This window comes from Bradyrhizobium sp. MOS001, from assembly GCF_004634465.1.
GTDB lineage: Bacteria > Pseudomonadota > Alphaproteobacteria > Rhizobiales > Xanthobacteraceae > Bradyrhizobium > Bradyrhizobium barranii.
Genome location: NZ_SPVJ01000045.1, coordinates 1 through 56,057, shown reverse-complemented (window position 1 = coordinate 56,057; position 56,057 = coordinate 1). Strand labels below are relative to the sequence as shown.

56 protein-coding genes, 1 tRNA gene and 1 pseudogene (1 of these 58 running past the window's edge) are annotated in these 56,057 nt (G+C 63.8%); 28 read left to right on the top strand and 30 right to left on the bottom strand.

The window, feature by feature from the left end:
- Both CT676_RS35000 and CT676_RS34995 read left to right on the top strand, forming a co-directional pair.
- A pseudogene (locus CT676_RS35000) lies at positions 1 to 171 on the top strand (hypothetical protein); its annotated part reaches 315 nt to the left of the window's first position; the annotation flags it as partial.
- A 58-nt stretch (positions 172 to 229) separates the two neighbouring features.
- Positions 230 to 787, top strand: a complete 558-nt coding sequence (locus tag CT676_RS34995) for a hypothetical protein (protein ID WP_135216382.1) — start codon at positions 230 to 232, stop codon at positions 785 to 787.
- Between the two features lie 85 nt (positions 788 to 872).
- Here CT676_RS34995 and CT676_RS34990 read toward each other — a convergent pair whose 3' ends face one another.
- Positions 873 to 2,519 carry a Dyp-type peroxidase gene (locus CT676_RS34990; protein ID WP_135216381.1) on the bottom strand — a complete coding sequence of 549 codons (1,647 nt, stop codon included), beginning with the start codon at positions 2,517 to 2,519 and terminating at the stop codon, positions 873 to 875.
- Positions 2,519 to 3,889: a hypothetical protein gene (locus CT676_RS34985; protein ID WP_135216380.1), complete on the bottom strand. Its 1,371-nt coding sequence runs from the start codon at positions 3,887 to 3,889 to the stop codon at positions 2,519 to 2,521. Before CT676_RS34985 ends, CT676_RS34990 begins: the two co-directional genes overlap by 1 nt.
- A 390-nt stretch (positions 3,890 to 4,279) precedes the next feature.
- Here CT676_RS34985 and CT676_RS34980 point away from each other — a divergent pair, with 390 nt between their 5' ends.
- Positions 4,280 to 5,824, top strand: a complete 1,545-nt coding sequence (locus CT676_RS34980; protein WP_135216379.1) for an NAD(P)/FAD-dependent oxidoreductase — start codon at positions 4,280 to 4,282, stop codon at positions 5,822 to 5,824.
- 689 nt (positions 5,825 to 6,513) lie between these two features.
- Here the strand turns inward: CT676_RS34980 and CT676_RS34975 are convergent.
- From CT676_RS34975 to mnmA, 4 genes are all read right to left on the bottom strand, one after another.
- A tRNA-Met gene (locus tag CT676_RS34975) sits at positions 6,514 to 6,590 on the bottom strand.
- A 294-nt stretch (positions 6,591 to 6,884) separates the two neighbouring features.
- Positions 6,885 to 7,247: a hypothetical protein gene (locus CT676_RS34970; RefSeq protein ID WP_135216378.1), complete on the bottom strand. Its 363-nt coding sequence runs from the start codon at positions 7,245 to 7,247 to the stop codon at positions 6,885 to 6,887.
- A 183-nt stretch (positions 7,248 to 7,430) separates the two neighbouring features.
- The gene (locus tag CT676_RS34965; RefSeq protein WP_063981205.1) at positions 7,431 to 8,069 is read right to left on the bottom strand and encodes a class I SAM-dependent methyltransferase; all 639 of its coding nucleotides are present in this window, start codon (positions 8,067 to 8,069) and stop codon (positions 7,431 to 7,433) included.
- Positions 8,070 to 8,090: 21 nt separating this feature from the next.
- On the bottom strand, positions 8,091 to 9,272 hold the full coding sequence (gene mnmA / locus CT676_RS34960) for a tRNA 2-thiouridine(34) synthase MnmA (protein WP_135216377.1): 1,182 nt from the start codon (positions 9,270 to 9,272) through the stop codon (positions 8,091 to 8,093).
- 357 nt (positions 9,273 to 9,629) lie between these two features.
- Between mnmA and CT676_RS34955 the strand changes: the two genes are divergently transcribed.
- From CT676_RS34955 to CT676_RS34915, 9 genes are all read left to right on the top strand, one after another.
- Positions 9,630 to 11,192, top strand: a complete 1,563-nt coding sequence (locus tag CT676_RS34955) for a flagellar hook-length control protein FliK (RefSeq protein ID WP_135216376.1) — start codon at positions 9,630 to 9,632, stop codon at positions 11,190 to 11,192.
- A 13-nt stretch (positions 11,193 to 11,205) separates the two neighbouring features.
- Entirely contained in the window at positions 11,206 to 11,913 is a 708-nt protein-coding gene (locus CT676_RS34950; RefSeq protein ID WP_085399144.1) for a flagellar hook capping FlgD N-terminal domain-containing protein, read from the top strand.
- Positions 11,914 to 12,285: 372 nt separating this feature from the next.
- On the top strand, positions 12,286 to 12,561 hold the full coding sequence (locus CT676_RS34945; RefSeq protein WP_002714638.1) for a DUF1153 domain-containing protein: 276 nt from the start codon (positions 12,286 to 12,288) through the stop codon (positions 12,559 to 12,561).
- Between the two features lie 188 nt (positions 12,562 to 12,749).
- Complete coding sequence (gene fliF, locus CT676_RS34940; protein WP_028153249.1) at positions 12,750 to 14,360, top strand: flagellar basal-body MS-ring/collar protein FliF; 1,611 nt, start codon at positions 12,750 to 12,752, stop codon at positions 14,358 to 14,360.
- A gap of 17 nt (positions 14,361 to 14,377) precedes the next feature.
- Entirely contained in the window at positions 14,378 to 15,469 is a 1,092-nt protein-coding gene (gene fliG, locus CT676_RS34935) for a flagellar motor switch protein FliG (protein ID WP_028153248.1), read from the top strand.
- Positions 15,469 to 16,092 (top strand): FliH/SctL family protein, encoded by a 624-nt coding sequence (locus CT676_RS34930; RefSeq protein WP_063981200.1) that lies wholly within the window; start codon positions 15,469 to 15,471, stop codon positions 16,090 to 16,092. The genes fliG and CT676_RS34930 overlap by 1 nt, the downstream gene beginning before the upstream one ends.
- A gap of 3 nt (positions 16,093 to 16,095) precedes the next feature.
- Entirely contained in the window at positions 16,096 to 16,446 is a 351-nt protein-coding gene (fliN, locus tag CT676_RS34925; protein WP_018318401.1) for a flagellar motor switch protein FliN, read from the top strand.
- 51 nt (positions 16,447 to 16,497) lie between these two features.
- Complete coding sequence (locus CT676_RS34920; RefSeq protein ID WP_135216375.1) at positions 16,498 to 17,883, top strand: sigma-54 dependent transcriptional regulator; 1,386 nt, start codon at positions 16,498 to 16,500, stop codon at positions 17,881 to 17,883.
- Positions 17,884 to 18,137: 254 nt separating this feature from the next.
- Complete coding sequence (locus CT676_RS34915; RefSeq protein ID WP_135216374.1) at positions 18,138 to 19,286, top strand: M20 family metallopeptidase; 1,149 nt, start codon at positions 18,138 to 18,140, stop codon at positions 19,284 to 19,286.
- Positions 19,287 to 19,401: 115 nt separating this feature from the next.
- Here CT676_RS34915 and CT676_RS44475 read toward each other — a convergent pair whose 3' ends face one another.
- The 10 genes from CT676_RS44475 to CT676_RS34870 form a co-directional block, all read right to left on the bottom strand.
- Positions 19,402 to 19,557: a hypothetical protein gene (locus tag CT676_RS44475; protein ID WP_028160973.1), complete on the bottom strand. Its 156-nt coding sequence runs from the start codon at positions 19,555 to 19,557 to the stop codon at positions 19,402 to 19,404.
- Between the two features lie 97 nt (positions 19,558 to 19,654).
- The gene (locus CT676_RS34910) at positions 19,655 to 20,245 is read right to left on the bottom strand and encodes a flavin reductase family protein (protein ID WP_135216373.1); all 591 of its coding nucleotides are present in this window, start codon (positions 20,243 to 20,245) and stop codon (positions 19,655 to 19,657) included.
- Positions 20,246 to 20,277: 32 nt separating this feature from the next.
- A complete protein-coding gene (locus tag CT676_RS34905; protein ID WP_135216372.1) occupies positions 20,278 to 21,114 on the bottom strand; it encodes an ATP-binding cassette domain-containing protein in 837 nt (278 codons plus the stop codon).
- Between the two features lie 7 nt (positions 21,115 to 21,121).
- Positions 21,122 to 21,928, bottom strand: coding sequence for an ABC transporter permease subunit (locus CT676_RS34900; protein ID WP_135216371.1), 807 nt, complete (start codon positions 21,926 to 21,928; stop codon positions 21,122 to 21,124).
- Entirely contained in the window at positions 21,925 to 23,091 is a 1,167-nt protein-coding gene (ssuD, locus tag CT676_RS34895; RefSeq protein ID WP_135216370.1) for an FMNH2-dependent alkanesulfonate monooxygenase, read from the bottom strand. Before ssuD ends, CT676_RS34900 begins: the two co-directional genes overlap by 4 nt.
- An 8-nt stretch (positions 23,092 to 23,099) precedes the next feature.
- On the bottom strand, positions 23,100 to 24,062 hold the full coding sequence (locus CT676_RS34890) for a sulfonate ABC transporter substrate-binding protein (RefSeq protein ID WP_135216369.1): 963 nt from the start codon (positions 24,060 to 24,062) through the stop codon (positions 23,100 to 23,102).
- 38 nt (positions 24,063 to 24,100) lie between these two features.
- Positions 24,101 to 25,051, bottom strand: a complete 951-nt coding sequence (locus CT676_RS34885) for a sulfonate ABC transporter substrate-binding protein (RefSeq protein ID WP_135216368.1) — start codon at positions 25,049 to 25,051, stop codon at positions 24,101 to 24,103.
- A gap of 377 nt (positions 25,052 to 25,428) precedes the next feature.
- Positions 25,429 to 25,878, bottom strand: coding sequence for a hypothetical protein (locus CT676_RS34880; RefSeq protein WP_244623363.1), 450 nt, complete (start codon positions 25,876 to 25,878; stop codon positions 25,429 to 25,431).
- A gap of 81 nt (positions 25,879 to 25,959) precedes the next feature.
- The gene (locus tag CT676_RS34875; protein WP_135216367.1) at positions 25,960 to 27,126 is read right to left on the bottom strand and encodes a cytochrome P450; all 1,167 of its coding nucleotides are present in this window, start codon (positions 27,124 to 27,126) and stop codon (positions 25,960 to 25,962) included.
- 205 nt (positions 27,127 to 27,331) lie between these two features.
- Positions 27,332 to 27,643 (bottom strand): hypothetical protein, encoded by a 312-nt coding sequence (locus tag CT676_RS34870; RefSeq protein WP_244623362.1) that lies wholly within the window; start codon positions 27,641 to 27,643, stop codon positions 27,332 to 27,334.
- A 371-nt stretch (positions 27,644 to 28,014) separates the two neighbouring features.
- Here CT676_RS34870 and CT676_RS45530 point away from each other — a divergent pair, with 371 nt between their 5' ends.
- A complete protein-coding gene (locus CT676_RS45530; protein ID WP_244623360.1) occupies positions 28,015 to 28,335 on the top strand; it encodes a hypothetical protein in 321 nt (106 codons plus the stop codon).
- Positions 28,336 to 28,368: 33 nt separating this feature from the next.
- On the top strand, positions 28,369 to 29,199 hold the full coding sequence (locus CT676_RS34860) for a tetratricopeptide repeat protein (protein WP_135216365.1): 831 nt from the start codon (positions 28,369 to 28,371) through the stop codon (positions 29,197 to 29,199).
- A gap of 119 nt (positions 29,200 to 29,318) precedes the next feature.
- Here the strand turns inward: CT676_RS34860 and CT676_RS34855 are convergent, their stop codons facing one another.
- From CT676_RS34855 to CT676_RS34815, 9 genes are all read right to left on the bottom strand, one after another.
- Positions 29,319 to 30,200 (bottom strand): L,D-transpeptidase, encoded by an 882-nt coding sequence (locus tag CT676_RS34855; protein WP_167768269.1) that lies wholly within the window; start codon positions 30,198 to 30,200, stop codon positions 29,319 to 29,321.
- A gap of 412 nt (positions 30,201 to 30,612) precedes the next feature.
- Positions 30,613 to 31,587, bottom strand: coding sequence for a hypothetical protein (locus CT676_RS34850; RefSeq protein WP_135216363.1), 975 nt, complete (start codon positions 31,585 to 31,587; stop codon positions 30,613 to 30,615).
- A 717-nt stretch (positions 31,588 to 32,304) separates the two neighbouring features.
- Positions 32,305 to 33,093 (bottom strand): helix-turn-helix transcriptional regulator, encoded by a 789-nt coding sequence (locus CT676_RS34845; protein ID WP_135216362.1) that lies wholly within the window; start codon positions 33,091 to 33,093, stop codon positions 32,305 to 32,307.
- A 270-nt stretch (positions 33,094 to 33,363) separates the two neighbouring features.
- Complete coding sequence (locus tag CT676_RS34840; RefSeq protein ID WP_167768268.1) at positions 33,364 to 34,569, bottom strand: LLM class flavin-dependent oxidoreductase; 1,206 nt, start codon at positions 34,567 to 34,569, stop codon at positions 33,364 to 33,366.
- Between the two features lie 105 nt (positions 34,570 to 34,674).
- The gene (locus CT676_RS34835) at positions 34,675 to 35,922 is read right to left on the bottom strand and encodes an acyltransferase family protein (RefSeq protein ID WP_167768267.1); all 1,248 of its coding nucleotides are present in this window, start codon (positions 35,920 to 35,922) and stop codon (positions 34,675 to 34,677) included.
- Positions 35,923 to 36,008: 86 nt separating this feature from the next.
- The gene (locus tag CT676_RS34830; protein ID WP_135216392.1) at positions 36,009 to 37,136 is read right to left on the bottom strand and encodes a helix-turn-helix domain-containing protein; all 1,128 of its coding nucleotides are present in this window, start codon (positions 37,134 to 37,136) and stop codon (positions 36,009 to 36,011) included.
- Positions 37,137 to 37,297: 161 nt separating this feature from the next.
- On the bottom strand, positions 37,298 to 37,933 hold the full coding sequence (locus CT676_RS45070; protein ID WP_244623359.1) for an SLC13 family permease: 636 nt from the start codon (positions 37,931 to 37,933) through the stop codon (positions 37,298 to 37,300).
- Between the two features lie 96 nt (positions 37,934 to 38,029).
- A complete protein-coding gene (locus CT676_RS45065; RefSeq protein ID WP_135216360.1) occupies positions 38,030 to 38,278 on the bottom strand; it encodes a hypothetical protein in 249 nt (82 codons plus the stop codon).
- Between the two features lie 121 nt (positions 38,279 to 38,399).
- Positions 38,400 to 39,263 (bottom strand): transglutaminase family protein, encoded by an 864-nt coding sequence (locus tag CT676_RS34815; RefSeq protein WP_063981184.1) that lies wholly within the window; start codon positions 39,261 to 39,263, stop codon positions 38,400 to 38,402.
- Between the two features lie 329 nt (positions 39,264 to 39,592).
- On the opposite strand from CT676_RS34815, the gene napE reads away from it, so the two are divergent.
- The 6 genes from napE (at position 39,593) to CT676_RS34785 (ending at position 44,972) form a co-directional block, all read left to right on the top strand.
- Positions 39,593 to 39,778, top strand: coding sequence for a periplasmic nitrate reductase, NapE protein (gene napE, locus CT676_RS34810; protein ID WP_027532529.1), 186 nt, complete (start codon positions 39,593 to 39,595; stop codon positions 39,776 to 39,778).
- A gap of 26 nt (positions 39,779 to 39,804) precedes the next feature.
- Complete coding sequence (locus CT676_RS34805) at positions 39,805 to 40,119, top strand: chaperone NapD (protein ID WP_135216359.1); 315 nt, start codon at positions 39,805 to 39,807, stop codon at positions 40,117 to 40,119.
- 17 nt (positions 40,120 to 40,136) lie between these two features.
- Positions 40,137 to 42,650 carry a nitrate reductase catalytic subunit NapA gene (gene napA, locus CT676_RS34800; RefSeq protein WP_135216358.1) on the top strand — a complete coding sequence of 838 codons (2,514 nt, stop codon included), beginning with the start codon at positions 40,137 to 40,139 and terminating at the stop codon, positions 42,648 to 42,650.
- Positions 42,647 to 43,117, top strand: coding sequence for a nitrate reductase cytochrome c-type subunit (locus CT676_RS34795; RefSeq protein ID WP_028151035.1), 471 nt, complete (start codon positions 42,647 to 42,649; stop codon positions 43,115 to 43,117). Before napA ends, CT676_RS34795 begins: the two co-directional genes overlap by 4 nt.
- On the top strand, positions 43,114 to 43,767 hold the full coding sequence (locus CT676_RS34790) for a NapC/NirT family cytochrome c (protein WP_085398940.1): 654 nt from the start codon (positions 43,114 to 43,116) through the stop codon (positions 43,765 to 43,767). Before CT676_RS34795 ends, CT676_RS34790 begins: the two co-directional genes overlap by 4 nt.
- Before the next feature lie 89 nt (positions 43,768 to 43,856).
- A complete protein-coding gene (locus tag CT676_RS34785; RefSeq protein ID WP_135216357.1) occupies positions 43,857 to 44,972 on the top strand; it encodes an ATP-dependent RecD-like DNA helicase in 1,116 nt (371 codons plus the stop codon).
- 173 nt (positions 44,973 to 45,145) lie between these two features.
- On the opposite strand, the gene CT676_RS34780 is transcribed toward CT676_RS34785, so the two are convergent.
- On the bottom strand, positions 45,146 to 46,831 hold the full coding sequence (locus CT676_RS34780) for a caspase family protein (protein ID WP_135216356.1): 1,686 nt from the start codon (positions 46,829 to 46,831) through the stop codon (positions 45,146 to 45,148).
- 245 nt (positions 46,832 to 47,076) lie between these two features.
- Here CT676_RS34780 and msrA point away from each other — a divergent pair, with 245 nt between their 5' ends.
- The 4 genes from msrA (at position 47,077) to CT676_RS34760 (ending at position 49,026) form a co-directional block, all read left to right on the top strand.
- Positions 47,077 to 47,781, top strand: coding sequence for a peptide-methionine (S)-S-oxide reductase MsrA (gene msrA, locus CT676_RS34775; protein ID WP_135216355.1), 705 nt, complete (start codon positions 47,077 to 47,079; stop codon positions 47,779 to 47,781).
- A 45-nt stretch (positions 47,782 to 47,826) separates the two neighbouring features.
- Positions 47,827 to 48,246, top strand: coding sequence for a peptide-methionine (R)-S-oxide reductase MsrB (gene msrB, locus CT676_RS34770; protein ID WP_135216354.1), 420 nt, complete (start codon positions 47,827 to 47,829; stop codon positions 48,244 to 48,246).
- A 107-nt stretch (positions 48,247 to 48,353) separates the two neighbouring features.
- On the top strand, positions 48,354 to 48,518 hold the full coding sequence (locus CT676_RS34765) for a DUF3309 family protein (protein ID WP_014492503.1): 165 nt from the start codon (positions 48,354 to 48,356) through the stop codon (positions 48,516 to 48,518).
- A 214-nt stretch (positions 48,519 to 48,732) separates the two neighbouring features.
- A complete protein-coding gene (locus tag CT676_RS34760; protein WP_063981175.1) occupies positions 48,733 to 49,026 on the top strand; it encodes a hypothetical protein in 294 nt (97 codons plus the stop codon).
- Positions 49,027 to 49,159: 133 nt separating this feature from the next.
- On the opposite strand, the gene CT676_RS34755 is transcribed toward CT676_RS34760, so the two are convergent.
- On the bottom strand, positions 49,160 to 49,702 hold the full coding sequence (locus CT676_RS34755; protein ID WP_135216353.1) for a DUF4112 domain-containing protein: 543 nt from the start codon (positions 49,700 to 49,702) through the stop codon (positions 49,160 to 49,162).
- A gap of 67 nt (positions 49,703 to 49,769) precedes the next feature.
- Positions 49,770 to 50,189: a DUF5413 family protein gene (locus CT676_RS34750; protein ID WP_063981174.1), complete on the bottom strand. Its 420-nt coding sequence runs from the start codon at positions 50,187 to 50,189 to the stop codon at positions 49,770 to 49,772.
- A 149-nt stretch (positions 50,190 to 50,338) separates the two neighbouring features.
- Here CT676_RS34750 and CT676_RS34745 point away from each other — a divergent pair, with 149 nt between their 5' ends.
- The 3 genes from CT676_RS34745 to CT676_RS34735 all read left to right on the top strand — a co-directional run bounded on the left by CT676_RS34745 (position 50,339) and on the right by CT676_RS34735 (position 51,370).
- Positions 50,339 to 50,578: a cysteine rich repeat-containing protein gene (locus tag CT676_RS34745; protein WP_135216352.1), complete on the top strand. Its 240-nt coding sequence runs from the start codon at positions 50,339 to 50,341 to the stop codon at positions 50,576 to 50,578.
- A gap of 37 nt (positions 50,579 to 50,615) precedes the next feature.
- Complete coding sequence (locus CT676_RS34740) at positions 50,616 to 50,846, top strand: hypothetical protein (protein ID WP_135216351.1); 231 nt, start codon at positions 50,616 to 50,618, stop codon at positions 50,844 to 50,846.
- A 257-nt stretch (positions 50,847 to 51,103) separates the two neighbouring features.
- Positions 51,104 to 51,370, top strand: coding sequence for a hypothetical protein (locus tag CT676_RS34735; protein ID WP_028151045.1), 267 nt, complete (start codon positions 51,104 to 51,106; stop codon positions 51,368 to 51,370).
- 83 nt (positions 51,371 to 51,453) lie between these two features.
- On the opposite strand, the gene CT676_RS34730 is transcribed toward CT676_RS34735, so the two are convergent.
- Both CT676_RS34730 and CT676_RS34725 read right to left on the bottom strand, forming a co-directional pair.
- The gene (locus CT676_RS34730; protein ID WP_135216350.1) at positions 51,454 to 53,079 is read right to left on the bottom strand and encodes a hypothetical protein; all 1,626 of its coding nucleotides are present in this window, start codon (positions 53,077 to 53,079) and stop codon (positions 51,454 to 51,456) included.
- A gap of 36 nt (positions 53,080 to 53,115) precedes the next feature.
- Positions 53,116 to 54,408 carry an adenylosuccinate synthase gene (locus CT676_RS34725; RefSeq protein ID WP_085398944.1) on the bottom strand — a complete coding sequence of 431 codons (1,293 nt, stop codon included), beginning with the start codon at positions 54,406 to 54,408 and terminating at the stop codon, positions 53,116 to 53,118.
- A gap of 366 nt (positions 54,409 to 54,774) precedes the next feature.
- Here CT676_RS34725 and CT676_RS34720 point away from each other — a divergent pair, with 366 nt between their 5' ends.
- Positions 54,775 to 55,707, top strand: a complete 933-nt coding sequence (locus tag CT676_RS34720) for a DMT family transporter (protein ID WP_135216349.1) — start codon at positions 54,775 to 54,777, stop codon at positions 55,705 to 55,707.
- Positions 55,708 to 56,057: the final 350 nt, after the last annotated feature.

Here is a 56,057-nt window from a genome sequence, read left to right as displayed (position 1 = left end):
AGTACGATGAATTGGGGTTCTCAATCCGGTTCACCTGACAATCCCCTGGACGAGATCGGGCTCCATCTGTCCGGAACCGGCTTGGCCGCAAGTCTATTGAGAAAGTTCGAAGAGCAAGTCCAGGACCGGGAGGGTGCAGACGAAGCCGCCGCGGGTCCGGCCGCGCAGTGAGACACTCTTCTGGAGCGCCGGCCACGGCGCAAGGCAGCGCTGATTTAGGGAAAGTGTGATGAGCACCTCAGAGACAGTCGAGTTTGCGGTGGGTCCGTGCCCATGCGGAAGCGGAGCGATTGTGAAGAGCGTTACCACGCAAGACAACCCGTGGAGTTCGGCTGACATTTCCTACGGAATAAACTGCCCTAAATGTGCTGGAGCGTGGGACATCACCAGCGGAACGCTCACGAACCGAGAGTCCGCCCGGCCGCATCAAGAAGCCTATCGCGCAGAGCGGCAGGCCTCTGCCGAGCTGCATGTGATCGTCGACGAGCTTGTGGATCGGTATTTCGAAGATTTTGGCGCCAAGACGATGACGGCAGAACTTCGGGAAATGCAACGGCTCGGCATCTCCACGATGAACATCGCGCAATTTCGCAAGGCGGTGCATGAAGGACGCCGGCCGTCGGAGCGATCGTATGCTTTAAAGAATCCGGACTGGCTTTTCAGCGTGGCAAAAGAGGCCGAGAAGGAAGAGGCGTTCGTACAACTGCGCGACAAATATAACGACGCGCGCGCAAGAACGGCGGACACAGCCAAAGCGGTCATCAGGCGCCGTATCCCGAACGAATGACCATATGGACGAGAGCCCCGACGTGGGCGTCATTGACGATCGGCGATCGCGGCGCCTGATCTCGCACGCCTGCCGCACTCACCCGTTATGATGACGCCAGCACGACCTCACGCAGCGCGGTCAGAGATGGCAGAAAAAAGTATCCACCTCCGCTGGGTGCGACGAACGCCGTTTGCGCCCTCACCTCTGCGGACTGGAGCTGCGCGCCGAAGAGATGACAGCGCCGGATCCCGTCAGGCGCAGCGGCATTCTGACCGACAATCATGTCATGTCCGCCAGGACCACGCGGGCGCGATCCGCTATTGATCCAGCGCGCCTGAAGAAACTCGAACTGGTCCTCGATCGACGATTGGATCGAGAGAAACAAAAGGCCGCGGTCTCCTTCGAGCGGATCGGGACCGCCGTCGCCATACCGGTCTGCGAGGCTTTCGCCGAAGGCAACGCCAACGCGCAATAGGCGCCGCGTCTGGGAAGCGTTGCCTCCTCCCATGTCGGAGCCGCTATCCCGCGTATTGACTTTGCGGATATGCGCGCCCGCGGGGCAAACGATCCCGACCGGATCTGCCTGCGCGTCCGCAAACGGTGACGGGCCACCCGCACGGGCCGGCGTGCTATTGTCGAAGCGGAAATCATTGTTGGCCATGTCGTCTGCGCCGAGATCGGGATCGTCCTTGTCCGGCGTCCGGAGAACGGGGGCGCCGCTTGGCCAGCGCCCGACCAGCCGCGAAGCGAGCGCCTCGCCCGTCAGGCCCTCGAAGCCGGAAGTTTTCGAAAGGCGGGCAGCTTCGCGCCGCATTGTCTGCCAGAAGCCGGCGACATCCTGCCTCAGGCGCCGATAGACCAGGAAACTGCCGTTTCTCATCCACGGTTCGCAGGGCAGCGTCGGCCCCGGGAGAAGCGGATCGGCGCCGGACACAGGATACCCCAGCAGAAATTCCCCTGGCCAGACCAGGTCCTGACCCGGATACCCGTAGAGCCACGCATCAGGAAGATCGCCCGCGTCAAGTTTACGGTCCGTGACGAAGTCATCCGGCGCATGGCTGGCGCGCCCACGGATTCCTGGCTGCGACACCCCGTCATCGAAACCGAAATGCTCATGTCCGGGTTGATCGGCGCGAACGTCGCCGTGCTGGATCGCGACGTTCGCTCCCAGCCCCACGAGATCTCCCGCAATGCGCTGCGCAAGGGAACGAACGTCAGCCTGATGGTCGCCAGCGACGACGAACATTGCGTCGAGTTCGTTTCCGGGGCCGCCGACGACCCAATTGGACGCCGCGGCGGGATCGTCCGGATCGACAGGGTCACCGAGGAGTCCGGACCGCGCCGCAAGCCCCCCGCGAAACGCTGGGCTCTTGAACTGACTTACCGCCGGCGTGAAACGCCCCAGCCCTTGGGCGGTGAAAGCAAGTGCCACGAGCGGCGCGCGGGCCTCTCGCTTGGCGAACCCTGCGGCGAACTGGCGATGCTGCCTTCGATCCTCAAGCGTCTTCCTTCCCGACGCGATCGCCCCGGCGGACGCCATGGCGGCCAGATGCTCGCGGATTGCAATCAGTTGCAAGATCGCCTCGGGCAGCCGGAGATATACCAGGGCATGATGCGGCTTGAGAAAGCCGGGAGCCGCGATTCCCTGGATGTCATCCAGTTCCAGTACGGGCTCTAATGGAGCCATTGCACGGAGCTTCGTGTCTGCGACCACCGGTTTCCTGCCGGCGACGATTGCTCTCTTGGCCATCAGATGCCCCCATGCGCGCGGCGCGAATAGTTGAGACTTGCGACCACGGCCGGGCCGGCGCCGCGGCCGTCGTGGCTATGCGGCTCCGAAAAAGCCGGCATCAAACCCGGTGGAATGTTTGTGCCGACATCGATGGCACGCAGAAGGCGCGTGTCGGAACGCAGCACGCACGCTTGGCCGACGCATTCGATCCTGTCGTTGGGCACGGTTGCGAGGTCGGTTGCGCCACCCACGAGCTTGACGGTGATGCATTCGGCGATCTGCCCGCCCCACCGCAGCGGTACACCGCCGATCATGAGATCACTCAGCGTGCGCCCCGTTTCGCGCGGCACCTCGACGACCAGCCGCTCGATCCGACCGGGCTCGCCCCTCACGATGCGGATACATTCGGCTGGTGCAATCCCATCCGGCGGCTCCCACCCCGTCAGGTTGATATCATCCATGTAAAGACCGACCGGATTGACGAGCGTCACCATCGCTTTCAGTCGCGCGAGTGCATTGACGGTGGCCCCGATCGTGGGATCGCTGTTTCGGTTGGCGCCCCCATAGCGCGAACAGCAGATTAGTTCGTCCGGCGACGTGACCGGTGTTCCATCCCGGCGTTGTCGCAAGATCGTGGCGTCTGCACCCAGCCTGATCTCGGCTCCGATCGAATTCGGCGGGCAATTGAGATGCACAATGCCGTGGGTCGTATTCCACTTATTGTTGGGGTTGTAGTCGCCCACCTGCAGCCCCCCAAACGGTACCTTGAGCCGGAGGTCGTCGACCTCGACCGGCTTGCCCGTGAGCTCACGATAGAGGTGGGCGGCGTATTCGGGGTTGCCGGAGAAGCGATAGGACACGCCGTCATCGATGTTGACGCTCCCACCGAAGATCGCGGTCCAGTATTCAGGCGGTTCAGACGTGAAGGTGACTCGCGCGATCCGTCCGGTGGCAGGATCGCGCTCGACGAACCATTCGCAATATTCATCGAGCGGCCGGAACCAGACCTTCGTGTTTGCCAGCATCAGCCGCTGCGCCGGCAGCAAGCTATCGTACGGTTTATGATAAGCGTCATAAGGTGACAGTGGCCATAGACTGTCAGCCTCCTGGAGCGCGCGGTCGCGTCCAAATTTCAGGATCAGGGTCTTAGGAAAGGCATTCCAGACAATCGGCTGCTCAACGAGCGTCGTCTTGGCATCGTATTGCTTGGGATCGAAGAACTGGACGGTGCCGGGCTTTTTTTCGTCCGATGAAAGAATAGCTTTCTGGACATCGATCGAGGATTTGAAGCAGAGGCTAACAAACTCGTCCCATTGCTGGCGGCCGCCGGGGACGTGATCGAGATCGGTCAGATACGCCGGCGGGTCGAATCTGCGCAAAATCGACATGAGTGCTCCTCCGCTATGTGCGGGACATTACCCCATCAGAAACAATGATCCGCTGATGCCGCGTCGCGCCCAAAAATCTGTCCGCAGCCTCAAACGCGTCATCCAAAATCCATGACCGCTGACGCTCTCTCGCCGGGCCGGCCAGCACAAATACGTCGACAAAAATATTATGGTCTTGCGCCAAAGATCGCTGGGCTACTCCCACCCGGCCACTAGAGCCATTTCAATCGATCAGCTATAAGTTGCACACGTCGCTGCCGTTGACAACCGCTTTCCTTTTGAAAACCCGAGCTGTGCAACGTTATCCCGGCGGCGCCATCGCCTCACTCGCGTCGAGGAAAGCGCAGCTTTTCAGAAGCGCGATCCGACGTCGTCCATGACGGAGACACCATGGCTCGTTCACTCTACGCGCGGCTCGACCAGCGCTTCGGCACCAGGCCGCCGGCCTTCCAGCGACAACGCGACCTGCAGAACAGGATCGCAAACTTCGCGCAGACATTCGGCGCGAATATCATGTTCGCTCCTGAACGGGCAGACAAGAAGACGCGAGTTGCCGTCGTCGGTGCGGGGTTCGCGGGACTCATGGCCGGCCATACCCTATCGCGCACATGCACGGTCCAGGTTTTCGAGGCGCGCGATCGCGTCGGCGGCAGAGTGTGGACCCAATTTCACACATCATCCCACCGCGTGATCGAAGCCGGCGCCGAGTTGATCGGATACAATCACTTAACCTGGCTGCGGCTTGCCAAGCATTTCGGTCTGGGATTGAGCGTGCTCACCACGGAGGAAGCATTCACGTCCCTCAATCTCGATATGCCGCTGTCGCTGGACGGCCAGGTGCTCTCGCCGAAGCAGACCAAGCAAGTCTACGACGAGATGGAGCCGGTGATCGCGAAGATCTGCGCAGAAGCGAGAACGCTGGCCGATCCTTATAAATGCTGGGAAACCCCGCACGCGCACGACCTTGACCGAACGAGCCTGGCGGACTGGATCGAAAAGCAGGATTGCAGCAGGCTTGCGAAGAAGGCGCTCGAGGCCCAGTTCGCCAACACTAACGGCGCCCCCACCCGCCGACAGAGCCTACTGGCCAATCTCGCCGCAATTCGCGGCGGCGCGCTTCATGGCAAGCCCGACGACTACTTTACCCAGTCCGAAACCGTAAAATGCGAACAAGGCAATCAAACGCTCGCATTCAAACTGGCGCAGAGCATCGAAGCGGCAGGTGGCAGCGTCGCAACAAACAGGCCGATAGCACTGATCGATATTCGCGCGGACAAAGTCACTCTCAAGTCCGCAGCGGACGACGAACTTGAATTCGACTATGTCGTATTTGCCGTTCCGCCGAGTCTTTGGCCAACCGCATCATCCCCTTCAGACATCACGATTACTCCTGCCATTCCGCCCGACTTTCACATGTCGATGGGCCTCGCGATCAAGTACCTGAGCGAACTCAAAGGCCGTTTCTGGTTCGGCGGCGGCCTGTCTCCAAACGGCATGTCAGACGCGATCGGAATGACCTGGGACGGCACGGATAATCAGATCCAGATGACAGATCAGTCCGTGGAGCTCAGCCTGTTCGCCGGAGGTGATGCCGCCAAGGAAGCGATAGAGCTGCTTGGCCGGTCGGGTCAGGGCGAACTGAATGCGTACTACGGGCGCGAGCTGGAAAAACTCTTTGCCGGCTATTCTGGGAATCTGGTGAGCGATCCCACGTTGATCTGCTGGCCCGCCGAACGTTGGACGGGGGCCGGATATTCATGCCCCGCTCCCGGCGAGGTCACCCGCATCGGGCCGTTCCTCAATAGGCCGTTCAACGAGCGGCTTGTGTTTGCGGGTGAGCACTGCTGTTTGCCGTTTTTCGGTTACATGGAAGGTGCATTGCAATCGGGGCTAGCTGCGGCATCGGCCATCACGCGGAACGAGGGCCTCATCTAGCGTTGAGCGCAGCGGCACGACCTGGTCGCTGCGGAAGAACGGGCATGTCGCGGCCGGTTGCAATAATCGGGCGTCAGGCTTCCATCCTTTGCAAATACTGCAAGACAACTTCGCCAGACGTCATGATGTGCTGCTCAATAAAGCCGCTAGGCCTGATCGATCCCAGGCGCATCTTCATCCTCCAAGATCAAACGTGACCTTCCAAATCTGTTTCGAGAATTGAGAAGCTAGCACGATTACACGGCAGCATTTAGCCGCGAGTGGAGCGCCGCTAGAGAAGCCGTGATCAGTATAGCCTCTTCGGAAATCTTGATCTCTCTGAACACCATCCAAAAAGGTCAAGGCCGCTAGTCACCTTCAACTCAATCACGTCGTTCAACCAGCCGCGAGTGCTTCGCGCACCTTGGAGACGAATCGTTGAGGGTGTCACTGCCCTTAAAATCGCGAAGGACATATCCCCGCGTATACGACAGCTGCGCGAGCGGATCGTGCCCTCAGCGCATCACTAGTGCGAATTGGCAGTCAGCACGATCGCAACATCGAGAAACAGCCAAGCTGGCGCCCCGCAAGGATTTGAAATCACTAGGGAAGTTATTTGAATCCTTCGATCCACGGGAATCGAATTGTGGTACGAAGCGTGGTACGAGGTGGGGACCTCAAGATAAGTGTACGAAAAGCCCTTATTTTCTTGGTAGCGGGGGAGGGACTCGAACCCCCGACCCCAGGATTATGATTCCCGTGCTCTAACCAGCTGAGCTACCCCGCCACAGGGTCGCAAGCGGCGGAACGGCCGATCTCGCGAACGCGCGGCATATAAGGAAGGGGGCGGCGGGCTGTCAATCCGCGTTTGCGAAAAGCTTCCGCCTTCGCCGGGGCTCCCGCCTGCACCAAGGCTTCGGCGGGCAAGTCGGCGGGACAAGTTGGCTTGAAACGAAGATCTTTGGTAAGATTCCTGGGATTTCCGGCACCAGACTCGTGGGAAGTCCTCCTCACCCGGATCGCATCTTCGATGCGCTCCGGCCTCTCCCCGCAAGCGGGGAGAGGCGAAGGAAGAATCAGCCTATTTCGGCCTGACCGTCGGGTCGCCGCCAGGACTACCGGGGGGTGGGATGACCGGCATGGCACCGTCCGTAGAAGGGGCCGGAGCATGCATCTCGGGGTCCACGCCGGAGGGCGGGCAGAGCACGCCGTCAGATTTTGCCAGTTTGTCGCCGAGCGGTTCCCGGGACTGGCCGGTGGTAGTGCCGTCGGGCGCGGTGGCGCGGTTCGGGCGGTCCTGCGGCATGCAATTGGCGGCGTGCTGGGCCGATGGCGGCGCGGTCGCTTGCGGCGGCGTTGCAGGTCGCGGCGGGGCCTGCGCGATCGCGCTGCCTGAGGCGGCGATCAGGAGGCTGGCCAGAATGATGTTTGATGTCGTGCGCATGGGAGGGAAACGTCTCCGGCCATGCGGAGGTTCCGGCCGACGCACGGCGAATTGAAGCGCTGGAAATTGGCTGGCGGTTCCCTGCGGCCGATGCTTCGAGGCGCCCGCCGCTGGCGGGCTCGTCGGGATGAGGCCGCGTTTTGTGGAGACAGTGCCCCGACGGCGCGATCTCCGCAAATCGCGTTACGATTTGACGTAGCGGATCAGCGAAAAGTGGCCCATCGGCGGCATCGGACGGCGCTCGGCGAGCGTGACGCCGCGGTGCCTGGCGGCCCAGTTGACGAGGCGGTCCCACGGGAATTCCGGCCGCCAGCCGAGGCGGCGGGCGATGGGCGCGAAGGCGAGCTCGAACAGCTTGCGCGGGCCGCTCTCGGCGCCGATGTGGTTGACCAGGATCAGCTCGCCGCCGGGCTTGAGCACGCGCACGAACTCATCGAGCGTACCTTCGGGATCGGGCACGGCGGTGATGACATATTGCGCGACCACCGCATCGAAGAAGTTTTCGGGGAAGGCGAGGTTCTTCGCGTCCATCACCGAGAGCACTTCGACATTGCTGAGCCGCAGCGCGCGTACGCGCGCCTGCGCCTTGCGCAGCATCGGCTCGGAGATGTCGACGCCGCAGATTTTTGTCGTGCGCGAATAATCGGAGAGCGAAAGCCCTGTGCCGACGCCGACGTCGAGGATGCGGCCGCCGATGCGGTCGGCCTCCGCGATGGTCGACTGCCGTCCGGCGTCAAAGACCTTGCCGAACACGAGATCGTAGACCGGCGCCCAGCGGCCATAGGCCTTCTCGACCCCGGCCCGCGAGATGTCTGCTGCCATGCCCCCTGCCCCGGAAATTTTCTAGCCGCGTACCGCTTCCACCAGCGGCCTCGCAGTGCTCGTTGCGACTTTCGCGGCGGCGCTCTGGATGAAGCCGCCACCGAGCACGCGCGCCTGCCCCGAGGGCGCGTCGTAGAACACGCAGGCCTGGCCGGGCGAGACGCCCTCCTCGCCGGCGACGAGCTCGACTTCGTAATGGCCGTTGCCGCCGCGCAGCCAGGCCGGCTGCGGGCTGCGGGTCGAGCGGACGCGCACGAACATCTCGAGGCCAGCGCCGATGGCGCGGTCGATGTCGCCGTCGCCGATCCAGTTGACGTCGCGCAGCACGATGCGGTGCATCTTCAGCGCATCGCGCGGGCCGACGACGACGCGGCGGCCCGGGGCATCCAGCCGCACCACGAACAGCGGCGCGTGAGCGGCGATGCCGAGGCCGCGGCGCTGGCCGACGGTGAAATTGGCGATGCCGTTGTGCCGGCCGAGCACGCGTCCCTCGAGATCGACGATGTCACCGGGGTCCATCGCGTTCGGACGCAGGCGAGTGATGATGTCGGTGTAGCGGCCGGTCGGCACGAAGCAGATGTCCTGGCTGTCGTGCTTGTCGGCGACCGCGAGACCGAAGCGGCGCGCGAGCTCGCGCGTCTCGGGCTTGGTCATGTCGCCGAGCGGGAAGCGCAGGAAGTCGAGCTGCTCCTGCGTGGTCGCGAACAGGAAGTAGCTCTGGTCGCGGTCGCTGTCGGCGGCGCAGACCAGCGCGCGCGAGCCGTCGTCGCGGCGGCGCGAGGCGACGTAATGGCCGGTGGCGAGCGCCTGCGCGCCAAGCTCGCGCGCGGTCTTCAGGAGGTCGCGGAACTTGACCGAGCGGTTGCACTCGATGCACGGCACCGGCGTCTCGCCGAGCGCGTAAGAGTCGGCGAAATTGTCGATGACGGACTCGCGAAAGCGATCCTCGTAGTCGAGCACGTAATGGGGAATGCCGAGCTTGGCGGCGACGTCGCGGGCGTCGTGGATGTCCTGGCCGGCGCAGCAGGCGCCCTTGCGGTGGGTCGCCGCGCCATGATCGTAGAGCTGCAGCGTGATGCCGACGACGTCATAGCCTTCGGCCTTGAGCAGCGCAGCCGTCGTCGAGGAATCGACGCCGCCCGACATGGCAACGACGACCCTGTTGTCCTCAGGACGGCCTTCGAGATCCAGACTGTTCAGCATGGGCCTTAAAGCGTTGTGACGGCGGCGTTCGCGATCCGCGATGACTTGGACATTCTTCGGCTTCCGGCGGGACATCGACGCTCCCCGGGAACTTTGGTTCCCCCGGGGGCACGACTGCCCGGTCGAAAGCGGCTGAGAGCAGCTCTTTAATATAGGCCGCATTCCGGTGAAGCAATCACGCGGGCGGCCGCTTAGGGCAATTCTTGCCGGGGAGGCAGAAATGGCGGGGCTCTTGCGTTCCTCGCGGCGGTGGCGAAAATCACCCAATTAATTGATTTTGCTAGATAAAATAGATCTCTAGGAAGCTGGCCCGCTCCTTGCTACCTCTATGCCGAAGATGTTTCCAAGAGGTTTTCCGTGGTCGGTCGGGCGTCAGACGTAGCAGCCAGCGTGCAAGTCCAGAGCGCGCAGCAAAAGCCTGCCCGGTCGCAGAGCTCCAAAGACACGTCCAGCAACGACTCCTTCGGCTCGCTGGTCGACAGCAACACCCAGGCGATCAGCAACAACGCGCCGCCGCAGGACACCGCGCCGCGCCGGACCGAGTCGTCGTCCGCCCCAGACAAGAGCCCGCGCGATACCGCCGCGACCGACCAGCCCTCGCAGAGCAAGGCGAACGACGACACCGACACATCGGCCCCCACCGCGAACGACGCGACGGCCGATCCGGCCAAGCCGACCAAGGACAAGTCCGAGACCTCCGACGCGAAATCGTCGGAGAAATCCGACGGCACCAAGGGCGACAAGACCGACGGCACCGTTGCCGCCACCGCCGATGCCGCCGTGCAGCCCGACGCGGCGCGGGTCGCTATGCCCGATCCGAACGCCATCGTGGTGGCCCCGCCCGTGGTGCCGGTCGATCCGAACGCGGCCGCGAGCCAGGCCGGCGATGCCGCCGCCTCGCCGCTGACCATTGCGGCAGCCGGCATCGCCGCCAGCGCCTCCACCGCGGCGCAGATCGCAGGCGGCAAGACCGACACCGCCACGGCGAGCGACAAGAGCGCCAAGACCGCGGGTGCCAAGGTCGATACCGACACGACGACAACGCTGGGCGATGCCGCCACCGGCACGACCGACGGCACCGCGACCGATGCCAAGACCAATGGCGGCTTGGTCGCCGCAGTGGACCAGGGCACGCCGAAGCCTTCGTTCAAGGCCGTCGCGACCGCGCAACGCGAGAGCGACGTCTCCAATATCGGCCAGGACGCGGGCAAGGCGAACGCCACGCAGACTCCGGCGACGACCGCGCATGCGCAAGCCGCCAAGCCGCAGGCCGAGGCGAACCCGACCGACGCGAAGGCCGGCGCCTCCGACCGCTCCGACGCAACGCCGGCGACGGCAACCACGCACGCGCATGCCGGCACGCAGGCCGCGGTGCCCACGACCGACACCAGCGCGCAGGCCGCCTCCACCATCCAGGCGCCGCTGACCAATACGACGTCGGCCGCCACCGCATCGACCGCGACGCTCACCGCGACCGCGGCAAATTCCACGCCCGTGCCGATCAGCGGCGTGCCGGTCGAGATCGCCGCGGCGGCGCGTGCCGGCAAGACGCGCTTCGACATCAGCCTCGATCCGATCGACCTCGGCCGCATCGACGTCCGCATCAATGTCGACCGCAACGGCCAGGTCACCTCGCATCTCACCGTCGAGAAGCCGGAGACGCTGCAGATGCTGCGGCAGGACGCCCCGCAATTGCAGCGCGCGCTCGACGATGCCGGCCTCAAGACCGGCAGCAACGGGCTGTCCTTCAGCCTGCGCGACCAGAATTCATCGGGCCAGAATTCCGGCCAGAACAACGACAATGGCGGCAATGCCCGCCGGCTGATCATCAGCGAAGACGACACCGTTGCTGCGGCGCCCGTCGGGCGCGGCTACGGCCGCATGCTCGGATCGAGCAGCGGCGTCGACATCAGAGTGTGAGGAGTATTCGAACATGACCACCACGAATGCCGCCACCGCCCCGACGCCCGTCTCCGGGACCACCGACGTCCCGAAGTCGTCCTCGTCGAACTCGCTGAGCTCGAACACGGGCGCGACGCTCGCCGGCAACTTCCAGACCTTCCTGACGCTGCTGACGACGCAGCTGCAGAACCAGAACCCGCTCGATCCGCTCGACACCAACCAATTCACCCAGCAGCTCGTGCAGTTCGCCGGCGTCGAGCAGCAGCTCAAGACCAACGATTCACTGTCCCAGCTCGTCACCCTGCAACAGACCACGCAGGCGACTCAGGCGCTGGGCTTCGTCGGCAAGACCGCGCTGGTCGACGGCTCGACCGCGACCATGACGAACTCGTCGGCGACCTGGCATCTCAACGTGCCGACCGACTCGACCGTCGACATCACCGTTGCCAATTCCACCGGCCAGACCGTGTTCACCGGCAAATATACCGCCGCCGCCGGCACCGACATTCCCTTCACCTGGAGCGGAATGGGCAATGACGGCACGCAATGGCCCGACGGCAAGTACACGATCACGGCGACGGGTAAGGACGTGGCGAACAACAATGTCGGCATCGCCGCGCAGGTGCAGGGCGTGGTGTCGTCCGTCGACCTGACCCAGTCGCCGCCGCTACTCACCATCGACGGCGCCAGCTACACCCTGAGCCAGGTGAAGAGCATCATCGCCACCAGCAGCAACTAAAGGCGCGCGCCTCGCCACACACGAGATGTGATCCCCGCGAACTCAGGGGATCCATCACCGCAGAACGTCGTTTTCGCGTGAGACCGTAACCCCGAGTCGTCGTCAAACTACTCGCTGGGGTTATGGGTCCCGGGCTCGCGCTACGCGCGCCCCGGGACGACAGTTGGGGCTTCGCCGGCTCCATTCGTTAGTAAAGTATTTACGAAGACCCCGCTCGGCCGGCTCGGATCATGGTGTCCAGCCCTCCGGGCCGGCTGTGTTCCAGCCATTTTCAACGAGAATTGTATTGAAGCCTTAGGCTTAGCGGATTTTTAAGCCCGCACGCGTAGGGTTACGGCGTGAGTTCAGTGGTTGAGAGTTTGTGAGTACGCCATGACAGAACCCCATCGCCCGAGGGTAAAATACGTCATCGGGCCGGACGGCAGTCCGCTGACGATCGCAGATCTGCCCGCACCCGGCACCAAACGCTGGGTCATCCGCCGCAAGGCCGAAGTCGTCGCCGCTGTGCGTGGCGGACTTCTCTCCCTCGAGGAGGCCTGCAGCCGTTATACCCTGACGGTCGACGAATTCCTCTCCTGGCAGTTTTCCATCGACCAGCACGGTCTGGCGGGTCTTCGCACCACCCGCATCCAGCAATATCGCCAGTAAGCGATCCGGAAATCTGCAGCTTTTGACGAAAATCGGCCTCGCCCCGCGAGGCCGATTTTTTTCATGTTTCCTTTTGGCGCGACTTTTGTCCCAGCTCTTAACCTTCGTTAACCATATCGAAACCATCACCTAGGCAATAATTGCCCAGTCGACCGCTCGGTTGCGGGTCGAAGCTTCGGGGCGGTTGCTTGCAAGGTCTTGCGGACTTTTTGAAGGGTATCGGCGCCGCCCGGTTCGGGGCGATGATCGCGGTCACCGCCGCGCTCATCGGCTTCTTCGCGTTCGTCATCATGCGCGTGACCACGCCGCAGATGACGACGCTGTTTACCGACCTCTCGGTCGAGGATTCTTCGGGCATTATCAAGGATTTGGAGCGACAGGGCATCCAGTTCGAGCTGCGCAATGAAGGCAGCATCATCATGGTGCCCAAGGACAAGGTCACGCGCCTGCGGATGAAGCTCGCCGAGGGCGGCCTGCCCAAGGGCGGCGGCGTCGGCTACGAAGTGTTCGACAAGTCGGATGCGCTCGGCACCACCTCTTTCGTCCAGAACATCAACCATCTCCGCGCGCTCGAAGGCGAGCTCGCCCGCACCATCCGCGCCATCGACCGCATCCAGGCCGCCCGCGTCCACCTCGTGCTGCCCGAGCGCCCGCTGTTCTCGCGCGAGGCGCCGGAGCCGTCGGCCTCGATCGTGGTGCGGGTCCGCGGCTCGCTCGAGGCCCAGCAGATCCGTGCCATCCGTCACCTCGTCGCCTCCGCCGTCAACGGGCTGAAGCCGCAGCGCGTCTCGATCGTCGACGAGGCTGGCTCGTTGCTCGCCGACGGCGCCGCGACCGATCCGGAGCAGGCGGTCGGCGACGAGCGCCGCACCGCCTTCGAGAAACGGATGCGCAAGCAGGTCGAGGACATCGTCTCCTCCGTGGTCGGCTCCGGCCGCGCCCGCGTCCAGCTCTCCGCCGATTTCGACTTCAACAAGATCACCCAGACCTCGGACAAGTTCGATCCCGAGGGCCGCGTGCTGCGCTCGAGCCAGACCCGGGAAGAGAGCAGCCTCACCGCCGACAACAACGGCCAGGTCACCGTCAACAACGAGCTCCCCGGCAACCAGCAGAACAGCGGTCCCACGGCGAAGGACCAGAGCAAGAAGACCGAAGAAACCAACAATTACGAGATCTCCCGCACCACCAAGACCGAGGTGACCGAGGCCGGCCGGGTCAACCGCATCTCGGTCGCCGTGCTGGTCGACGGCATCTATTCCAAGAACGACAAGGGCGAGCTCGCCTACACGGACCGCACCAAGGAACAGCTGGACCGCATCGCCACCCTGGTGCGCTCGGCGATCGGCTTCGACCAGAAGCGCGGCGACCAGGTCGAGGTCGTCAACCTGCGCTTTGCCGACGCCCCCTCCACCGCCCCGATCGCCGAGCCCTCCGGTTTCCTCGGCATGCTGCAGTTCACCAAGGACGACGTCATGTACTTCGTCGAGCTCGGCGTGATGATGCTGCTCGGCCTGGTCGTGCTGTTCCTGGTGATCCGCCCGCTGGTCAAGCGCATCCTCGCCTCCGAGGAGGTCGCGGCCGCCATCTCCGGCGCCCTCGCCGGCCCCGCCGCTTCGGAGGAGGCCGCGCCTGCCGGGCAGGCGCTGCTGCCGGGCGGCGCCGCGAGCGCGATCGACGTCGCCACCATTCAGGGCCAGGTCCATGCCCAGTCCGTTCATCGCGTCGGCGAGCTCGCCGAGCGCAACCCCAACGAAACCGTCGCCATCATCCGCCAATGGCTGACCGAACCCGCGAAATAATCGAGAAGTGAACTGACATGGCCGGCAACCTGCAAAACGCCAACTCCAACGACATCACCAGCGTGATCTCGACGCTCGGTGCCCGCCAGGGCAGCCGCGCGGGCGGCAAGACCGAAGCGGTGACGGGACCCAAGCGCGCCGCGATCCTGATGCTGGCGTTGGGCGAGCAATATGGCGGCAAGATCTGGTCGATGCTCGACGACGACGAGGTCCGCCAGCTCTCGCTGGAAATGTCGACGCTCGGCACCGTCGAGGTCGACACGGTCGAGGACATGCTGCTCGAGTTTGTCTCCCGCATGTCGGCTTCCGGCGCGCTGATGGGCAATTTCGACGCCACCGAGCGGCTGCTGCAGCAGTACCTGCCGCCGGAGCGCGTCAACGGCATCATGGACGAGATCCGCGGCCCCGCCGGCCGCAACATGTGGGAAAAGCTCTCCAACGTGCAGGAAGAGGTCCTCGCCAACTATCTCAAGAACGAATATCCGCAGACCATCGCAGTCGTGCTGTCGAAGCTGAAGCCGGAACACGCCGCGCGCGTGCTCGGCATCTTCCCCGAGGAGCTCGCGCTCGACGTCGTCAACCGCATGCTGAAGATGGAGGCGGTGCAGAAGGAGGTGATCGAGAGCGTGGAAAAGACGCTGCGCACCGAATTCATGTCCAACCTGTCACAGACCCGCCGCCGCGACGCCCACGAGGTGATGGCGGAAATCTTCAACAATTTCGACCGCCAGACCGAAACCCGCTTCATCACCTCGCTGGAAGAGGACAACCGCGAATCTGCAGAGCGCATCAAGGCGCTGATGTTCACCTTCGACGACCTCGTGAAGCTGGATTCCGGCTCGGCCCAGACCCTGATGCGCAATGTCGACAAGGACAAGCTCGGCGTCGCGCTCAAGAGCGCCAACGAAGACGTCCGCAACTTCTTCTTCGGCAACATGTCCTCGCGCGCGGCCAAGATGCTCCAGGACGACATGGCGGCGATGGGCCCGGTCCGCCTGCGCGACGTCGACGAGGCCCAGGCGCTGCTGGTCAACCTCGCCAAGGACCTCGCCGCCAAGGGTGAGATCATGCTGACCAAGAACCGCGCCGACGACGAGCTGGTGTACTGATGGGCGCCCCCGCAAAATTCCTGTTCGACACCGACTTCGCAGCGCCGGAGCGGTCGCCGCGCGAGAAGGCTGCGACCGCTGCCGAGATCGCCCAGAAGATCGCGGAAGCCGAGGCGCGCGCCTATCAGGACGGCTTTGCCGCCGGCCAGCGCGAAGCCAAGGCCGAGAGCGACCGCCGCGTCGCGCTCGCCATGGAAGAGATCAACATCGGTGTCCGCGGCGTCGCCGCCGGCATCGGCAACATCGAGACCAAGATGGAGACCGAGGCGGTCGACGTGGCGGTGGCGGTGGCGCGCAAGCTGTGCGCCGATCTGGTCGCTGCCGAACCGCTCGGCGAGATCATGGCGCTGGTCAAGGACTGCTTCTCGCACCTTGTCGCGACGCCGCATCTCGTCGTGCGCATCAACGACGCACTCTACGACAGCGCGCGCGAGAAGATGGAGCGGCTCGCCAAGCAGAGCGGCTTCGAGGGCCGGCTGGTGATCCTGGCCGAGCCCGATATCGCCACCGGCGACTGCCGGATCGAATGGGCCGACGGCGGCGTCGTGCTGGAGCGCGGCGCCATCGTGGCCAAGATCGACGAAATGGTCGGACGCTATATCGCGTCCCGCAGGGGGAGCTAAGCCATGAGCGACACCGACGGACAGGTCCCGCTGCCCGATCTCAACGGCCCGATGCCGCCGACCGGTACGGACGTCGGCTACAACGAGGACGAATATGCTGCGCGCGCCGCCGCCGACCTCGAAGCCGTGTTCGACGTGCCGGTGCAGGTCTCGGCCGTGCTCGGCCGCTCCAAGATGGACGTCAGCGAGCTGTTGAAGCTCGGGCCCGGCACCGTGCTCGAGCTCGACCGGCGCGTCGGCGAGGCCATCGACATCTACGTCAACAACAAGCTGGTCGCCCGCGGCGAAGTCGTCCTGGTCGAGGACAAGCTCGGCGTGACCATGACCGAAATCATCAAGACCGAACGCAGCTAGTAGCGCAAGGAATGACGCGCGGCAGCGCGACCAGACGGACAGGAGACTGACATGCGGCTTCTCATCGTTGGCACATTGAAGGGCCAGCTCACCACCGCCACCAAGATCGCGATGGAGAACGGCGCCACCGTGACCCACGCCGAGGATCACGAGCAGGCGATGCGCGTGCTGCGCGGCGGCAAGGGCGCCGACCTCCTGCTGGTCGACGTCGCCCTCGACATCCGCGACCTCGTGATGCGGCTCGAGGCCGAGCACATCCACGCGCCGATCGTCGCCTGCGGCATCACCAACGACGCCCGCGCAGCGGTCGCCGCGATCCACGCCGGCGCCAAGGAATACATCCCGCTGCCGCCGGATCCGGAGCTGATCGCCGCGGTGCTGGCCGCGGTCGCCAACGATTCCCGCGAGCTGGTCTATCGCGACGAGGCGATGGCCAAGGTGATCAAGCTCGCCCAGCAGATCGCGGGCTCCGACGCCTCGGTGATGGTCACCGGCGAATCCGGCACCGGCAAGGAAGTGCTGGCCCGCTACGTCCACACCCGCTCGGCCCGCGCCAAGCGTCCCTTCATCTCGATCAACTGCGCCGCGATCCCCGAGCATCTGCTGGAATCCGAACTGTTCGGCCACGAGAAGGGCGCCTTCACCGGTGCAATCGCGCGCCGCATCGGCAAGTTCGAGGAAGCGACCGGCGGCACGCTGCTGCTCGACGAAATCTCGGAGATGGACGTCCGCCTGCAATCGAAGCTGCTGCGCGCCATCCAGGAGCGCGTGATCGACCGCGTCGGCGGCACCAAGCCGGTGCCGGTGGACATCCGCATCATCGCGACCTCGAACCGCAACCTGGCGGAAGCCGTGCGCGAAGGCACGTTCCGCGAGGACCTGCTGTTCCGCCTCAACGTCGTCAATCTGAAGATCCCGCCGCTGCGCGAGCGTCCCCTCGACATCCTCGAGCTCGCCCAGCATTTCGTGAAGAAATATGCCGAAGCCAACGGCGTACCGGTGCGCCCGATCTCCGCGGACGCGCGCCGCGTGCTCTCGACCAACCGCTGGCAGGGCAACGTCCGCGAGCTCGAGAACACCATGCACCGCTCGGTGCTGATGGCGCAGGGCGACGAGATCGGCCCCGACGCGATCCTCACCCCGGACGGCGACCGCCTCGACCTCGCCAAGACCGCGCCGGCCGTGGCGCATGCGACCATGGCCGCCGAGCAGGTGACGCGGGCGTTTGTGGGCCGCACCGTCGCCGACGTCGAACGCGACCTGATCCTGGAGACGCTGAAGCACTGCCTCGGCAACCGGACCCATGCCGCCAACATCCTCGGCATCTCGATCCGCACGCTGCGCAACAAGCTCAACGAATATTCCGACGGCGGCATCCCGATCACGCCGGCGGGAACGCCGGGCGAATATCCGCGGATGCCGATGGTGGGGGCGTAAGTCTCTCCCCCTACTGAAAGAATGCAGATGCCCGGGCTGGTCCCGGGCATTTTTTTGGATGCAGGCTGCCAACCTCGTCATTGCGAGCGCAGCGAAGCAATCCAGAATTCCTCCGCGGTGATAGCTGGATTGCTTCGCTACGCTCGCAATGACGGCGTTGAGAGCGCTCCTCGCATAACGGGACCGCGCTAGCCGACTAGGCCATGGCGACGTCAGGCCCTATAACCCCGCGTGAGAACAACGCGAGGATACACATGTCGGAAGCTCAAATCACGGACTGGCTGGCGTCGCAGCGGCAGGCGATGATCGATCTGCTGCGCGATGTCGTGAACATCGATTCCGGATCCTACGACAAGGAAGGCGTCGATGCGGTCGGTGCGCGGTTCGAGCGGCATTTTGCCGAGCACGGCATTCCGTTCCGGCGCGAGAGCAACGCCACCTTCGGCGATGCGATCCATGCCGATGTCGCCAAGCCCGGCAGCAACGAGAAGCCGGTGCTGTTGATGGGCCATCGCGACACCGTGTTCGGCAAGGGCGAGGCCGGGCGGCGTCCGTTCACGATTGAGGGCAAGCGTGCCTATGGACCCGGCGTTGCCGACATGAAGTCCGGCGTCGTGATGAACATCTTCGTGGCGACCGCCTTCCACAAGTTCGGCGGCAGCCCGCATCCGATCAAGGTGCTGATCACCTCGGACGAGGAGATCGGCTCGCCCTCCTCGCGCCCGGTGATCGAGCGCGAGGGACGCTCCGCACGCGCCGTGTTCAATTCCGAACCGGGGCGGCCGACCGGCAACATCGTCACCGGCCGCAAGGGCGGCATCTTCATGCACTTTGCCATCACCGGCAAAGCCGCGCATTCCGGTGCCAATTTTGCCGCGGGCATCAGTGCCATCGGCGAGCTCGCGCACAAGATCGTCCATATCCACGCGCTGACTGATCTCGACAAGGGCATCACGCTGAATGTCGGTCTCGTCTCGGGCGGGCAGTCCGTGAACACCACGGCGCCCTCAGCCGAGGGCCAGATCGACCTGCGCTACGTCGATCCGGCGGATCGTGCGAGGATCATGGCGGCGATCGAGAAGATCATCGCGACGTCCTACGTCCCGGGTACCAGCGCGACGCTGACGGTGAAGGGCGAGTTCGTGCCGGTGGTGCAGAGCACGGAGTCGAAGGCACTGTTCGAAGGCTATCAAGCGGCCGCAAAGCAGGTCGGCCTCACCACGCTCCAGGGCGAGTTTTCAGGCGGCTGCGCCGATTCCGGCTTCACCGCCGCAGTCGGCACACCGACCATCTGCGGCCTCGGGCCGGTCGGCGGGCTCGCGCACACGCCGGAGGAATATCTCGAGCTCGACAGCATCGTGCCGCGCGCCCAGGCGCTGGCGCTGGCGATTTTGCGGGGGTGAGCGAAGCTGCCGTAGGGTAGGCAAAGGCGCATTTGCGCCGTGCCCACCATTCGTCTCGTTCGATAGAAGTGGTGGGCACGCTTCGCTTTGCCCACCCTACGAGACCTACCAAGTCCTACGAATAACTCGGCGCGTCCGGCTTGCGGAAGATGTGGATGGGGTCGCCCGGCACGATCGGCTGGCCGCTGAACATCGCATAGGCGTAGAGCGCGAGGTAGCCGATCGCGAGCGCGCCGATGGCGTAGAAGGCCCAGGTGGCGACGCGCTTCATCGTTCCGCTCCATGGCCGTCCCGGACGGGGCGGCTCAGGGCGCTTCTAGAGCGATGACGGGGAAAAGGCCAGCCTGCGGGCCGCCCTAGCACAGCGATCAAACGCCGCGCAGGCCGCGGGCGGGAACGCCGACCTCGGCGAGCCTCGCCGCGTCTTCGTCCTGGTCGACCGCCACGTACTGGCCGTGCCAATAGGCCAGTGCAGCATTGCCGGTCGAATTCCTGACGCTGCTGACGCTGCTGACGCGGCCGATGACGATGCCGTGCGAATGCCGCTCGACGATCTCCTCGACCTCGCAATCGACCGCGGACAATGCACCAACCAGCAGCGGGACGCCCGAGACCGCCGTCACCCACTGGCTGCCCGCAAAGCGATCAGCCCCCTTCAGCCCGCCCTTGCCGGCAAAACGCTCGGCGACGTCCAGCTGGTCAGCCGCGAGGATGTTGACGCCGAAGGCACCGTAGCGGCGGATCAGCGGGAAGGACGAGGCATCGCGGTTGATGCTGACCAGCAGCGTCGGCGGATCGACCGACAGCGAGGTCACCGAGGTGACCGTCATGCCGGTGATGTCCTTGCCCCGCCCGGCGGTGATGACGCTGACGCCGCCCGTGAGGTGGCGCATGGCGCCGCGGAAATCGGCGGACGAGACGGCAGTTTCAGTCATGAGATCGCGAGGCACTACATTCATGGCATGGTCCCCGAAGCGGGGTTCCCCTGTATTTAGGTACGATCGTCCGCCGACAAAAGATGGCTCAGGATCGAGCCTTCGAGGCTTGCGAGCTCGGCGGAGCCGCGTTCGCGCGGCCGGGCGGTGTTAACCGTAACATCGTGGGCAATCCGGCCCTCGTCGATCACCAGGACCCGGTCGGCCAGCGCGACGGCCTCGGCGACGTCGTGGGTCACCAGGATCGCGGTAAAGCCCTGGTCGCGCCAGACCCGCTCCAGCAGCCGCTGCATCGAGATGCGGGTCAGCGCGTCCAGCGCGCCGAGCGGCTCGTCGAAGGCGAGCACACGCGGATGGGAGACCAGCGCACGGGCGAGCGCAACGCGCTGCTTCTGGCCGCCCGACAGCACCGACGGCCACTGATCACGCTTGTCGGTCAGCCCGACCTCGGTCAGCGCCTTCTCCGCGCGAGCATGCGCGTCGCTGGAGGACCGATCGCGGCCGAGCCCGACCTCGACATTGGAAAGCACCCGCGCCCAGGGCAGCAGCCGCGGCTCCTGGAACATCACGCGGATGTCCTCGGGCTGGACTTCCTGGCCGAAGCTGATGCTGCCGGCCTCGAACTTTTCCAGGCCGGCGATCAGCCGCAAGAGCGTGCTCTTGCCGCAACCGCTCTTGCCGACGATCGCCACGAACTGGCCGGCGGGGATGTGCAGGTCGATGCCGCGCAGCACCTCGTTGTCGCCGTAGGATTTGCGCAAGCCACGGATGCTGAGCGGCAGGCCTGTCGTCTGCGCCGGGCGCTCCTCGCGCACGACGCGTGCCTGCGGCACGAAATTGGCGCGGCTGGCGAGCTCGGTTTCGGGAAGGGCCGTACGAAGAGCTGTCTGCATGTCACTCTCAGCGTTTCTGGAAGGCGGGGTGCCAGGAGAGCGTCAGGCGCTCCAGCACGCGGGAGGCGCTGTCGGCGAGCTTGCCGAGCAGGGCGTAGATCAGGATCGAGAGCACGACGACGTCGATCAGCATGAACTCGCGCGCCTGCATCGCCATGTAGCCGAGGCCTGAAGACGCCGCGATGGTCTCGGCGACGATCAGGGTGAGCCACATGATGCCGAGCGCAAAACGGATGCCGACGAAGATCGAGGGCAACGCGCCGGGGAAGATCACGCGGCGGAACAGCTCGCTGTCGGTCATGCCGTAGATGCGGCCCATCTCGATCAGCTGCGGATCGACGGTTCGGATGCCGTGCAGCGTGTTGAGGTAGATCGGGAAGAACACGCCGAGCGCCACCAGGAACAGTTTTGCGCTCTCGTCGATGCCGAACCACAGAATGACCAGCGGGATCAGCGCCAGATGCGGCACGTTGCGCACCATCTGCAACGTGGTGTCGGTGAGCTTGGCCGAGAGCTGCGACAGGCCGTTGGCGAGACCGAACGCGAAACCGATGCCGCCGCCGATCAGGAAGCCGATCGAGGCACGCCAGAACGACACCCAGATGTTGCGGACGAGCTCGCCGGAGAGCAGCAGCTTCCAGCCCGCGAGCACGACGTCGCTCGGCGCCGGCAGCACGCGAACCGGCACGAAGCCGGTGATGCTCGCGACCTGCCAGATCGCGATGATGGCGAGCGGCACGATCCACTGGATCAGGCCGTCGACCCGCGGCAGGCGGAAGCTGCGCGGAAGTGAAACGCTGTCAATCAGGCTCATGACTCGGACACTCGCTGCTGCGGACGGTAATCGCTGCCGACGGTCTCGCCAAAGGGACCGCCGTTGAAGTGCAGCTTGGTCACGTTGCTCGGCTGCTCCAGCGAGAGCAGCGGGAACACCAGCTCGGCGAAGCGATAGGCTTCCTCCAGATGCGGATAGCCCGACATGATGAAGGTATCGATGCCGATGTCCTGATACTCCTTGATGCGGGCCGCGACCGTCTGGGCGTCGCCGACCAGCGCCGTGCCGGCGCCACCGCGCACGAGACCGACACCGGCCCACAGGTTCGGGGCGATCTCGAGCTTGTCGCGCTTGCCGCCATGGAGCTGCGCCATGCGCTGCTGACCGACGGAGTCCATGCGGGCAAAGTTCTTCTGCGCCAGCGCGATGGTGTCGTCGCTGACATGCCTGATCAGCTCGTTCGCGGCGCTCCAGGCCTCGTCATTGGTCTCGCGGACGATCACATGAAGACGAATGCCGAAGGAGAGCTTGCGGCCGCGCGCAGCTGCGACCTCCCTCACCTTCGCGATCTTCTCGGCAACCAGAGCCGGCGGCTCACCCCAGGTGAGATATTTGTCGACGGCGTCGACGGCGACGTCGATGCCGGCATCGGACGAACCGCCGAAATAGAGCGGCGGCCGTGGCGACTGCACCGGCGGAAACAGCAGCTTGCCACCCTCGACATGGATGTGCTTGCCCTCGACATTGACGGTCCTGCCGGCGAGCAGGTCGCTATAGACGCTGAGGAACTCGCGGGTGACCTCGTAGCGCTCGTCATGGCCGAGGAAAATGCCGTCGCCCTTGTTCTCGACGGGATCACCGCCGGTGACGACGTTGACGAGAAGCCGGCCGTTGGTGACGCGGTCGAGCGTCGCGGTCATGCGCGCCGCCACGCTCGGCGATTGCAGGCCGGGGCGGACAGCCACGAGATAGCGCAGCCGCTCGGTGAACGGCGCGACCGAGGAGGCCACGATCCAGGAATCCTCGCAAGATCGCCCGGTCGGCAACAGCACGCCGTAATAGCCGAGCTGGTCGGCGGCCTGCGCGATCTGGCGCAGATAGTTGAAGTTGACCTCACGGCCGCCGATGCCGGTGCCGAGATAACGGCCGTCGCCGTGGGTCGGCAGGAACCAGAGGATGTTGGCGTTGGACTGCTTACTCATGTGCTTGCTCACGATCCTGGTTTCCGGGCCACGTCGGAAATCTTGATGGATTTGGGAATCAGGTTGAGCGCGAAGAACGCATCCGCAACCTGCTGCTGGTCGGCGATGACGGCATCCGTGATCGGCTTGATGCCATAGGCCTGCCGCTTCAGCGCCACCTCGACCACAGGGACAGACAGGCCGATCGCCGGCGCCAGCTGCTCGGCGACCGCGTGGATGTCGCCCTTGGCCCAATCGTCGACGGAGCTGAGCTCGGCGAGCACGGCGTCGACGATCTTCGGGTTGGCTTCGAGGAATTTCTTCGAGGCGAAATAGAACTGGTAGTTGGCGACGATGCCGGTGCCGTCGGCGAGCGTGCGCGCGCCGGTGGCCGCTTCCGCCGCGGCCTGGAACGGATCCCAGATCACCCAGGCATCGACCGCGCCGCGCTCGAAGGCGGCGCGCGCATCGGCCGGCGCCAGGAACACCGGCTCGATCTCGGAATATTTGACACCCGCCTTCTCCAGCGCCTTGATCAGGAGATAGTGGACGTTGGAGCCCTTGTTGAGCGCGACCTTCTTGCCCTTGAGATCGGCGACCGATTTCAGCGGGCTGTCCTTCGGCACCAGGATCGCCTCGCCCTTCGGCGCCGGCGGCTCGTAGGCGACGTACTGGATCGGCGCGCCGGCGGCCTGCGCGAAGATCGGTGGGGCCTCGCCGGTGTTGCCGAAATCGATCGCGCCGACATTGAGCGCTTCGAGCAGCGGCGGGCCGGACGGGAATTCGGTCCACACCACCTTGTAGCCGTCGGCGGCGAGCTTCGGCTCCAGCGTGCCCTTGCTCTTGAGCAGCACCAGCTTGCCGTATTTCTGGTAACCGATGCGGACCACCTTGTCTTGGCTGTCCTGGCCGTAGGACGTGCCGACCGCGGCGGCGACGATGCCGATCGACAGCACGATGGCGGCGATCAGACGTTGAACGATGCGCCTCATGTTCAGACCTTTTGATATGGGGAGATTGGTCGGCACGATCAGGTCGCCGCGCTGCGCCAGACGATGTCGCGAACGACGATCGGCTTCGGGATCAGGCCGAGCTTGTAGAAGCGGTCGGCGACGCCCTGCTGGGTCACGACGATGTCGTCGGTGACAGGGCCGACCACGAAGTTCGCGCGCTCGGCCGCGACGGCCTGGATGTCGAGCGGGACGCCGGTGACGGCGGCGAGCCATTTGGCGACCTCGCCGCGATTCTGTTCGGCCCATTTGCCAGTTGCGGTCGTGACGTCGACGATCTGTTGCAGGATGGAGCCGTGGGTCTTCGCGAACTCACGGTTGGCGATGTAGAAGGAATTGGTCTTGGTGACTTCGCGCGCATTGATCAGGATGCGGCCGCCCTGCTTGGTCTCGCCGATCGCGAAATAGGGATCCCAGATCGCCCAGGCCTCGATGCTGCCATTGGCAAAGGCGGGCCCGGCATCCGGCGGCGTCAGATAGACCGGGGTGATGTCCGCATAGGTGAGACCGGCCTTCTCCAGCGTCTGCACCACGACATTGTGGGCGCTAGAACCCTTGGTGAAACCGATACGCTTGCCCTTCAAGTCGGCGATCGAGCGGATCGGCGAATCCTTCGGCACCAGGATGCCCTGGCCGTTGGTGATGGGCTGGCCCGCGGCATAGACGATCGCGGCACCCGCGGCCTGGGCGAACACCGGCGGGGAATCGCCAACCGAACCGAAGTCGACACTACCGACGTTCATCGCCTCCATCATCGGCGGGCCCGAGGAGAACTCGACCCATTTCACGTCGATGCCTTGCGGATTGAAATGCTTTTCCAAGGAAGCCTGCTGGCGCGTGATAACCAGCACGCCTGTCTTCTGGTAGCCGATACGAATTTCCTTCACCGCGCCCTGCGCGTTCGCGCGGGAGGCAAATGCAGCGCCGGCCGCAGTTCCAACGGAGAGCTTGAGAAAGTCACGACGCTGCATTCCACACTCCCGGCCGCCTGCGGCCGTCATTCCTTTGCGCTGCAGGAATGATGGTGCGGGTCAGCGGAGGTGTCGAGACGCCAGGGAAAATAGCGATGCGAGCACTGCGCGCGTGGCGAAGCGCATGATTAATCTTTCAAGCGGCCGCGCTCATGCAGAGGGATTTTTTTCCGCACGCGAATGTGAGAGCCGCGGGAATCTCATCGACGCTCCCAGGGCCGGAACATAAATTGTCGAAAACAACCCCATGCACAGTAGCCGACCATAGTCCGATCAACGACTTACGCATTATCCGAAGTTCGTTTGACACGTCGGGCAAAACAGGCGCATGATGGCATCATGGCAGCGTGTGGATCGGGGCCTCCGACAAGGCGCGGTCAGTGCTCGCGCACCCAGGGATCGGACGAGAAATAGCAATTCTCGAGCACCATGCGATCCCTGGCGCGGAAACTGACGCGACATCGACGCCACACCTTTGTCTGATGCTTGCCGTCGTCTGACGTATCGACGTCGGAGATCCACACGATCGGCCGTCGCCAGCGGTAACGTCCGTCCCGATCCCAACCGCTGCGGCCGCATGTGATGCGGACACTGGTCATCGTCCCATCTGGCCTGAAGCACCAGGTCCGCGAACCCCACGCCTTGCCGGGCGGCGTCTGAGCGTAAGGCACAAGCGAGGTCTGCGTCCAGCAGCCGGAAATGGAGGACGGTCCGGCGGCGCGCGCCGGTACGACGACCAGCAACGCGATCAGCGCCGACCCGGCAGCCAGAGACGATTCAAGCCACGGCTTGGGCCAGAACTGGATGGACATGACGCCAATGAACATGACGTCATGTGTGTCGCCGGGTAACGATGCGGTTCAATCGTCCGACGCCACGAGTTCGCCGTCACGGCGACCGTCGTCTGGTCAGTGCGCCCACCTCACCGGCAGGTTCAGCAGGCCGCGGAACGCCCAGCCGCCGATCCGCACTGGCTCATCGTCGGCAAGTTCGAGACGGCTCGCCCTCGCGAACACCGTCGGCAGCGCGACGTCGGCAATCATGGCACGCGAGGCCCAGGCGCCGGCGCAGAAATGCGGGCCGGCGCCGAAGGCGACGCTCTTGGACGTGTCACGCCGCACGTCGAACTGGTCGGCGCGCTCAAAATGCTTCTCGTCGCGATTGGCGGAGCCGAACATCAGGAACACGCGCTCATCTAGCTCGAAAGACACGTCGCGGATCGTCCACGGCTTTGCGATGCGGCGCGGCGACATGCCGATCGGCGAGATCCAGCGGGAATATTCCTCGAACGCCTCGAGCCAGGTCACCTCGCCCTTGCGCACGAGATCGAGTTGCTCGGGATGGCTCAGCAGCGCCCACACCGTGCCGGCGATCGCCTTGCGCGGTTCGTTCTGGCCGCCTGAGATCGCGAGTTTCACATTTGCGCGCACGCTCTCCATCGGCATGCCCGCAGCGAGGAGTACGCCGAGGATACTTTGATCGGGATGCTTGCGCATCACGGGCAGAATGTCGTCGATCGCAGCATCAATGCCCGACGTCGCCGCATGACAGCGCGCCTCGACCGCGGGGTCGCCGGTGTAGTTCGCGATGCCTTCGATCATGCCTTGCGACCACGCGTCCATGTCCTGGAAGCCGATATTGGTGAGGCCGGTGATCGACTTCAGGCATTCGCCGGAAAACGGCAGCGCGAAGTCGCGCATGAAATCGATCCGCCCCGGCTCGATTGCGTCAATGATGCGGTCGGCATGGGCTTGGAACAGCGCGGTCCAATGCGCCTTCACCGTCCTCGGCGACACCGTCGGAAACATCGCGCGCCGCTCGACCTGATGCGCCTCGCCGTCCTTGCGCATCATGTTGTGGCCCATCAGCCGGTTCATCAGGCCGGCCGGCTGGTGCGAGGAGAACACGTCGATCTGCTTCTCGGAGATCGAGATGTCGTCCCGGCTCGCCAGCAGCGTCGAGCCGAGTTGCGGCACGAAGGCGATCGGCGCTTCCTTCCGCATCTTCGCGAGCATCGGATAGGGATCGGCCCAGAACGAAGCAGGGTCGATGTCGATGCGCGGCGCGGTGCTCAAGGCGGTCTCCCCTGGATTCTCGTGTGCTTCAGGACAGACTAGCGAACTCCGACGCCGGCGTCTGTCCCTAGCGATAGGGACGGACGGCATTGGGGCGTGTGTTCATAAGCTTGATGCGCGCAGGCGCAATAGCGAGGTTCGCATGGCCCACAACAGCGGACACCGACGATGCATAAGCGAATGTTCGTTAAGGCCCAACAGCGGACTAAGCGTCCGCGAGCGAGCGGCCATGCGTCAGCCAATAGTCGATCTGCCAGCTCTCGTAACCAAGCAATTCACCAAAGCGCCGCTCGCGATCATCGGACCAAGCTCCGGATTCGTTCAGCAGCGCAAGCATGGCGTCAACCCGCCACTCGCTGCCGGGCAATGTGTAAAACAGCATCCGATATTCGAGCTGCGGCGCGCCAGGACAGGTTTCGATCAACTCGCGTCTTATGAAGCGGCCCTCAGCAACATGCCTGTCGAACATGCGCCAATACCGAATGCAGATGTCCGGCTCTTGGCCAACGATATCCATGAAATATGCGAGGGGCTTGGCCCCCCTCGGCATTAGGCCAAGTTCTCTATTGGTATGAACCAAATAGGGTAGTTGACGACGCCATTCGGAGTGCATGTTGAGCATGTTGGTCGCACAACGTTAGTTTCTGCTAAGGGTCGCGCGCGAACATTCCAGAGCAAGCTCAGGGTCGGCTTCGAGCCAAATCCAGACAATTGCAGCGAGCTCTATGGCACTGCCATTTTCATGATGACGGCGAGCTCTTTCATGGTGGCTGAGGCTTCTCGCAAGGAACGGCTAACCACGTTGCGACGGCTGCATGCGCGAGGGCATGGGAAGGTCAATCAACCAATGATAGCATTAGCTTCCTGAGACCAACCCAGGGAACTGCCGTGACGGAAAAGACGAAGCCTCGCGTTCGGCTTCTGTTTGTTGCTATGTGGATCGCTCTCGTCGGTGCTCTTTTCGTTGGCTTTACGTTCATCAACGCGCCACGAGGTGGTTCGCCTCCCTGGTTTTTTAGCCTGATTGTGTCCTGGTTGCCGTTCCTGGTGCTGGTGGGCATCTGGCTATGGTACTCGCGTGCGAGCCGGCGCTCATCATCCGGCACGAGCTGGGTCGATCTCTACGAGCAGCAGGTCGCCGAAAACAGGCGCACCAATGCATTGTTGGAGAGGATCGCGGCGGCTCTGGAAAAGCCGTCTCCGGGTTAGCTCGAACACTGGCGCATCGCGGGGAGGAAGGATATGCGCTCAGGGATTTCCGCGCACGTCTGGCTGATTGCCTTGGCATTCGCAACAGCCGCTGCTGTCAGCCGGCCAGCGGCAGCCGACGATCGACAGGAGTGTTTGAATGGGTCGAAGGAAACCGCTGCCGCGACGATCGCCGCCTGTACACGCGCGATCGAAAGCGGAGACAGCAATGACCAAGACCTGTCCGCCCTCTATCATGCGCGCGGCTACTCCTGGTCATGGACAAGCTTCGCCGATCTCGACGACCGCGCCTTGAAAGACTTTACCGAGGCGATCCGAGCTAACCCGAAATCCGGCGGATCACTGCTCAATCGGTCGTACATCTACAACCAACGGCACGACTACGACCGGGCGATAGCGGACGTTAACCAGGCATTCGAAGGTGGCCTGTCGGACTATGGAAAGCGGGTCGGATACGGCGAGCGCGGCTACGCCTATCAGGCCAAAGGCGACAACGACCGTGCCATCGCGGACTATACAGAGAGTATCCAGCTTGATGCGAACAATAGTTTCGCTCTCACCGCGCGAGGCAACGCCTATTTTGCCAAGGGCGATTTTGATCGTGCCACCGCCGACTACGACCGGGTGATCGCACTCGATCCGGAATATGCTCACGACTACTCCGCTTACAGCAATCGCGCCATTGCGTACCTGTCCAAGGGCGATTTCCGCGGCGCCACCGCGGACTTCGATCGGCGGCAGGCGCTATCATGGCTCGCTGCTGCTGTCTTTTTGGCAGTGGTGATCTGGCTTTGTTGCCGAAGGAGCGCCCATTTGCCGGGACGGTGGTCCGGGCCGACGATGGGTTCAGATGTGCGAGAATGAACTCGTCGAGATAAAGCGCAGGAACGCCGCCTTGGAGAGTATCGCGACGGTCATCGAGAAGCGATCGTCGGGTTAGATAGAATTGCCTCCTTGTCCTCAGTTGCAGACTGAGGACTGAGTTACCGGGCTTCGGCGATCTTCGGTCCGGATGACAACATCTGCGCGTTAGCCGCCAGGGGCCGCTTCGACGGCGATGCCGGGTCCGGCAACCGGAAAGCGGCGTCGGCCGGCGCTCCCTGGGAGGGCCTGCGGGCGGCGGTTGCCGGAAGCACGATCACTTTCGCTCCGACTTTCACCCGCTCATAGAGGTCCGTGACGTCGTCATTGGTCAGCCGGATACAGCCGGACGAAACCTTCTTGCCGATCGTATCGGGATTGTTGGTGCCGTGAATGCGATATTCGGTCTCACCGAGATACATCGCCCGGGCGCCGAGCGGGTTGCCGGGACCGCCCGCCATGAACCGCGGCAGATAGGGCTGACGCGAGACCATCTCCACAGGCGGATGCCAGTCCGGCCATTCTGCCTTACGGGCCACAGTCTGCTCACCGGACCATGTGAAACCTTCGCGGCCGACACCGATGCCGTAGCGCATCGCCTGCCTGTCGCTCAGAACGAAATAGAGGAATGTGTTTCCTGTATCGATGATCACGGTGCCCGGCGCCTGACGGCTGGCGTAGTCAACCACCTGCCGGACAAGTGCTCCGGGAACGCCAGCGTCGGCTTTGGGTGGTTCGACCAGAGGCGCCGGGGCCGGGATCGGAGCAGGGACCGGAATCGCAGCCGGAGCTGGCGCTGATGCACGAACTGGAGTCGACACGTAAACCGGAGTTGACGACGCCTGGGCCTGTTGTGCGGACGGTTTTCGTATCGGTTGCACGTCCGCCGGGCTAGACAGCAAGCTATACCCCACGACGGCGACGGCCATGGCGCCAATCGCAACTCTCGCGGCCATGGGTATTGCGAGGGCCTCTGCCTTCTTACGTTTGGCCCGCTTACTCATGTCTTTCCCCAGGTCACCATGCCTGGAAGAGGTACCCGGCAAGATTTAAGAAACTTCGAAGCGACGTCACACGGACTGGAACCGTTAGTCGTGGTTAACGCCGAATTGTTCGGCAACATAAAAATTGGGCATACCGCTCGATATTCAGGTCGCGACGAGGACGACGCGCTTCTCATCGCGAAACGAGTCGAGGTCTGAAGCACCCGCGGAGAAAACGCACTCAGACCTTGACCTGCGCTCAGTCCGACAGCCGACATTTTGGCGCCTGAGACAAACGACAGCTAAGGGCTACTAGCGGAAGTAAAGTGCCTACTCGATCACCTCGTCGGCTGTAGCGAGCAGCGACTACGGTAAGGTCGAGCGTCTTCGCGGTCTTTGGCGGATTTCAAGGCACGTTGGCTCGGTGGCCAGTTCATGTGACGCGACGAAGCCATCGCACGATCTCATCCACACAGTTAGGATGGTTGTAGATCCCGTGCCGCAGCTGCCAAGACGGCTTGCTGCGTGCCTGCCCCATAGAGGATTGATGCAACTGAAAGTATATCCCGTGAAATTCCAACAACGAAATTTCCAACATCCATCGCAAACTAAAAGGCCGTTCGAAGGATCTCAGTTTGGGCGAAGCCGCTTCGATCGGCCTGAGGGTGATTGCCTCCACCTGGCCCAACGTATCCGGTACTGAGTCAACCGCAATGTCGCAACTCATCCCGTTGACCAGAAATTCTCGCCCAAAGAAGGATTTAAATGCACCGGGAACAAAGAACAATATCAGTGCGCCAAAGAAAACGCCGATCATCAGGCCTCCCATCCATAATCCCAATTTCGATTCGCCATTCAGCCCGAAAAACGAACCCAGCCAAACAAAAACAATGACCACCGCGTAGATCGCGGGGATCGCTGCAACTAGGGTAAGGAAGCTCAAACGCGAGCCGATGGAGCCCGCCGCGAGCGATAGCGAAGCTTCATCATCCACGCCGCGGATAACAAGCATCCGCGACATTGCCGCACCTTTAGTATCGTAGTGAGCCAACTCTTCGATGGCATGCGCTGCATCCGGGTTGGTGAAGACTTCATTCAACCATTCCATAATGAAAAAGCCCGCTACTCCACTCAACACCGCGATAATCAAGAACACCAGGTCCTCATTTTTCGCGATTTTTCTCACAGCAAGCAGAAGCTTTAGGCCCACCTTTTCAGACACGATCTCGTCAAGAACTAGCAGACTTACGAAAAGCGTTATAAAGATTGCTCCAAGCATAAAGAGCTTGACCCAATATGACAGTTGCAAGGACGTGCGCGCAAACACCCTAAGAAACGGCGTCGCCAAGGTGACGATCCGGATCCGGCCTGTCTTGGAGTCGAGATGTTGCAAGGCACGCAACGCCACGTTTCCTCCGTGGCTATGGGCAATAATGACGGCTGTCAGGGTCCTCCAAGCCTTCTCTCAGTTGTTTGGATAGGTCTCTCGCTGCGCGGTCGCGGGCATGAACGGAGTTGGCCCCACTCCAGAGAAATGCGCGGATCGGCCAATCGAGCGACTCACTTTTGAGTGCGGCGTCTAGTCCGTCGCAAAACTGCGAACCCTCCTCAAACCACCTCTTGGTCTCACGGAAGTAGCCGCGTCTTAGGTCTGACATCTTGGGGAAAATCCCTCGGCCCCACGTACCGTGCACGAGAAGGATTGAACACCGGCTCACCCGTGCAGCATCCGCAGGAGTGTCATCCATCGCAGGGGAGATCACGGACCTATTTTCGTTAGAGGCGAGCATGATCATCTCCGCGTCCCTTCGGAAAATCATAGTCGCTTCAAACTAAGATGGCCGATCGTCCGCGGTCAACTTTGCAACAAAATCTGCCATGAGCAGACGCAGCCAGCCCGACCTATTATTTGATCAGCTCGTCGGCAACAACAAGAAATCGCGTCGCCTCATTCAGTCCTCCTCGATACCGTCTTCGGCCAACCCATGGCACCACGGTGCGTAGCTCGCCGCCAGTGGGCTAAGGATTAGGATTTCGGCTTGGGGTCAAAAGGCGACGATCCCGGCTGACGGACTGCGCATCCGCTTTGCGCCTGCAAGCAGACATCGCGGACTAAACGTAGCTCTTAGTTCAGGCCGCTTGGCCCCGAGAGCAGGCCCAGCACGATCGAAAACAATTCGTTCTGCGAGGAGATGCCGAGCCGCTCATAGGCGCGCTTGCGGTAGGTCAGGGTCGAATGCAGGCTGATGCCGAGCGCCTGCGAGATCGCCTCGGAGCTGAAGCCGAGCAGGATGCGGCGGCAGACCTCCTGCTCGCGCGGTGTCAGCGCGGAGAGTGGCGCGCGCGTTGCGAACAACGCGGCGAGGTTCTGGTCGGGCGTCGCGGTGGCCGCCTGCTGGAAATGACGCGCAACGCTGGCGCTGATCGCAGGCGCAATGGTCTGAAGCCGCGCACGCTCGGCGTCGCCAAAGCGGCCCTGGGCCGTGATGCGGTAGAAGTTGACATAGAAGCAGGTGTCGCCGACCCAGATCGCTGTCGCATATTTGTCGACGATATCAGAGTCGTTGAAGAAGATTTTCCGGTAGCGCGCGCCATACATGCGCGGCGCGAACGACGGCAGCATGATCGGCGCGCTGCCTTCGCCTTCGAACAGCGCATCACGATTGGGATCGGATTCGTGGAACTGACCGGCATAGGCCGCGCCGAGATCGCTGCCGATCGGGATGTTGCCGGCATCGAGCAGACAGCTCGCCGCGCCGGTACGTGTCAGGGCAAACACCATGCAATGGCCGACGCCGGCCTGCCGGCGCAGTGTGTCGATCAGGACATTCGGGAAATCAGGTCGGCCGATGGCGAGCACCGCCGGCGCGATGTCGTTCGCCGCTGGAGTTGAGGCCATGCCGTGGGGCCGCATTGGTTTCCTCCGCAAAAGTTCTTTTGGCGGAAGATATCAGCAGCCGGGTTTGACCGAAAGTCGGAGACGGCGGCTTATGCCGCTTCTGGGTCCCGGCTCTGCGCAGCAGCGTTGCACGCTGCAGCGCGTCCGGGACACGAGAGTCGTGCTGGCCGATGCGGAAAAGGTCTCGTGCCCCGGACGTAGCGCAGCGTGACATAAGCGCGTTTACGCGCGTCTTCGACGCGCTATGGCGCTGCTGAGCCGGGGCCCATGCCGGATGCAGCGCCCTTACCCCGCCGCGGCCTTCGCCGGCGCGACGTTGATCGCGAGCTTGCCGTAGCGATCCGTAAACGCCTCGGTGTCGATCTCCTCCAGCTTGATCTCGCCGCTCATGACGCCCTGCTTCCACGCCGCCTGGGCCGGATCGTTCTGGAACTCCGGCATCACCTCGCGGCCGAACAGCTCCAGCGATTCGCAGATGTGCTCGTGGCTGTTCTTGCCGGCCTGGTTGAGCAGGATGACCTGGTCGATATGGGAGGACTGGAAGCGCTTCAGCTTCCTGCGGATCGTCTCGGGCGAGCCGATCAGGCCGCCGCGCAGCGCCGCCTCCTGTGCTTCCGGATTGTCGCGCTTCCACTTGTTGTACTCGTCCCACATGTTGACGGTGTAGGGCGCGGGCCGCTGGCGATTCTGCGAGACGCCGTAGAAGCGCAGCGCGAACTGGAAGAAGGTGGCGCCGTCGGCGCGCGCACGCGCCTCCTCGTCGGTCTTGGCGCACATGAAGAACGAGACCAGCGCCATGTTCGGGTTGATCTCGTAGTCGGCGAGCTTGTGCAATCGCTTGGTCATTGCATTGTAATAGGCGTGCACCCAGGCATGCGCCGCATCCGCGCTGACGAACTGGAAGCCCAACGCGCCAAAGCCGTGGCGGCCGGCGCGTTCGATGGTCGGCAGTTGCGAGCACGCCATCCACAGCGGCGGATGCGGCTTCTGCACCGGCTTCGGCACGACATTGCGCAAGGGAATGTCGAAATACTTGCCGTGATGCTCGGAGCCGGCATCCTTGAACATCGGAAAGATCGCCTGCACAGCTTCCTCAAAGACCTCCTTCTTGGTCTCCATGTCGCGGCCGAATGGCGTGAGCTCGGTGATGGAGGCGCTCTCCCCCATGCCGAATTCGCAGCGGCCGTTGGAGAGCAGGTCGAGCACCGCGACGCGCTCGGCGACGCGCGCCGGATGATTGGTGGTGAGCTGGAGGATGCCGTGGCCGAGCCGGATGTTCTTCGTGCGCTGGCTGGCGGCGGCGAGGAACGATTCCGGCGAAGGCGAGTGCGAGTACTCTTCGAGGAAGTGATGCTCGACGACCCAGGCGTGGTCGTAACCGAGCTTGTCAGCAAGTTCCATCTGCGAGAGCGCGTTCTGGTAGAGCTTCAGCTCGTCGCCGGCCACCCAGGGCCGTGGCAGCTGCAGCTCATAGAAGATGCCGAACTTCATGACGCCTCTCCCGCTTATTCTTGTTGCGCTCATCTTAGTGAGCGGGGAGGCGCTGTCTATGGAGCCGCAATTCCGCCGTGCGGGAGAATGACCCCACACTTCGCGTTATGGCACGGCGGGGCCTGTGACCGCGGCGCCAGGCGCCGCTTCGCGCCGTACGCGTCGGCCATTCAGCACCACGCCGATGAAGGTGAAGCGCACCAGCAGATGATAGCTTGCCAACATCGGGAGAATCGCGACGACGAGAATGATGGCGAACTTGACCAGCCCGGGCCAGTCGAGCTGCGACAGCACGACCTGTAGCGCCATCACGATCGGCATGTGGATCAGATAGAGCCAGTAGGACGCATCGGCGAGGTAGCGCCGGGTCGGGCTGAAGCCGGACATGAAGCGAAGTGCGAGGCCGAGGACCGCGAAGGTCGAGATCCATATCGCCGGTGCATACAGGATGGCGGAGACAAGCCTGAGCGTGGCGAAACTGACCGGCAGTTTCGGCGCACCCGGCACGGACATCATCACCCCGACAAGCACGAAACTGATCAGAATGAGGCCGAGCGCCGGCAAGAGATTCCACAGCCAGCGTCGCTCCAAAATCCGCAGTAGATCGGTCTGCCGATGCAGCAACCAACCGAAGCCGAAGGCAGTGCCGAAGCCGACCCACGCCTGGAGGTTCGTGACGAGCGATTGATCCGGCGTCCTCACGCCCATCACATTGATCCATCTTTGATCGAGGCAGAAAGCGATGCCGATCGGGATCGCCAGAACCAGGGGCGCCAGCGGATTTCGCATAATCTGCGCAAAGAGGCGGTCGACAACCGTTCGCAGCGTGCCTGATACATCGAGCCAGACAATTGCGCCGCGCAGCAGGAGCATGGCGACATATAGCTCCAGCAGCACATAGAGAAACCAGAGATGGGTCAGCGGGAAATTCGGCAGCACCGGCGGCCAGCGAGGTGCGCCGGGGATCGGGCCGCCGTTCGGAAAGCCCGCAGCCCATATGACCACCAGGGCCATCGGCGTAAACACGATCGGCCAGCCGACCACTAGCGGCAGTCCGATCCTCTGCAACCTGTCCGTGACGAAGCCCCAGATTCCCCGGCGATGAAAGCTCATGCGAGCGAAGAAACCCGCCATCAGGAAGAAGGTCGTCATCCGGAAGACGTGGATGACGAAGAACAGCAGGCCCAGGGCCAGGCTTTGATGGGTGTCCTGGATGATCCAGATCCTGGTCGGGGCCGGCACGAACGACAGGGTCGCGTGCAGGACGATGCCGAGCAGCAGGGCAAAACCCCTGACCGCGTCGAGCGCGTGCAGCCGTTCCGATGCGGGGGCGATGGCGGTCGATCGGGACATGGACGGACTCGGCTTGCTGGTGAAAGGCTTGTTTCCGGCAATCTGCCCGATCATGTCAGGGCTCTCTTGCCCAATCCTATAATCGGCTAGCCGATTTCTCGGCGCGGCTGGCCGATTTTGAAATGGCGGTCGGCATCCGGCGCCGTTTGCGGCCGGCTCAGCGCCTCGCGCCGGAATTCGGTCGGAGTTACGCCGGTTTCGGCCTTGAAGGCGCGATTGAAAGGCCCGATCGACTGGAAGCCTGCATCCATGGCGATGGTCAGCACCGGCACCTCCCGTTGCGTCACATCGGACAGCGCCAGCTTGGCATCCTCGATGCGATAGTGATTGAGGAACGCGTTGAAGTTGCGATAACCCAGCCCTTCGTTGATGGCCTGGCGAAGTCGGTGCTCGGGAACATCGAGCCGCGCCGCGAGCGCGCCGATCGCAAGACCTTCCTGCCGGTAGATTCGCTCCACGGTCATCAGATGGTCGAGGCGCCGCAACAGGACGGGGTCGGCCGTGCCCCGCCCTGTGGGTGCACGATCGGTCACCGGTCGCCCGGCCGTGTCGCCGGGTCTGATCGCCGCCGCGGCATCATTGACGGTGACAATCGCCCGCAGGTCCAAAACGCCGAGGCCTGCGAGCATCGCCAACACGAACAGGCTGATCGCGGTCGGAAGACTGCTGGCCTCGCCGGGAACCGCGACGACGCCCGCTCCGGCCACGACCCCGATGAACACGACATTGATCGCGAGCACAGCCAGCCGCAGCCGGCGCCGCCGCGCGACCAGATCGACACGCCAGGTCTTGACCGTCTGGACCGCGGCCGCGAGCGCCAGCAGCACGGCCACGGCCGACAGGACTTTGCTGCCACCCCTGGCCAAGTTGGGCCAGGTCGTCCAGCCAAGCGACACCGCAAATCCGACGGCCACGATGGTCAGCCACAGGACGCCATGCCGTCGCCTGAGCACGAAATCGTCGTCGAACGACGCGCGCGCCCACAACCAGAAGACGGCGGGTAGCGAGGACAGGATCGGCAACGTCCACCACAATGACGATTTGGGAAAGACCGGCGCGGTGACGATCGCATAGAACGCACCGCCGGCGGCCATGGCCGTGCCCAGCAAGGCCAGCTGATTGGTGGCACGACGCTGCAGCACCATGAGAACGATCATCAGGAACACGCCGCTCGCCGCGCCGCGAAGCCCGAGATCGATGGCCGAGAGCCCCATCGCGTTCACAATCCGCGTTTCCCCGTTCGAGATCAGACTCTCGCACCGCCCTTGCGCGGGCACAATCCAAAATTGCGGCGGTGGTCCCGGCCCGCCTCCCCGCGGTAACCGACGAGATCGCGAAGCAAATTACGTTTAACAAATTCAGGACGTTGCCCGGTTCAGAGCGGCAACAGCCAGGGCACGAGCAAGGTGCAGACGATCAAGACGACCCGGGAAAACGGTACGCCGATGCGCACAAAGTCACCGAACGTGTAATGTCCGGGGGCGACCACCAACGTGTTAACCGGCGACGACACAAGCGTCATGAAAGCAGTCGAAGCAGCCAGGCCCACCGTCTTTGCAAACGGATACGGCGAGGCATGCATTTCCTTCGCGACAGCGATAGGGACGGGGGCCATCAATACTGCCGTCGCGGTATTCGAGATAAACATCCCAAGCAGCGCCGTCACGGCAAAGAGCGTGGCGAGCATGACGTGATGGCCGGCACCGCTGGTGATGGCTCTTAGCCCATCAGCCGCAAGTTCAACTCCGCCGGTTCTCTCCAGGGCGACTGAAAACGGCAACATTCCAACAATGAGGACAATGGTCTTCCAGTCGACCGAACGGTAAGCGCTGGTAATGTCGATACAGCCCAGTGCGCCCATCAGCATGCATCCGATCAGGGCGGCCTGCACATTCGGGATCAGGCCGCTGACCATCAAACGACGGGCGCCAGGCAAATCACCGCCTGCGGCGCCTTGCCCGGCACCTGGAGAACCTGCTTGGACTCGGCGGGGCAGGCTGATGGTGACCAAATCTGCGGCTGCGTTCCACGGCCACAATGCTTGTTCCGGCCGAGCCGCGAAGGTCCAGGGCTTCAATGGTCATGCCGGCGAGAGACGATTGTTCCGTCACGCGCAGCCGTTATTCGCGGTCCGCGAGTTTGTACTCATCGATCCAGACCGAGAGGTTCGGGTTGCTGGCGTTAGCACAATGTTCGGATCGCTGAAACCTGCCAATGCTTCGCTCATGGTGAGGACACCGGTGAAGGGGAGCGCAAGGAGCATGATCAGTGCGACCACATCCAGGCGCGGCCTGTTGATCGCGAACATCAGGATCGCAGCCCCGAGAAGGACCAAGACAATCGTCGGATCAAACATGGATGCCTGCCATGGAAGTCGCCGACTTCAATTCAAATGATGATGACAAGACGGGCGAGGGATCAAGGACACACCGACTGGCCGCCAACCCGCGCTTGCCGTGATCGACCGTGGACTACGATCATGGCGATGCTGGTATTGATATGACTTGCACCGAGACGTTCATCCGGCTGAATGCATCCGCCGGACCATCCCACGTCCCGGAAAGCGGAGAGGCCCTTTCCTGTTCGCGCGTCACGGCGACGGGTATGTGTTCACTGCCGACGATCTTGTTGTTGGTGGGATCATAGCCGCGCCACCCGGCTCCGGGGATATAGATCTCGGTCCAGGCGTGCGTGGCGCCGTGTTGTCCCTCGGCCATCTGGATGTAGCCGGTGACAAAGCGCGCACCAAATCCCCAGTAGCGGGCAGCTTCCATCATGAACACCGCATAGTCGCGACAGGTCCCGCTGCCGAGCCGCAGCGTTTCGTTGGGTGATTGAACCCCGAGAGCCTCGCGGGAAACGTATTTGAACGATCGGTAGATGTGAGTATTCAAATTGTTCAGAAGATCCAGCGTGCCGATCAACTGACCGGGTTTGTAGAGGTCGCGCAACCATTCGAGCAGGGCGGTGGCGTCGTAGAGATAGCTCGGGAGACGATACACCGTCAGCTCAAGCTGCTCCTCCGGGGGATATTGGAAGGGAAATGAACTGGCGAATGGCGCAATCCGCCATTCAATGGGGTCGTCGTGGTAAAGGTCGACGTCGACCTCGCTTGCGATCCTGAGCGTGTCGGATAATTCCAAAAAGGTCACGACTGCGATGGCATTGTCGTAATTGTCGCGCAACCAGCGAACTTCGGCGTTCGGCTCGATATCGATCGACCCTCTCACGATGTGGACGTCATGTCCCTCGCGAGGCCGCATCATGGCTCGATGAGTGCCGAAGGTGACCGGCTGATTGTAAAAATATTCGGTCTTATGAATGATTCGGATTCGCCTCATATGTAGCTCCCGCCACGTAGCAGCGATGGATGTTGCGGCGCCCGCTACCACTGGTAGTAGGTCGCGGGCATTTCCGAGGCAAGAGAAGATGTATGCGGCCTGACCCCCGAGCCGCAAAGCATCTTCGCTTTTGGGTAACGATCGTTGCCGCTTGCTTCTCTCGCGCGCACGGAGCGCCGCGGCTCGGTCCGTTGGCCGCGCCGCGACATCCGGTCAAGTCGACGGGTTGATCCAGATCAACGCGTTAGCAGCCCTGCTCCATTTAAAGTGCAGCAAGGCAACGGCCCGGATGCCGTCCCGATTCCAGCACCATTTCAGAGAGACCGAATATGTCGGCCCCTGACGACACGACTTCGCGCGTGCGCCGTAAGCGCATGGAGATTTTCGCTTTCCTGTTCCTGACCGCGGTCGTGATGCCCGTCCTCGCGGTCGGAACGGTCGGCTCATACGGGCTCGGCGTCTGGATCTACCAGATGTTCGCCGGTCCTCCCGGCCCGCCACCCTCCCCGCATTGACCTCCGAACAGCGAAAGACAGGCATCATGGCCCAATCCACACTCAACCGCCGCGCATTGATCACCGGCCGGGTGCTCACCGCCGACCGCGTCGTCGCGCCGCCAGGTTGCGAGATCGCCAGCATCATCGTGCAGGCCCGCCCCGAGCGCCTGGACGAACTGGAAGCCGAGATCGCCGCGATGCCCGGCTGCGAGATCCACGGCCGCGACGCGCGCGGCAAGCTCGTCGTCGTGACCGAAGCGCCGGATGCCGGCAGCCTCGGCACCCTGCTCAACACCATCCAGTCGCTGCCCAACGTCTATTCCGCGGCGCTGGTCTTCCACGCCATCGAAACCGCCTAAGGGACGGGAGAGCCATCATGACATCGCCGAAGCTCGACCGCCGCCAGATGCTGAAGCTCGAGGCCGCCGCGATAGCGGCCGCCGCTGCGGGCATGCCGGCACCGGCGCTCGCCGCCAATCTCGTCGCCGAGCGCGACAACAGCGAACTGAAATGGGACAAGGCCGCCTGCCGCTTCTGCGGCACCGGCTGTTCCGTGATGGTCGCGACCAAGGACAACCGCGTCGTCGCCACCCACGGCGACATCAAGGCCGAGGTCAATCGCGGCCTCAATTGCGTCAAGGGCTACTTCCTCTCCAAGATCATGTACGGCCACGACCGACTGACGCAGCCGATGCTGCGCAAGACGGGCGGCAAGTACGACAAGAACGGCGAGTTCACGCCAATCAGCTGGACCGAAGCCTTCGACATCATGGAGGTGAAGTGGAAGGAAACGCTGAAGAAGCGCGGGCCCAACGGTCTCGCCATGTTCGGCTCCGGCCAGTGGACGATCTGGGAAGGCTACGCCGCCTCGAAGCTCTACAAGGCCGGCTTCCGCACCAACAACATCGATCCCAATGCGCGGCACTGCATGGCCTCCGCCGTCGCCGGCATGATGCGCACCTTCGGCATCGACGAGCCCGCCGGCTGCTATGACGACATCGAGGCGACCGACGCCTTCGTGCTGTGGGGCTCCAACATGGCGGAGATGCACCCCATTTTGTGGACGCGCCTCGCCGACCGCCGGCTGTCCGCGCCGCATGTCCGCGTCGCCGTGCTATCCACCTTCGAGCACCGTTCGTTCGACCTCGCCGACATCGGCATGGTGTTCAAGCCGCAGACCGATCTCTACATCCTCAACGCCATCGCCAACCACATCATCAAGACCGGCCGGGTCAACAAGGATTTCGTCGCCGCGCATACGATCTTCCGGCGCGGCCAGACCGACATTGGCTATGGATTGCGGCCCGAGCATCCGCTCCAGAAAAAAGCGACGGGCGCGGCGAAAGCCAACGACTCCACCGACATGAGCTACGACGAATTCGTAAAGTTCGTCTCGGACTACACGCTGGAGAAGGCGGCCGAGATGTCCGGCGTGCCGATGAACCGGCTCGAAGCGCTCGCCGAGCTCTACGCCGATCCGAAGACAAAAGTGGTCTCGTTCTGGACCATGGGCTTCAATCAGCACACCCGCGGCGTCTGGTGCAACAACCTCGTCTACAACATCCATCTTTTGACCGGAAAGATCTCCTCGCCCGGCAACAGCCCGTTCTCGCTGACCGGCCAGCCTTCGGCCTGCGGCACCGCGCGCGAGGTCGGCACCTTCTCGCACCGCCTGCCCGCCGACATGGTCGTCACCAACAAGGAGCATCGCGACAAGGCCGAGCATCTCTGGCTGCTGCCGGAAGGCACAATTCCCGACAAGAACGGCGCCCACGCCGTGCTGCAAAGCCGGATGCTGAAGGACGGCCTGATCAACGCCTATTGGGTGCAGGTCAACAACAACCTCCAGGCCGGTCCCAACGTCAACGAGGAGACCTATCCGGGCTTCCGCAACCCCGACAATTTCATCGTGGTCTCGGACGCCTATCCGTCGGTGACGGCGCTGGCCGCCGACCTGATCCTGCCGACCGCGATGTGGGTGGAGAAGGAAGGCGCCTACGGCAATGCCGAGCGGCGCACGCAGTTCTGGCACCAGCTCGTCAACGCGCCCGGCGAGGCCAAGTCCGATCTCTGGCAGCTCATGGAGTTCTCCAAGCGCTTCAAGATCGAGGAAGTCTGGCCGGAGGAGCTGATCGCCAAGAAGCCGGAGGTTCGCGGCAAGACGCTGTTCGACGTGCTCTACAAGAACGGCCAGGTCGACAAGTTTCCGACCTCGGAGATCGAGGAAGGCTACGCCAACACGGAATCCAAGGCGTTCGGCTTCTACGTGCAGAAGGGGCTCTTTGAAGAGTACGCCTCGTTCGGCCGCGGCCACGGTCACGACCTCGCGCCGTTCGAGGCCTATCACCGCGAGCGCGGGCTGCGCTGGCCCGTCGTCAACGGCCAGGAAACCAAATGGCGTTTCCGCGAGGGCAGCGACCCCTATGTCAAGCAGGGCACCGACGTGCAGTTCTACGGCTATCCCGACGGCAGGGCGCGCATCTTCGCCCTGCCTTACGAGCCGCCGGCGGAATCGCCCGACAGCGACTATCCGTTCTGGCTCTCGACCGGCCGCGTGCTGGAGCACTGGCATTCCGGCACCATGACGCGCCGCGTGCCCGAGCTCTACAAGGCGTTCCCCGAGGCGGTCTGCTTCATGCATCCCGACGATGCGTCGGAAGCCAAGCTCCGGCGCGGCGACGAGGTGAAGGTGGAATCCCGCCGCGGTTTCATCCGCGCCCGCGTCGAGACGCGCGGCCGCGACCGGCCGCCGCGTGGCCTCGTGTTCGTGCCGTGGTTCGACGAATCCAAGATGATCAACAAGGTGACGCTGGACGCCACCGATCCGATCTCGCTGCAGACCGACTACAAGAAATGCGCCGTGCGCATCGAGCGGGTGAACCTGTCATGATGAAACGATTTGGCATAGCCCTGCTCGCGGTCGCGATCGCCGCGGGCGCGAGCTCTCTCACCGCACAGACGGTGACGTCAGGCCTGCGGGGCCCGGCCCCGCTCAATGACGAGGGCGCGGCGCCACCGATGCTGCCGAACCGCAATACGTCCGAGAGAGAGGTGCGCAACTACCCGGAGCAGCCGCCGGTGATCCCGCACACCATCGACGGCTACCAGATCGACCTCAACGGCAACAAATGCCTGTCCTGCCATGCGCGGGCACGCATCGCGGAATCGCAGGCGCCGATGGTTTCGATCACGCATTTCATGGACCGCGACGGCCAGTTCCTGGCCTCGATCTCGCCGCGGCGCTTCTTCTGCACGGAATGCCACGTGCCGCAGAACACCGCGACGCCGCCGGTGAGCAACGATTTCATCGACATCGACACGCTGCTCTCGCGCGCCAGCCCCGGTGGCCGACGATGACGACGGCTGCCGACGAGCCCAAGGGAAAGGTGGAAGCCAAGCGTAGCTTTATGCTGCGCTGCTGGGACTTCGCGCGCGAGCTCTGGCAGGTGCTGATCCGGCCGAGCTCGGTGTTCGGGCTCGGCGTGCTGGTGCTCGCGGGCTTTGCGGCCGGCGTGATCTTCTGGGGCGGCTTCAACACCGCGCTGGAACTGACCAACACCGAGAAGTTCTGCACCGGCTGTCACGAGATGCGCGAAAACGTCTTCGCCGAGCTGAAGTCGACCATCCACTTCACCAATCGCTCCGGCGTGCGCGCGACCTGCCCGGACTGCCACGTGCCGCACAACTGGACCGACAAGATCGCGCGCAAGATGCAGGCCTCCAAGGAGGTCTGGGGCAAGATCTTCGGCACGATCGACACCCGCGAGAAATTTTTGGACCACCGGCTCGAGCTGGCCGCACATGAATGGGCACGGTTCAAGGCCAACGATTCCCTGGAATGCCGCAACTGCCACAGCGCCGATTCCATGGACATCACCAAGCAGTCGCCGCGGGCCTCGGTGGCGCACCAGCGCTTCCTGTTCACGAAGGAAAAGACCTGCATCGACTGCCACAAGGGCATCGCCCACCACCTGCCCGACATGCGCGGCGTTCCCGGCTGGCAATAGGGGCGGCTGGGCCGCTTGAACCCTTGGGCCGAATGGTTAGTTTCGAGGGATGGCGAATCGCCTCGATTCTGCCCTTCCTCAAGACAGACATGGCCACTTTCACCCCGCATCAGGATGCCGCGCTCAAAGCCGTTGGCGACTGGCTCAAGGCAAAACCCGGCCGCAACGGCACGCCGCCGGTGTTCCGCCTGTTCGGCTTTGCCGGCACCGGCAAGACCACGCTGGCGCGGCACATCGCCGAAGGCGTCGACGGCGAGGTGAAGTTCGCCGCCTTCACCGGCAAGGCGGCGCTGGTCATGCGCAACAAGGGTTGCGACGAGGCCTCCACCATCCACTCGCTGATCTACCGCGCCCGCGAATCCGGCGAGGAGCAGCCGAGCTTCGAACTGTGGGACGACGCGCCGGCCTCCAAGGCCAAGCTGATCGTGATCGACGAATGCTCGATGGTCGACGCCGAATTGGGCCGCGACCTGATGTCGTTCGATTGCCCGCTGCTGGTGCTGGGCGACCCCGCCCAGCTGCCGCCGATCCAGGGCGGCGGCTTCTTCACCAACACCGAGCCCGACGCGATGCTGACCGAAGTGCATCGCCAGGCCCAGGACGACCCGATCGTGCGGATGTCGATGGATGTCCGCGAAGGCCGCGAGCTCGACATCGGCCGTTACGGCGAGAGCGAGGTGGTGTCGCGCAAGGAGCTCGACCCCGACCGCGTCATGGGCGCCGACCAGGTGCTGGTCGGCCGCAACAACACGCGCCGCGCCTACAACATGCGGGTGCGCCAGCGCCAGAACATCGAGGATGTCTTCCCGGTCGCCGGCGACAAGCTGGTGTGCCTGCGCAACAACCGCAAGAAGGGCCTGTTCAACGGCGGCCTGTGGCGCGTGAAATCACGCAACACCTCGCGCTCGAAATCCCGCATCCTCAGCATGCGGCTGTCGCCGGATGAAGACTTCGGTCACAAGGTGACAAAAGTCTCGGTGCGCGCCGATTGCTTCGAGGGCGGCGTCGAGGCGATCGCCTGGGAGCAGCGCAAGCCGTATGACGAGTTCGACTACGGCTATGTGCTGACCGTGCACAAATCGCAGGGCTCGCAATGGGACGACGTCGTGCTGTTCGACGAGAGCTTTGCGTTCCAGGATAGCCGGGCGCGGTGGCTGTATACGGGGATTACGCGTGCGGCGAAGCGGTTGAGTATCGTCGTGTGACGCTGCCGTAGGGTGGGCAAAGGCGCAACGCACCGTGCCCACCATTTCTCCACACATTCAATAAATGGTGGGCACGCTTCCGCCTTCGCTCTTCGAGCTACGGCGGACAAGTCGCTTTGCCCACCCTACGGCACCGCGCGCGAGGCGCGGATATCGCGCCCCATACGCAACCCTCACTTCCCCGCCACAAAATAAAAATCCTCGCGTCCCGGCGGCGAGCCGTATGAAAACGGCTGCTGCTCGTGCTTGGTGGCGGACCAGACGTCGTCGCGGACGATGTCGAACAGTTTCCGGATCTCGACCTTCGGCACCTTGATCTCGCGGGCGAGTGCGGTGGCGAAGGGGCTGTCGGCGCCGCCGTCGCCGTCCAGTGCGGTCTCGCCGTGCTTGGCGGCGTAGACCACCATGAAGCCGGCGCCGGGCTCGATGTTGGAAAAGCCCTTGTCCACCAGCTTGAGCGACAGCGTGCGCTGCATGGCCGGCGCAAAGGGATTGTCGCGGCAGGCATCCAGCATCACCAGACGCACTTTTCTCGCGGCGCCCACCGCTGCGATCACCTGCTCCAGCGCAACCGCCTGGGTCTCGGCGTCCCTGTCGGCGGCAAGTTTGGCGTCCACAGGGACGAGATAGTTCACGCCGCCGATCTCGAAACCGTGGCCGGCGTAATAGACCACCGCCCAATCCGCATTCTCCGCTTCGGTGGCAAACGTCTGCAGCGCTTCGAAGAACTTGTCGCGGGAGAGGTCGCTGACGGAGATCACGGTCTGGAAGCCGACATCGCGCAGCACGTTTGCAATCATTTTCGCGTCGCGCGGCGGATTGGGCAGGGCGTGGACGTTCTTGTAGGCGCCGTTGCCGATCACGAGCGCCACGCGGCGCCCGGTGGACCCGGCCGGCGCCTGCGGCGTCAGTGCGGCCAGGCGCTCCTGCGCGATGGCGCGGGCCCGCGCGACGTCGGGCTCGTCGAACCTCGTCAGCGAATAGGCCGCCGCGCGGTAGTCGGCGCGGGCCTGGGCGAGATCCTTCCTGCGCTCGTAGATCTGGCCGCGGCCGGAATGGGCGCGCACACTGTTCGGATTGAGCTGGATGACCGTGTTGTAGTCCTTCAGCGCGGCGTCGAGGTCGCCCTTCATCACGTTGACCTCGGCGCGATTGTTGATCGCGAAGGTATTCCTGGGCTGCTTCTGGATCAGGCCGTCGCAGTCGGCGAAAGCCTGGTCGTACTTGCCCATCATGCCGTAGGTGATGCAGCGGTTGCCGGCGATCTGCGGCGCGGCCGGGTCGATCTTCTCGGCTGCCGCAAAGTCGGCAATCGCGCCGTCGAAATCCTTGTTCAGCGTGCGCATGCGGGCACGATTGGTCCAGCCGAGCAGGAACGTCGGCGTGTATTTGATCGACAGGTTGAAGTCGTCGAGCGCGCTTTGCAGCGCGCCCCGGCGCAGATGGATGGTGCCGCGATTGTTGTAGGCATAGCCGAAATTCGCGCGCTTCTGGATGGCGAAATTGTAGTCGGCCATGGCGAGATCGTCCTCGCCCTTGCGCTCATGGGAGAGCCCGCGCAGGTTGATGGCGCCGACATTGTCCGGATCGAGATCGATGGCGGACGACAGCGCCTCGATGGCGCGGTCATAGTCGCGCTTGTTGATCAGCGCATTGCCACGCACGACGAGCGCGAGCGACTTGTCCTTGCCGCTGAGCTTATCGGCCTTCAACAGATTGTCGCAGGCCGTCGCGCGGGCCTGGGCCTCCGCCTGGCGGTCGCGACAGGTGGCGGGGTCGTCGCCGGCTTGCGGCTCGGCCGCGGCGATCGCGGCATTTGAGATCAGAATGGCGAGGGTCAGGGGAATGACGCGCAGCATGTTGTCAGGTCAGCTCCAGCCACCACATATTTGAATCGAGCGTCGATCGCGCGCGTTCATCTAGCCCGGAGTTCCCGGCCTCGCCAAGTCGCGCCGTCTGAGGCTATTTTTCACGGACTCGTGTCCGTTTCCCCGTAACAATCGCCGTCTGCGCCCGTATCTCAGATGTCCGAAAACGCGGCCAAACGGGCTGTTCGCCCGTCCCCGGCCGCCCTACACTGTCAGACCTTCCGAAGAGGATCGCCATGCGCCGCACCGCCCTCGCCTCGCTGCTCGCCGCCACCACCGCACTGACGCTGGCCTTCGCCGTGCCGTCCAGGGCCGCGGAGGATGCCGTCGTGATCCCCGCGCCCACCGTGGATGCGTCGCCCGCAACCGGGATCCAGACCGCCGTCATCGCCGGCGGCTGCTTCTGGGGCGTCCAGGGCGTCTTCCAGCACACCGCCGGCGTCGTCAACGCAGTCTCCGGCTATGCCGGCGGCACCAAGGCGACGGCCGATTACCAGACGGTCTCGAGCGGCCGGACCGGCCATGCCGAGTCGGTCGAGATCAAGTTCGACCCGAAGAAGATCTCCTACGGCAAGATCCTCCAGATCTACTTCTCGGTGGCCCACGACCCGACCCAGCTCAACCGCCAGGGCCCCGACTCCGGCACGCAATATCGCTCGGCGATCTTCACCACCTCCGACGAGCAGAAGAAGGTGGCGGATGCCTATATCGCCCAGCTCAACGGCGCCAAGGTATTCAGCAAGCCGATCGTGACCAAGGTCGGCGCGCTGGAAGCGTTCTACCCGGCGGAGGCCTATCACCAGGACTATCTGACGCTGCACCCGAACCAGCCCTACATCGCCTACAACGACATTCCGAAGGTCGAGAACCTGAAAAAGCTGTTCGCGGATAACTACATTGACAAGCCGACGCTGGTGAGTGCCAGCAAGGCCACCAACTGATCGCAAGATCACCGAAAGCAAGTTCACCAAACAAACGGGAGACCCATGCCCGACACCAAGACGAAAACCACCGACGACAAGGTCATCAAGAGCGAAGAGCAGTGGCGGCGCGAATTGTCGCCGATGCAGTACGCGGTGCTGCGCGAGAAGGCGACCGAGCGTCCCTTCTCCGGCGAATATGAGCACGACCACCGCGCCGGCACCTATGTCTGCGCCGGCTGCGGCAATGTGCTGTTTGAGTCCGATGCCAAGTTCGATTCCGGCTGCGGGTGGCCGAGCTTCACCCAGCCCGCGGTCGATATCCATGTCGACGAGGAGCACGATGCCAGCCACGGCATGGTCCGCACCGAGGTGCTGTGCTCCAAGTGCAGCGGCCATCTCGGCCACGTCTTCCCCGACGGCCCCGGCCCGACCGGCCTGCGCTACTGCATCAACTCGGCCGCGCTGAAGCTCGAGCCCAAATAACATTGCGCGCCGCCCGGTTCCGTCATGGAACCCGGCGGCGCGATGTGCTTTTCTCTTCTGGCGGTGCGGCCGATGCGCGCAATCCGGCAGCCGCCAGGGAGGATGCCATGACGCTTGGGACCATCCTGATCATCCTGGTGATCATCTATCTGCTGGGCGGCATGTCCGGCCGGTTCGGTGGTTACGGCTATGGCATGGGCCATTCCGGCATGGGGATCGGCGGTGTCGTGCTGGTGGTCCTGGTCGTGCTGCTGCTGCTTGGCAAACTGTAAACCATCTAACATATTGAAATTATTTGGTTTACGGCGCTCGCGGAGCTGCCATGCGCGGATTCATCATCTCCCATCGCGGGGGTCGCATTTCTGTCAAAACAGCCTATATTAGAGGGCGAAAATGACATGTGCGGCGGGCCCACTCGATGGTGGCCCCTGCCTTTCAAAACCCCACGCGCTTAAAGCCCCAGACAAGATCACGAGGTCTTTGACCATGCGTCCACTGCGTCCGTTCAACTTCAACACTTCTGCCGAGCTCTTCCCCGCCGCGATCCGCAAGAAGAAGCGTGCAGGCTTCACCTATCGCCGGTTCGGCACCGCGGCCGAAGCCGTGCAGTTCGCGATGGAGCAGTTGCCGACGGATTCGCTGAACGGCGCCTATCTTCAGGTCGAGGAAGCGCGCTTCGACCAGAACGGCATCCGCTCGCTCTACGAGAGCGAAGCCTTCCCGCTGCCCCGCCGCCCCCGGCCGGCGCCGGCCCCCGAGACCGACGCCGACGCGGCGTAAGTTTTCGCCAAGCCCGATATGCGCTGAAAGCGCGATGGCCGAAAGGCCGTCGCGCTTTTTGCTTTTTGGGGCGGTGCTCTCTCTTCTCCCTCCCCCCGTTCTTACGGGGAGAAGCGAAGCAAGAAGCGCCACGCTAAATCCGCGGCTGCTTGTCGAGCCAGCGGCGCAGCAGGCGGACGTTGCGCATGTTGGCGCGGAACATGACGTCGAAGGCATCGCCCGCGAACGGCACCATGCCGACCACGCCGTCGACCGCGACATTGCCGAGCATGCGCGCGGTGAGATACCACGGCGCGCCCAGCGCGCGGGCCTCGCGCACCAGCCACAGCGAGATCGCGGTGGTGATGATGTCGCCGACGATCGGGATCAGCCCGATCAGGCCGTCGATGCCATAGCGGATATTCGTGCCGGGCAGGATGAAGGCGACATCGAGCAGCTTTGCGATGGCCTCCATCCGCGCCACCCGCTGCTCCCGCGTCAGATTGCCGAACGGGTTTCCCTGGCCGAACTCGAAGCGAAACTCGCGAAACCCCTGCTCCAGTGTTTCGGGACGGATCTCGTGGCCGTCCTGGTCGATGATCGGCCCGCGCGCTTCGGTGTCCGAAAAACTCCCGCGCGCGCGGGACCCGGAACGGGGTCTGTGCGGAGCAAGAATGTCGTCATCGGACATGGTCATGGCCTTTGGAGAACGCACTGGTGTGGCGGAAGTTGCCGCGCCGCGCCCGAACGTCGCGCGTTCAGGTCTAAGCCGCAGCCGGCTGCGGCTCCTCGACATATCTATGCACGAGCCAGGATGAAAGCACCGCCGGCACGAATCCGACGAGGCCGTACAGGATGAATTGCACCGTGCCCGAATCCGGCCCGCGCGAGCTGTAGGTCAGCGACGCCAGCACGAAGGCGAACAGGCCGACCAGGAGCATCCGCAGCACCGGGCCGATCCGGCGGACATGGATCAGGATGTCGTCGACCGCACCGATCATCAGCGAGGGCAGGAAGCCGAACAGATAGCTGTATTGCAGCGATTTGAAGAACACCGCGAACAGCTTGCCGACCTCGCCGAGATTGGTCTGGGCCCAATAACCGGACTGATAGGTCGTCGTCAGCAGCAGCAGGAACCCGCCGACGAACGGACCGACCAGCGCAAACACCAGATAGCGTTTCATCAAGTATCCTCATCCTTCGCCGCTGTTATAGCAGCGACGCGGGAACCTTGAATAGCGGGGCGCCGGCCCGTCCTGACGGGAACAAGCGGCAAGGCGACGAGTTCAGACAGGACTGAAATTCATACCTGCAGTCAGATTGGAGTTTGTCGATGTCCCGGAAATCCGTCCTTACGCTCGCCCTGACTGCCCTGAGCGGCATATCGATCACGCCTGCTCTCGCGCAGGGCCACATGGGTACGCCGCAGGAGCAGAACGCCTGCTCGCGTGACGCCTCGCGGTTCTGCCGCAAGGACCTCGGCAATGACGGCGCTGTGCAGGCGTGCCTGCAAGCCAACCGGGCCAAGCTGTCGAAGTCCTGCAGCAAGGTGTTTCAGAGCCACGGCATGTAAGGCCGGGAACGATCCCCGGCGCACGGAGAGTGAAGCCATGTTGCGCGAGGAACAGCTCTCGATCCTGCGGGACATCAGCCAGTCGGTCGCCTTTGCCGACGACCGGCACGGCAAGATCGGCGAGCTGATCGCCGACGGCTACGTGATGAAGGACGGCGATCTGTTCGAGCTCACTGCGAAAGGCGTCACGGCCGTCGAGGAACACCCTGCGGCATCAGGCGCGAGCGATGCGGAAGAAGCGAGCGCGTCGTCCGATCGGTTGATCTGATCTCGCGCCCGCATGCTGCGTGACGGACACGCAACAATTGCGAATTCATTCGAGCGGGCCATTGCAGCCGTGTGACAATCGCGCATACTCGAATCGGGCGGCGCAGCACTTTTCGATTCGAACACCACGAGAGATCGAGCGACCACATGCGGGACCAAAGTTCCCGGCGTGAAGGCTGTGACATGCGGCAGATCAAGCCGCGTACGGCGCCCCAAAACCAAGTGGTTCAAACCACGGAACTCGGGGACGCATTCGTCATGACACGCTACACGACCATCGTTTCGCTCTTCGCTTTCGCAACCACCGCCATCGTACTCCAGACATCGCCCGGCCTCGCCTTCTCGTCCGAAGCACAGCAGATGTGCACAGGTGATGCGATGCGCCTGTGCTCCAGTGAGATTCCCGACATCTCGCGCGTCAGGGCCTGCATGGTGCAGAAGAAGGCGCAGGTCAGCCCCGGCTGCCGCGCCGTGATGGACCGCGAGCACGCGGCCGCGCGCAAGCGGGAGGCCGCGGCGCAATAGGCCGGTTCAATCCCGATCGGATCGCTAGAGAGTTCGATTCACCTCTCTCGTCGGGAGAGGTGAAGATCGGTCACGCGCCGGCCTCAATCGCCCCACTGCGCGAACGCATCGTTGAAGGCGCGCTCGCCGGGTGCGCCCTTCTCGATGGCGATGATGGCGCGGCGCTGGTTGGCGTAGACCAGCGGCACGTCGAACCATGAGCGCTCTTTCAGGAGCTGGACGTTACGGGCGCGGTCGGCGTCGACATTGGAGAGGCCGACCAGGAAGAAGCCGTCGGTGACCTTGACCGCGAGACCCGCGAGCGGCGTGCCGCGCGCCTGCTCGTTCGACTTCATCAGGATGCCCGGCACGTTGGAGATGCTGCCGCCCGGAAAGTCCGGCGGCAGGATGAAGGTCAATTCCGCGGTGTGGCTCGCCGGCAGCGACGAGTCGGTGTTGCGGCGGAACGACATCGTCATCTTGAACTTGCGGTCGGGGATCTCGATGTCGGCGCGCACGGCGACGTCGGCCTTCTGGTTGCCCGAGGCCTTGATCGGCTCGAGCCGCCACACCACCGAGCCGACATATTGCTTGCCCTTCGGGTCGGACGGATCCTCGTCATAGAGCACGACCTTCTGCGCCACCGGCGCGACCGGCTGGTCGCTGGCCGAGGGCTGGCCGACGCGATCCGGAATCTTGGGCTTGCTCTGCGGCTGCGCCGGATCCTTCGGCGCCTCCACCACCTGGGTCGGCGAGGACTTGAACAGGCCGCTCACGGTCTGGATCAGGGGCTTGCCCCAGAGGATGCCGGCGCCGACCAGGATCAGCACGATGCCGACGGCGATCGCGCTCTTGAACGGGAAGGCGGAGCCGGTGCGGGCGCGCTTCTTGGCTTCGCGCTCGGGCGCGACGCGCGGACGCGACGATGGCGGCTGCGGCGTGTAGCGCTCGGCCTCCTCGATCGACTCGTCGTAGGAATAGGGCGCGTCCTGCTCGCCGGCGCGATTTTCCAGGCTCGGCTCCAGCCGGTCGAACTCCGGCGAGGGCGATGGCACATTGGCGTAGGTGCGACGCGCGGCGCGGTTGGCCTGCGCGGCAGCGCCGCCGAGATCGTTCACGTCGGCGGTGATGTCGCGAAAACCGCGTACGCCCGGTGCCGGCGGCTGAGGCGGTGGCGGCCCGATGTCAGGCGGACGGCGCCCGGGGGGGCGATCACGTCCGGCCGGGGGAGCAGCCGGCGGCTCCGGCATCGGCGGCGCCGCCGGGGGACCCGGCTGGCGCGGCGCGTCGAAACGCGGGGCCCGCGGCGCACGCGGGGCGTCGCCCTGGTCATCGACATTGAAGGACGGGCGGTCGGCACGCGGCGCCGGCGGAGCCGGACGGGTGCGCGGAGCGGCCGGCTGAGACGGCGGCGGGTTGCCCTCGGCGGCGCGGGTGCTGGCCCGGCGGAAGGCGTCTCCGCTGCCGCTGCTGCGGGCGCCGCCACCGGGACCGGGGCGCGAGGCCTCCCGGGCGCGCTGGGCGGCCTCCGATTCGACCTTGCGGACGGCCTCTTCCAGCGACAGCCGTTCGCGGGTGATCTCGGATTCGGAGAGCGGCGGCTGCACGCTGCGGAGCTGCGCGATCAGGGCCGTGCGCGCGCGCTCATAGAGCGCGCGACGACTTTCGCCGGGAGCGTTGGGGTCCAGGGCGGAAATAGCGCGGGCGATCAGCGGATAGTAATCAGCCATTTCAACTCAACTAGCGCACGTCCCGGTAAGATATCGTTAAGCCTCAAACGGATTTTGCACCAGAATAGTATCCTCGCGTTCCGGGCTGGTGGAAAGCAGTGCGACCGGGCACCCCACCAATTCCTCGATCCGGCGGACATATTTGATGGCCTGGGCCGGCAGGTCCGCCCAGGAACGGGCATTGGCGGTCGGCTCCTTCCAGCCCTCGATGGTCTCGTAGATCGGCTCGACCCGGGCCTGGGCGCCCTCGCCGGCCGGGAAGTGGTCGATCTCCTTGCCGTCCAGCTTGTAGCCGGTGCAGACCTCGATCGTGTCGAAGCCGTCGAGGATGTCGAGCTTGGTCAGCGCCAGGCCGTTGATGCCGCAGGTCCGGACCGCCTGGCGGACCAGCACGGCGTCGAACCAGCCGCAGCGGCGCGGACGGCCGGTGTTGGTGCCGAACTCGCGGCCACGCTCGCCGATCTTGCGGCCGGTCTCGTTGTCCTGCTCGGTCGGGAACGGGCCCTGGCCGACGCGGGTCGTATAGGCCTTGCACAGGCCGAGCACATAGCCGACCGCACCGGGGCCGAGGCCCGAGCCGGTCGCGGCCTGCGCCGCCACCGTGTTGGACGAGGTGACGTATGGATAGGTGCCGTGGTCGACGTCGAGCAGCGCGCCTTGTGCGCCCTCGAACAGCATGCGCTTGCCTTCGCGCCGCTTGATGTCGAGCAGCCGCCACACCGTCTCGGCATAGGGCAGCAGCTCCGGCGCGAGCGCGGTCAATTCCTTCAGGATCACCTTGCCGTCAAACTCCGGCAGGTTGAGGCCGCGGCGCAGCGCATTGTGATGCGCCAGCAGCCGGTCGATCTTGTGCGGGAGGGTGTCGAGATCGGCGAGGTCCATCAGGCGGATGGCGCGGCGGCCGACCTTGTCTTCATAGGCCGGTCCGATGCCGCGGCGGGTGGTGCCGATCGCGGTCGCCGCATTGGCGGATTCGCGGTGCGCGTCGAGCTCGCGGTGCAGCGGCAGGATCAGGGTGACGTTCTCGGCGACGCGCAGATTGTCCGGAGAGATCGCGACGCCCTGCGAGCGCAGCTTGGTGACCTCGTCGAGGAAGGCCTGCGGATCGAACACCACGCCGTTGCCGATCACCGACAGCTTCTGGTCGCGCAGTACGCCGGAGGGCAGCAGCGCGAGCTTGTAGGTCTTGCCGTTGATGACCAGCGTGTGGCCGGCGTTATGACCGCCCTGGAAGCGGACGACGATGTCTGCCTGCTCCGACAACCAGTCGACGATCTTGCCCTTCCCTTCGTCGCCCCACTGGGCTCCGACGACGACAACGTTGGCCATTCGCGGGTAATCCTCTGAAGATTTTAGATGCGCCAGCCCAGCTGACGGCCGGAGCCGTTCGCACGCGAGGCAGCCAACCGGATAAAGGAAGCAGCCTCTCTAGGCAAGCAAGAACGGGGCTTTTTCGGGGCTCAAGACGCACTTTAACCCTTTGATATCCCCGTAAAATCCAGAAGCCTTCCATGGCCATTTCGTAAGCTTCGGCCAAAGCGCGAGGCTGATCCGCCGCTGCATGGTCGCGATGCGTCCGCCCCCCGTTGATGCCACTTCGATTTCCGTGTCTTTGGGCATGCCGGGCTATCAGCCGGCCCGAGTTTGCCGGGCCGGTGCCTCGGCGTACTCCACGCGGGGGCCATAACAACCACAATGTCCGCCACCGGCCAGACCACGGGCTCCGAATCATCCAGTCACAGCTGGATCGCCAACCAGCCTTATCTGCTCCTCAGCATCACCGCGCTGTGCTGGGCCGGCAACGCCATTGTCGGGCGGCTGGCCGCCGGCCACATCCCGCCGGTGACGCTGTCGTTCCTGCGCTGGACCTTCGCCTTCCTGCTGGTGCTGCCGTTCGCCTGGAAACATCTCGCCCAGGACTGGCCCGCGATCCGCAGCAGGCTCGGCCTGATGATCGTGCTGTCGATCACCGGCATCGGCGCCTTCAACACGCTGCAATATTGGGCGCTGGAACATACCCAGGCGCTCAACACGCTGCTGCTGCAGTCGGCCGCCCCGCTGGTCGTGGCGCTGTGGTCGCTGGCGATCCTCGGCGTCCGCCTCACCGCGGCACAGGCGTTCGGCGTGGCCCTCTCGATGTGCGGCGTGCTGACGATCCTGCTGCATGGCGATTTCACCACGCTGTCGAACATCGCGTTCAACAAGGGCGACCTCATCTTCATCGTCGCGCTGATCATCTTCGCGCTGTATTCGGTGCTGACCCTAAAGCGGCCGCCGATGCACGGCCTGTCATTCCTCGCCTTCACCTTCGGCGCCGGCGCCGCCTGTCTCATTCCGCTCGAGATCTGGGAGCTGTCCGCGCGTCCGGTGATGAAGCTCGACGGGCCGAACCTGCTGACGCTGTTCTATGTCGCGGTGTTCCCGTCGACGCTCGCCTATCTCTGCTTCAATCGCGGCGTGCGCCTGATCGGCGCCAACCGCGCCGCGCCGTTCTTTCATGTCGTGCCGGTGTTCGGCTCGATCATGGCGATGGCGTTTCTGGCCGAACACCCGCAGGCGTTCCACTTCATCGGCTTTGCGCTTGTGCTGGCCGGCGTGTTCGTGGCGTCAAGGAAGCAGGCGACGTAGCTTCTTCCTTCTCCCCTTGTGGGAGAAGGTGGCGCGAAGCGCCGGATGAGGGGTTGCTTCCGCAGACTCAAATCGAGAGGCGGACTCGCGGAGAGATACCCCTCACCCGCCTCGCCGCTGTCGCGGCGAGCCACCCTCTCCCACAAGGGGTCTGTTGCGTTATCGGCACTTGAGGCTGAAGACGTCAGGAGCGAATGCCCTGGTCACGGCAATTGCCTGCCAAGATCTGTAGTTGTCGCCCTCGGAGGGCAGCTCACGCGGCGATCGTGGCCCACCGCCTCATGTTGAAGGCGATCGAGGCGAGCAGGACTTGCCCGGTCGCCTTGATCAGACCGACGTAGCGGATGCAG

Bases quoted from the DNA above. Each gene is read 5' to 3' on its own strand.
- napE (WP_027532529.1), top strand. From the start codon at position 39,593: ATGTCGGCCCCTGACGACACGACTTCGCGCGTGCGCCGTAAGCGCATG.
- CT676_RS34860 (WP_135216365.1), top strand. From the start codon at position 28,369: ATGCGCTCAGGGATTTCCGCGCACGTCTGGCTGATTGCCTTGGCATTC.
- fliG (WP_028153248.1), top strand. From the start codon at position 14,378: ATGGCCGGCAACCTGCAAAACGCCAACTCCAACGACATCACCAGCGTG.
- CT676_RS34950 (WP_085399144.1), top strand. From the start codon at position 11,206: ATGACCACCACGAATGCCGCCACCGCCCCGACGCCCGTCTCCGGGACC.
- CT676_RS34765 (WP_014492503.1), top strand. From the start codon at position 48,354: ATGACGCTTGGGACCATCCTGATCATCCTGGTGATCATCTATCTGCTG.
- CT676_RS44475 (WP_028160973.1), bottom strand. From the start codon at position 19,557: ATGAAGCGCGTCGCCACCTGGGCCTTCTACGCCATCGGCGCGCTCGCG.
- CT676_RS34985 (WP_135216380.1), bottom strand. From the start codon at position 3,889: ATGTCGATTTTGCGCAGATTCGACCCGCCGGCGTATCTGACCGATCTC.
- CT676_RS34720 (WP_135216349.1), top strand. From the start codon at position 54,775: ATGTCCGCCACCGGCCAGACCACGGGCTCCGAATCATCCAGTCACAGC.
- CT676_RS34740 (WP_135216351.1), top strand. From the start codon at position 50,616: ATGTTGCGCGAGGAACAGCTCTCGATCCTGCGGGACATCAGCCAGTCG.
- CT676_RS34760 (WP_063981175.1), top strand. From the start codon at position 48,733: ATGCGTCCACTGCGTCCGTTCAACTTCAACACTTCTGCCGAGCTCTTC.
- CT676_RS34750 (WP_063981174.1), bottom strand. From the start codon at position 50,189: ATGAAACGCTATCTGGTGTTTGCGCTGGTCGGTCCGTTCGTCGGCGGG.
- CT676_RS34930 (WP_063981200.1), top strand. From the start codon at position 15,469: ATGGGCGCCCCCGCAAAATTCCTGTTCGACACCGACTTCGCAGCGCCG.
- CT676_RS34805 (WP_135216359.1), top strand. From the start codon at position 39,805: ATGGCCCAATCCACACTCAACCGCCGCGCATTGATCACCGGCCGGGTG.
- CT676_RS34885 (WP_135216368.1), bottom strand. From the start codon at position 25,051: ATGCAGCGTCGTGACTTTCTCAAGCTCTCCGTTGGAACTGCGGCCGGC.
- msrB (WP_135216354.1), top strand. From the start codon at position 47,827: ATGCCCGACACCAAGACGAAAACCACCGACGACAAGGTCATCAAGAGC.
- CT676_RS34785 (WP_135216357.1), top strand. From the start codon at position 43,857: ATGGCCACTTTCACCCCGCATCAGGATGCCGCGCTCAAAGCCGTTGGC.
- CT676_RS34965 (WP_063981205.1), bottom strand. From the start codon at position 8,069: ATGGCAGCAGACATCTCGCGGGCCGGGGTCGAGAAGGCCTATGGCCGC.
- CT676_RS34920 (WP_135216375.1), top strand. From the start codon at position 16,498: ATGCGGCTTCTCATCGTTGGCACATTGAAGGGCCAGCTCACCACCGCC.
- CT676_RS34990 (WP_135216381.1), bottom strand. From the start codon at position 2,519: ATGGCCAAGAGAGCAATCGTCGCCGGCAGGAAACCGGTGGTCGCAGAC.
- CT676_RS34845 (WP_135216362.1), bottom strand. From the start codon at position 33,093: ATGCGGCCCCACGGCATGGCCTCAACTCCAGCGGCGAACGACATCGCG.
- fliN (WP_018318401.1), top strand. From the start codon at position 16,096: ATGAGCGACACCGACGGACAGGTCCCGCTGCCCGATCTCAACGGCCCG.
- CT676_RS34745 (WP_135216352.1), top strand. From the start codon at position 50,339: ATGTCCCGGAAATCCGTCCTTACGCTCGCCCTGACTGCCCTGAGCGGC.
- CT676_RS34835 (WP_167768267.1), bottom strand. From the start codon at position 35,922: ATGTCCCGATCGACCGCCATCGCCCCCGCATCGGAACGGCTGCACGCG.
- CT676_RS34970 (WP_135216378.1), bottom strand. From the start codon at position 7,247: ATGCGCACGACATCAAACATCATTCTGGCCAGCCTCCTGATCGCCGCC.
- CT676_RS34995 (WP_135216382.1), top strand. From the start codon at position 230: ATGAGCACCTCAGAGACAGTCGAGTTTGCGGTGGGTCCGTGCCCATGC.
- CT676_RS34795 (WP_028151035.1), top strand. From the start codon at position 42,647: ATGATGAAACGATTTGGCATAGCCCTGCTCGCGGTCGCGATCGCCGCG.
- CT676_RS34870 (WP_244623362.1), bottom strand. From the start codon at position 27,643: ATGGATATCGTTGGCCAAGAGCCGGACATCTGCATTCGGTATTGGCGC.
- CT676_RS34900 (WP_135216371.1), bottom strand. From the start codon at position 21,928: ATGAGCCTGATTGACAGCGTTTCACTTCCGCGCAGCTTCCGCCTGCCG.
- CT676_RS34730 (WP_135216350.1), bottom strand. From the start codon at position 53,079: ATGGCTGATTACTATCCGCTGATCGCCCGCGCTATTTCCGCCCTGGAC.
- CT676_RS34780 (WP_135216356.1), bottom strand. From the start codon at position 46,831: ATGCTGCGCGTCATTCCCCTGACCCTCGCCATTCTGATCTCAAATGCC.
- CT676_RS45065 (WP_135216360.1), bottom strand. From the start codon at position 38,278: ATGTTTGATCCGACGATTGTCTTGGTCCTTCTCGGGGCTGCGATCCTG.
- ssuD (WP_135216370.1), bottom strand. From the start codon at position 23,091: ATGAGTAAGCAGTCCAACGCCAACATCCTCTGGTTCCTGCCGACCCAC.
- CT676_RS34725 (WP_085398944.1), bottom strand. From the start codon at position 54,408: ATGGCCAACGTTGTCGTCGTCGGAGCCCAGTGGGGCGACGAAGGGAAG.
- CT676_RS34910 (WP_135216373.1), bottom strand. From the start codon at position 20,245: ATGAATGTAGTGCCTCGCGATCTCATGACTGAAACTGCCGTCTCGTCC.
- mnmA (WP_135216377.1), bottom strand. From the start codon at position 9,272: ATGCTGAACAGTCTGGATCTCGAAGGCCGTCCTGAGGACAACAGGGTC.
- CT676_RS34855 (WP_167768269.1), bottom strand. From the start codon at position 30,200: ATGAGTAAGCGGGCCAAACGTAAGAAGGCAGAGGCCCTCGCAATACCC.
- CT676_RS34880 (WP_244623363.1), bottom strand. From the start codon at position 25,878: ATGTTCATTGGCGTCATGTCCATCCAGTTCTGGCCCAAGCCGTGGCTT.
- CT676_RS34755 (WP_135216353.1), bottom strand. From the start codon at position 49,702: ATGACCATGTCCGATGACGACATTCTTGCTCCGCACAGACCCCGTTCC.
- CT676_RS34905 (WP_135216372.1), bottom strand. From the start codon at position 21,114: ATGCAGACAGCTCTTCGTACGGCCCTTCCCGAAACCGAGCTCGCCAGC.
- CT676_RS34890 (WP_135216369.1), bottom strand. From the start codon at position 24,062: ATGAGGCGCATCGTTCAACGTCTGATCGCCGCCATCGTGCTGTCGATC.
- CT676_RS34840 (WP_167768268.1), bottom strand. From the start codon at position 34,569: ATGAAGTTCGGCATCTTCTATGAGCTGCAGCTGCCACGGCCCTGGGTG.
- CT676_RS34790 (WP_085398940.1), top strand. From the start codon at position 43,114: ATGACGACGGCTGCCGACGAGCCCAAGGGAAAGGTGGAAGCCAAGCGT.
- CT676_RS34830 (WP_135216392.1), bottom strand. From the start codon at position 37,136: ATGGGGCTCTCGGCCATCGATCTCGGGCTTCGCGGCGCGGCGAGCGGC.
- CT676_RS34980 (WP_135216379.1), top strand. From the start codon at position 4,280: ATGGCTCGTTCACTCTACGCGCGGCTCGACCAGCGCTTCGGCACCAGG.
- CT676_RS34815 (WP_063981184.1), bottom strand. From the start codon at position 39,263: ATGAGGCGAATCCGAATCATTCATAAGACCGAATATTTTTACAATCAG.
- CT676_RS34945 (WP_002714638.1), top strand. From the start codon at position 12,286: ATGACAGAACCCCATCGCCCGAGGGTAAAATACGTCATCGGGCCGGAC.
- msrA (WP_135216355.1), top strand. From the start codon at position 47,077: ATGCGCCGCACCGCCCTCGCCTCGCTGCTCGCCGCCACCACCGCACTG.
- napA (WP_135216358.1), top strand. From the start codon at position 40,137: ATGACATCGCCGAAGCTCGACCGCCGCCAGATGCTGAAGCTCGAGGCC.
- CT676_RS34915 (WP_135216374.1), top strand. From the start codon at position 18,138: ATGTCGGAAGCTCAAATCACGGACTGGCTGGCGTCGCAGCGGCAGGCG.
- CT676_RS34735 (WP_028151045.1), top strand. From the start codon at position 51,104: ATGACACGCTACACGACCATCGTTTCGCTCTTCGCTTTCGCAACCACC.